Origin of the sequence: Achromobacter sp. F4_2707 (assembly GCF_047501535.1) — a bacterium.
Classification (GTDB): Bacteria; Pseudomonadota; Gammaproteobacteria; order Burkholderiales; family Burkholderiaceae_B; genus Yanghanlia.
In genome coordinates this window covers 1-56,668 of sequence record NZ_JAZDRJ010000016.1, presented here as the reverse complement: position 1 = coordinate 56,668, position 56,668 = coordinate 1, and the positions used below count along the sequence as shown (strand labels likewise).

The 56,668-nt window shown below is 58.1% G+C and carries 49 protein-coding genes, 1 tRNA gene, 1 other RNA gene and 1 pseudogene (1 of these 52 cut by a window edge); 23 read left to right on the top strand and 29 right to left on the bottom strand.

The features are described from left to right. The 4 genes from VRY85_RS14310 to glnA form a co-directional block, all read right to left on the bottom strand. Positions 1-4,447 carry the 5' portion of a glutamate synthase-related protein gene (locus VRY85_RS14310; RefSeq protein WP_414599281.1) on the bottom strand. 314 nt of this gene lie to the left of the window's left edge, so 4,447 of the gene's 4,761 nt are visible here — the first part of the coding sequence; it begins with the start codon at positions 4,445-4,447; the stop codon falls past the left edge of the window. Between the two features lie 228 nt (positions 4,448-4,675). Continuing rightward, positions 4,676-6,112: a nitrogen regulation protein NR(I) gene (ntrC, locus tag VRY85_RS14305; RefSeq protein ID WP_414599280.1), complete on the bottom strand. Its 1,437-nt coding sequence runs from the start codon at positions 6,110-6,112 to the stop codon at positions 4,676-4,678. Beyond that, positions 6,109-7,251 carry a nitrogen regulation protein NR(II) gene (gene glnL, locus VRY85_RS14300; RefSeq protein ID WP_414599279.1) on the bottom strand — a complete coding sequence of 381 codons (1,143 nt, stop codon included), beginning with the start codon at positions 7,249-7,251 and terminating at the stop codon, positions 6,109-6,111. The genes ntrC and glnL overlap by 4 nt, the downstream gene beginning before the upstream one ends. 24 nt (positions 7,252-7,275) lie before the next feature. Further along, positions 7,276-8,682, bottom strand: a complete 1,407-nt coding sequence (gene glnA / locus VRY85_RS14295) for a type I glutamate--ammonia ligase (RefSeq protein WP_414599278.1) — start codon at positions 8,680-8,682, stop codon at positions 7,276-7,278. A gap of 630 nt (positions 8,683-9,312) precedes the next feature. On the opposite strand from glnA, the gene VRY85_RS14290 reads away from it, so the two are divergent. The 4 genes from VRY85_RS14290 to VRY85_RS14275 all read left to right on the top strand — a co-directional run bounded on the left by VRY85_RS14290 (position 9,313) and on the right by VRY85_RS14275 (position 13,260). After that, on the top strand, positions 9,313-10,500 hold the full coding sequence (locus VRY85_RS14290) for an EAL and HDOD domain-containing protein (RefSeq protein WP_414599277.1): 1,188 nt from the start codon (positions 9,313-9,315) through the stop codon (positions 10,498-10,500). A gap of 280 nt (positions 10,501-10,780) precedes the next feature. After that, positions 10,781-11,791, top strand: a complete 1,011-nt coding sequence (locus tag VRY85_RS14285) for a methionine ABC transporter ATP-binding protein (protein WP_414599276.1) — start codon at positions 10,781-10,783, stop codon at positions 11,789-11,791. Beyond that, entirely contained in the window at positions 11,788-12,447 is a 660-nt protein-coding gene (locus VRY85_RS14280) for a methionine ABC transporter permease (protein WP_414599275.1), read from the top strand. Before VRY85_RS14285 ends, VRY85_RS14280 begins: the two co-directional genes overlap by 4 nt. 21 nt (positions 12,448-12,468) lie before the next feature. After that, positions 12,469-13,260, top strand: a complete 792-nt coding sequence (locus VRY85_RS14275) for a MetQ/NlpA family ABC transporter substrate-binding protein (RefSeq protein ID WP_414599274.1) — start codon at positions 12,469-12,471, stop codon at positions 13,258-13,260. 87 nt (positions 13,261-13,347) lie between these two features. Here VRY85_RS14275 and VRY85_RS14270 read toward each other — a convergent pair whose 3' ends face one another. From VRY85_RS14270 to VRY85_RS14260, 3 genes are all read right to left on the bottom strand, one after another. After that, the gene (locus tag VRY85_RS14270; RefSeq protein ID WP_414599273.1) at positions 13,348-14,049 is read right to left on the bottom strand and encodes a DUF6776 family protein; all 702 of its coding nucleotides are present in this window, start codon (positions 14,047-14,049) and stop codon (positions 13,348-13,350) included. Between the two features lie 89 nt (positions 14,050-14,138). Beyond that, positions 14,139-14,828, bottom strand: coding sequence for an N-acetylmuramate alpha-1-phosphate uridylyltransferase MurU (gene murU / locus VRY85_RS14265; protein ID WP_414599272.1), 690 nt, complete (start codon positions 14,826-14,828; stop codon positions 14,139-14,141). Then, the gene (locus tag VRY85_RS14260) at positions 14,825-15,874 is read right to left on the bottom strand and encodes an aminoglycoside phosphotransferase family protein (protein WP_414599271.1); all 1,050 of its coding nucleotides are present in this window, start codon (positions 15,872-15,874) and stop codon (positions 14,825-14,827) included. Before VRY85_RS14260 ends, murU begins: the two co-directional genes overlap by 4 nt. Positions 15,875-15,996: 122 nt before the next feature. Between VRY85_RS14260 and VRY85_RS14255 the strand changes: the two genes are divergently transcribed. Genes VRY85_RS14255 through rsmA form a run of 3 tightly spaced genes read left to right on the top strand, consistent with a single transcriptional unit; the run spans position 15,997 to position 20,647 of the window. Further along, positions 15,997-18,378 (top strand): LPS-assembly protein LptD, encoded by a 2,382-nt coding sequence (locus VRY85_RS14255; protein ID WP_414599270.1) that lies wholly within the window; start codon positions 15,997-15,999, stop codon positions 18,376-18,378. Next, the gene (locus VRY85_RS14250) at positions 18,375-19,862 is read left to right on the top strand and encodes a peptidylprolyl isomerase (protein ID WP_414599269.1); all 1,488 of its coding nucleotides are present in this window, start codon (positions 18,375-18,377) and stop codon (positions 19,860-19,862) included. Before VRY85_RS14255 ends, VRY85_RS14250 begins: the two co-directional genes overlap by 4 nt. A 2-nt stretch (positions 19,863-19,864) precedes the next feature. Beyond that, the gene (gene rsmA, locus VRY85_RS14245) at positions 19,865-20,647 is read left to right on the top strand and encodes a 16S rRNA (adenine(1518)-N(6)/adenine(1519)-N(6))-dimethyltransferase RsmA (protein WP_414599268.1); all 783 of its coding nucleotides are present in this window, start codon (positions 19,865-19,867) and stop codon (positions 20,645-20,647) included. Here the strand turns inward: rsmA and VRY85_RS14240 are convergent. Further along, complete coding sequence (locus VRY85_RS14240; RefSeq protein ID WP_414599288.1) at positions 20,640-21,869, bottom strand: nucleoside recognition domain-containing protein; 1,230 nt, start codon at positions 21,867-21,869, stop codon at positions 20,640-20,642. The two genes, rsmA and VRY85_RS14240, sit on opposite strands and share 8 nt — an antisense overlap. A gap of 89 nt (positions 21,870-21,958) precedes the next feature. Between VRY85_RS14240 and VRY85_RS14235 the strand changes: the two genes are divergently transcribed. Continuing rightward, the gene (locus VRY85_RS14235; RefSeq protein ID WP_414599267.1) at positions 21,959-24,181 is read left to right on the top strand and encodes an acyl-CoA dehydrogenase domain-containing protein; all 2,223 of its coding nucleotides are present in this window, start codon (positions 21,959-21,961) and stop codon (positions 24,179-24,181) included. Here the strand turns inward: VRY85_RS14235 and gloA are convergent. From gloA to glyQ, 6 genes are read right to left on the bottom strand one after another with little or no spacing between them, the layout of a single operon-like run. After that, positions 24,178-24,573, bottom strand: coding sequence for a lactoylglutathione lyase (gloA, locus tag VRY85_RS14230; RefSeq protein ID WP_414599266.1), 396 nt, complete (start codon positions 24,571-24,573; stop codon positions 24,178-24,180). The genes VRY85_RS14235 and gloA overlap by 4 nt on opposite strands. Before the next feature lie 33 nt (positions 24,574-24,606). Beyond that, entirely contained in the window at positions 24,607-25,515 is a 909-nt protein-coding gene (locus tag VRY85_RS14225; RefSeq protein WP_414599265.1) for a M48 family metallopeptidase, read from the bottom strand. Beyond that, the gene (locus VRY85_RS14220; RefSeq protein ID WP_414599264.1) at positions 25,502-26,230 is read right to left on the bottom strand and encodes a lysophospholipid acyltransferase family protein; all 729 of its coding nucleotides are present in this window, start codon (positions 26,228-26,230) and stop codon (positions 25,502-25,504) included. Before VRY85_RS14220 ends, VRY85_RS14225 begins: the two co-directional genes overlap by 14 nt. A gap of 1 nt (position 26,231) precedes the next feature. Further along, positions 26,232-26,771: a D-glycero-beta-D-manno-heptose 1,7-bisphosphate 7-phosphatase gene (gene gmhB / locus VRY85_RS14215; RefSeq protein ID WP_414599263.1), complete on the bottom strand. Its 540-nt coding sequence runs from the start codon at positions 26,769-26,771 to the stop codon at positions 26,232-26,234. Beyond that, positions 26,771-28,909, bottom strand: a complete 2,139-nt coding sequence (gene glyS / locus VRY85_RS14210; protein WP_414599262.1) for a glycine--tRNA ligase subunit beta — start codon at positions 28,907-28,909, stop codon at positions 26,771-26,773. The genes gmhB and glyS overlap by 1 nt, the downstream gene beginning before the upstream one ends. After that, entirely contained in the window at positions 28,909-29,817 is a 909-nt protein-coding gene (gene glyQ, locus VRY85_RS14205) for a glycine--tRNA ligase subunit alpha (RefSeq protein ID WP_414599261.1), read from the bottom strand. Before glyQ ends, glyS begins: the two co-directional genes overlap by 1 nt. 128 nt (positions 29,818-29,945) lie before the next feature. On the opposite strand from glyQ, the gene VRY85_RS14200 reads away from it, so the two are divergent. The 3 genes from VRY85_RS14200 (at position 29,946) to VRY85_RS14190 (ending at position 33,276) form a co-directional block, all read left to right on the top strand. Beyond that, positions 29,946-31,475 carry a fumarate hydratase gene (locus tag VRY85_RS14200; protein ID WP_414599260.1) on the top strand — a complete coding sequence of 510 codons (1,530 nt, stop codon included), beginning with the start codon at positions 29,946-29,948 and terminating at the stop codon, positions 31,473-31,475. Positions 31,476-31,618: 143 nt separating this feature from the next. Continuing rightward, positions 31,619-32,446, top strand: coding sequence for a MaoC family dehydratase N-terminal domain-containing protein (locus VRY85_RS14195; RefSeq protein ID WP_414599259.1), 828 nt, complete (start codon positions 31,619-31,621; stop codon positions 32,444-32,446). An 11-nt stretch (positions 32,447-32,457) separates the two neighbouring features. Next, positions 32,458-33,276: an HpcH/HpaI aldolase/citrate lyase family protein gene (locus tag VRY85_RS14190; protein WP_414599258.1), complete on the top strand. Its 819-nt coding sequence runs from the start codon at positions 32,458-32,460 to the stop codon at positions 33,274-33,276. A 9-nt stretch (positions 33,277-33,285) separates the two neighbouring features. Here the strand turns inward: VRY85_RS14190 and folK are convergent, their stop codons facing one another. Genes folK through hda form a run of 4 tightly spaced genes read right to left on the bottom strand, consistent with a single transcriptional unit; the run spans position 33,286 to position 36,585 of the window. After that, the gene (gene folK / locus VRY85_RS14185) at positions 33,286-33,777 is read right to left on the bottom strand and encodes a 2-amino-4-hydroxy-6-hydroxymethyldihydropteridine diphosphokinase (RefSeq protein ID WP_414599257.1); all 492 of its coding nucleotides are present in this window, start codon (positions 33,775-33,777) and stop codon (positions 33,286-33,288) included. After that, on the bottom strand, positions 33,774-35,153 hold the full coding sequence (gene pcnB, locus VRY85_RS14180; protein WP_414599256.1) for a polynucleotide adenylyltransferase PcnB: 1,380 nt from the start codon (positions 35,151-35,153) through the stop codon (positions 33,774-33,776). Before pcnB ends, folK begins: the two co-directional genes overlap by 4 nt. Positions 35,154-35,168: 15 nt before the next feature. Continuing rightward, positions 35,169-35,870: an HAD family hydrolase gene (locus VRY85_RS14175; protein WP_414599255.1), complete on the bottom strand. Its 702-nt coding sequence runs from the start codon at positions 35,868-35,870 to the stop codon at positions 35,169-35,171. Positions 35,871-35,898: 28 nt separating this feature from the next. Next, positions 35,899-36,585, bottom strand: a complete 687-nt coding sequence (gene hda / locus VRY85_RS14170) for a DnaA regulatory inactivator Hda (RefSeq protein ID WP_414599254.1) — start codon at positions 36,583-36,585, stop codon at positions 35,899-35,901. A 94-nt stretch (positions 36,586-36,679) separates the two neighbouring features. Between hda and purM the strand changes: the two genes are divergently transcribed. Beyond that, complete coding sequence (purM, locus tag VRY85_RS14165; RefSeq protein ID WP_414599253.1) at positions 36,680-37,732, top strand: phosphoribosylformylglycinamidine cyclo-ligase; 1,053 nt, start codon at positions 36,680-36,682, stop codon at positions 37,730-37,732. 87 nt (positions 37,733-37,819) lie between these two features. Here the strand turns inward: purM and miaA are convergent, their stop codons facing one another. The 5 genes from miaA to VRY85_RS14140 all read right to left on the bottom strand — a co-directional run bounded on the left by miaA (position 37,820) and on the right by VRY85_RS14140 (position 43,539). Further along, positions 37,820-38,770: a tRNA (adenosine(37)-N6)-dimethylallyltransferase MiaA gene (gene miaA, locus VRY85_RS14160; RefSeq protein WP_414599252.1), complete on the bottom strand. Its 951-nt coding sequence runs from the start codon at positions 38,768-38,770 to the stop codon at positions 37,820-37,822. Further along, positions 38,767-40,695, bottom strand: coding sequence for a DNA mismatch repair endonuclease MutL (gene mutL, locus VRY85_RS14155; protein ID WP_414599251.1), 1,929 nt, complete (start codon positions 40,693-40,695; stop codon positions 38,767-38,769). The genes miaA and mutL overlap by 4 nt, the downstream gene beginning before the upstream one ends. Positions 40,696-40,779: 84 nt before the next feature. Continuing rightward, positions 40,780-42,147 (bottom strand): N-acetylmuramoyl-L-alanine amidase, encoded by a 1,368-nt coding sequence (locus VRY85_RS14150; RefSeq protein ID WP_414599250.1) that lies wholly within the window; start codon positions 42,145-42,147, stop codon positions 40,780-40,782. Next, the gene (gene tsaE / locus VRY85_RS14145; protein WP_414599249.1) at positions 42,081-42,626 is read right to left on the bottom strand and encodes a tRNA (adenosine(37)-N6)-threonylcarbamoyltransferase complex ATPase subunit type 1 TsaE; all 546 of its coding nucleotides are present in this window, start codon (positions 42,624-42,626) and stop codon (positions 42,081-42,083) included. Before tsaE ends, VRY85_RS14150 begins: the two co-directional genes overlap by 67 nt. 16 nt (positions 42,627-42,642) lie before the next feature. Further along, positions 42,643-43,539 carry an AEC family transporter gene (locus VRY85_RS14140; protein WP_414599248.1) on the bottom strand — a complete coding sequence of 299 codons (897 nt, stop codon included), beginning with the start codon at positions 43,537-43,539 and terminating at the stop codon, positions 42,643-42,645. 107 nt (positions 43,540-43,646) lie between these two features. On the opposite strand from VRY85_RS14140, the gene VRY85_RS14135 reads away from it, so the two are divergent. Next, positions 43,647-44,636 carry a tripartite tricarboxylate transporter substrate binding protein BugE gene (locus tag VRY85_RS14135; protein ID WP_414599247.1) on the top strand — a complete coding sequence of 330 codons (990 nt, stop codon included), beginning with the start codon at positions 43,647-43,649 and terminating at the stop codon, positions 44,634-44,636. A 132-nt stretch (positions 44,637-44,768) separates the two neighbouring features. Here the strand turns inward: VRY85_RS14135 and VRY85_RS14130 are convergent, their stop codons facing one another. Both VRY85_RS14130 and VRY85_RS14125 read right to left on the bottom strand, forming a co-directional pair. After that, positions 44,769-45,323: a substrate binding domain-containing protein gene (locus tag VRY85_RS14130; protein ID WP_414599246.1), complete on the bottom strand. Its 555-nt coding sequence runs from the start codon at positions 45,321-45,323 to the stop codon at positions 44,769-44,771. Then, the gene (locus VRY85_RS14125) at positions 45,262-45,471 is read right to left on the bottom strand and encodes a LysR family transcriptional regulator (protein ID WP_414599245.1); all 210 of its coding nucleotides are present in this window, start codon (positions 45,469-45,471) and stop codon (positions 45,262-45,264) included. The genes VRY85_RS14130 and VRY85_RS14125 overlap by 62 nt, the downstream gene beginning before the upstream one ends. Positions 45,472-45,480: 9 nt before the next feature. Here VRY85_RS14125 and VRY85_RS14120 point away from each other — a divergent pair, with 9 nt between their 5' ends. Further along, positions 45,481-46,044 (top strand): Bug family tripartite tricarboxylate transporter substrate binding protein, encoded by a 564-nt coding sequence (locus VRY85_RS14120; RefSeq protein WP_414599244.1) that lies wholly within the window; start codon positions 45,481-45,483, stop codon positions 46,042-46,044. 82 nt (positions 46,045-46,126) lie between these two features. On the opposite strand, the gene mntP is transcribed toward VRY85_RS14120, so the two are convergent. Next, complete coding sequence (mntP, locus tag VRY85_RS14115; RefSeq protein WP_414599243.1) at positions 46,127-46,705, bottom strand: manganese efflux pump MntP; 579 nt, start codon at positions 46,703-46,705, stop codon at positions 46,127-46,129. Between the two features lie 189 nt (positions 46,706-46,894). Here mntP and VRY85_RS14110 point away from each other — a divergent pair. Further along, positions 46,895-46,969, top strand: a tRNA-Arg gene (locus VRY85_RS14110). Between the two features lie 56 nt (positions 46,970-47,025). Here VRY85_RS14110 and ybaK read toward each other — a convergent pair. Next, on the bottom strand, positions 47,026-47,517 hold the full coding sequence (gene ybaK / locus VRY85_RS14105) for a Cys-tRNA(Pro) deacylase (RefSeq protein WP_414599242.1): 492 nt from the start codon (positions 47,515-47,517) through the stop codon (positions 47,026-47,028). 27 nt (positions 47,518-47,544) lie between these two features. Then, on the bottom strand, positions 47,545-48,444 hold the full coding sequence (gene xerD / locus VRY85_RS14100) for a site-specific tyrosine recombinase XerD (RefSeq protein WP_414599241.1): 900 nt from the start codon (positions 48,442-48,444) through the stop codon (positions 47,545-47,547). A gap of 159 nt (positions 48,445-48,603) precedes the next feature. Here xerD and ffs point away from each other — a divergent pair. From ffs to VRY85_RS14065, 7 genes are all read left to right on the top strand, one after another. Continuing rightward, an RNA gene (gene ffs, locus VRY85_RS14095) (signal recognition particle sRNA small type) lies at positions 48,604-48,701 on the top strand. A gap of 92 nt (positions 48,702-48,793) precedes the next feature. Then, positions 48,794-51,106 (top strand): DNA polymerase III subunit gamma/tau, encoded by a 2,313-nt coding sequence (gene dnaX / locus VRY85_RS14090; protein WP_414599240.1) that lies wholly within the window; start codon positions 48,794-48,796, stop codon positions 51,104-51,106. Positions 51,107-51,140: 34 nt separating this feature from the next. Then, positions 51,141-51,467: a YbaB/EbfC family nucleoid-associated protein gene (locus VRY85_RS14085; RefSeq protein ID WP_414599239.1), complete on the top strand. Its 327-nt coding sequence runs from the start codon at positions 51,141-51,143 to the stop codon at positions 51,465-51,467. Further along, the gene (recR, locus tag VRY85_RS14080) at positions 51,467-52,075 is read left to right on the top strand and encodes a recombination mediator RecR (protein WP_414599238.1); all 609 of its coding nucleotides are present in this window, start codon (positions 51,467-51,469) and stop codon (positions 52,073-52,075) included. The genes VRY85_RS14085 and recR overlap by 1 nt, the downstream gene beginning before the upstream one ends. Positions 52,076-52,123: 48 nt before the next feature. Further along, on the top strand, positions 52,124-53,164 hold the full coding sequence (locus VRY85_RS14075; protein ID WP_414599237.1) for a substrate-binding domain-containing protein: 1,041 nt from the start codon (positions 52,124-52,126) through the stop codon (positions 53,162-53,164). Then, entirely contained in the window at positions 53,157-53,963 is an 807-nt protein-coding gene (locus tag VRY85_RS14070) for an ABC transporter ATP-binding protein (RefSeq protein ID WP_414599236.1), read from the top strand. Before VRY85_RS14075 ends, VRY85_RS14070 begins: the two co-directional genes overlap by 8 nt. Before the next feature lie 3 nt (positions 53,964-53,966). Beyond that, on the top strand, positions 53,967-54,755 hold the full coding sequence (locus tag VRY85_RS14065) for an ABC transporter permease (protein WP_414599235.1): 789 nt from the start codon (positions 53,967-53,969) through the stop codon (positions 54,753-54,755). Positions 54,756-54,857: 102 nt separating this feature from the next. Here VRY85_RS14065 and tal read toward each other — a convergent pair whose 3' ends face one another. Beyond that, the gene (gene tal / locus VRY85_RS14060) at positions 54,858-55,808 is read right to left on the bottom strand and encodes a transaldolase (RefSeq protein WP_414599234.1); all 951 of its coding nucleotides are present in this window, start codon (positions 55,806-55,808) and stop codon (positions 54,858-54,860) included. A 200-nt stretch (positions 55,809-56,008) separates the two neighbouring features. On the opposite strand from tal, the pseudogene VRY85_RS14055 reads away from it, so the two are divergent. Then, positions 56,009-56,479: pseudogene (locus VRY85_RS14055) on the top strand (carbamoyl-phosphate synthase domain-containing protein); the annotation flags it as partial. Positions 56,480-56,668 lie beyond the last annotated feature (189 nt).

The window sequence follows — 56,668 nt, the reverse complement described above, 5'->3', positions numbered from 1 at the left end:
CGTCGTACACAAACGCAATGCCGCCAGACATGCCTGCAGCGAAGTTTCGGCCGGTCTGGCCTAAAACCAGCACTGTGCCGCCGGTCATGTACTCGCAGCCGTGGTCGCCGACCCCTTCAACGACCGCATCGGCGCCGGACAGCCGCACGGCAAACCGTTCACCTGCCACGCCGCAGAAAAAGGCTTCCCCCGCCGTGGCACCATAGAGAACGGTGTTGCCGACAATGATGTTGTCCAGTGCCTGACCTTTGAAGTCGGCGCTAGGGCGGATCACCAAGCGACCGCCGGATAAGCCTTTTCCAGCATAGTCATTGGCTTCACCCATAATACGAAAGGTGATGCCGCGCGTTAAGAAAGCGCCGAAGCTCTGGCCCCCGGTGCCGGTAAATTCAATGTGGACGCGGCCGTCTGCTAAGCCGCCAGGGAATTGGCGCGTAAGTGTGCCCGAGAGCATGGCACCCACACTGCGGTCTACGTTACGCGCGGTCGCATTCAAGACGACGCGCCCCCCCTTGATCAGTTCGGGGCGAACTCGTGCGAGCAGTTGCCTATCGAGCGCTTTTTCAAGGCCGTGCTCCTGGCTGTTCTGATGCCGACGCTCTACTTCCGCAGGGGCAGTCGGCAGGGCAAAGATGCGGCTGAAGTCCAGCCCTTTGGCTTTCCAGTGCTGGATGCCCTGGCGTGTATTGAGCAGGTCGGCGCGGCCTACCAGATCTTCTATGCGTCGAACACCCAGTTGCGCCATGATCTGGCGCGCTTCTTCTGCAATGAAAAAGAAAAAATTGATGACGTGCTCTGGTGTGCCGGTAAAACGTTGGCGCAATATGGGGTCCTGAGTGGCAATGCCTACCGGGCAGGTGTTGAGGTGGCATTTGCGCATCATGATGCAGCCCGAAGCAACCAGCGGCGCGGTGGCAAAGCCGAACTCATCAGCGCCCAGCATGGCTCCAATCACTACGTCGCGCCCGGTTTTCAACTGGCCATCCACTTGTAACCGCACGCGACCACGCAGGCGGTTGAGCACCAATGTTTGCTGGGTTTCAGCCAGCCCTAATTCCCAGGGAGAACCCGCATGTTTGATGGAGGACCATGGGGAAGCGCCCGTGCCGCCGTCGTGTCCGGCAATGACGATATGGTCGGCCTTGGCCTTGGCAACACCTGCCGCCACCGTTCCCACCCCAAATTCGGATACCAGTTTGACCGATACGTCAGCCTGCGGATTGACGTTTTTCAGATCGTGAATGAGCTGAGCGAGGTCTTCGATGGAATAGATGTCGTGGTGCGGCGGGGGCGAGATCAAACCGACGCCGGGCACCGAATGGCGCAGCTTGCCGATATAGTCAGAGACCTTTTCTCCCGGCAGTTGGCCGCCTTCTCCGGGCTTGGCGCCCTGAGCCATTTTGATCTGAATCTGATCGGCCGAGACCAAGTACTCCGTTGTGACACCAAAGCGCCCGGACGCGATTTGCTTGATTCGCGACCGTAGACTGTCACCCTTTTTCAAGCGGTAATCCACCCGCACTTCAGCCCCGAGTCGCTCACTGAGCATGACGCCTGGCTGGATGTGCTCGCCACGCATTTCATGTCGATAACGTGCGGGGTCTTCGCCACCTTCGCCTGTATTGCTTTTGCCCCCGATGCGATTCATGGCGATGGCCAGGTTGACATGCGCTTCGGTGGAGAGCGAGCCCAGTGACATGGCACCCGTGGCAAAACGTTTGACAATTTCGCTGGCGGGTTCCACTGCATCCAGGGGAATGGCGCGGGCAGGGTCCATGTTGAACTCGAACAAGCCGCGCAGCGTCATGTGCCGACGCGACTGATCATTAATGATCTGGGCGTATTCCTCAAAGGTTTTGTAGTTGTTAGAACGAGTACTGTGCTGCAGCTTGGCAATGGCGTCCGGCGTCCACATATGTTCTTCGCCATGCTGGCGCCAGGCGTATTCGCCTCCGGCATCGAGTCGGGGCGAAAGAGCGGGACCTTGAGAAAAAGCACGCTGATGATTGCGCAGTGCCTCTTCGGCCAGATCAAAAATACTCAGCCCACCCACTTGGCTGGGGGTGCCGGTAAAGTAGTTCTGAACCAGGTTGGCCTCCAAACCAATTGCTTCAAAAATCTGCGCGCCGCAGTACGACATATACGTACTGATGCCCATTTTTGACATGATTTTGGAGAGCCCTTTGCCGACGGCCTTAATGAAGTTCTGTGTGGCGTCTTCGGCATCCAACCCGAGCTGGGGAGCCATATTGCTCAGCGTTTCCAATGCCAGATAGGGGTGCATGGCCTCGGCACCATAGCCGGCAAGGACGGCAAAGTGATGAACTTCCCAGGCGCTTGCGGTTTCTACCACCAGACTCGTGGCGGTGCGCAGGCGGTTGCTCACCAGATGGTGATGGATTGCCGAGAGTGCCAGCAGAGCAGGGATGGCGACATGATCAGCGTCTGTTTTGCGATCCGTCAGAATCAATATATTGAATCCGGCTTGGGTCGCCTCTGCGGCTTTGGCACACAGCGCTTGCAAACGCGCTTCAATGCCGTCTCTACCCCAGGACACCGGGTAGGTGATATCAATTTCGGATGTGCGCAGTTTGTCGCCGGTGTGGGCGCCGATATGCCGCAAGCGGCGCATATCGCTGTCGTCGAGCACAGGCTGAGACACTTCCAGCCGGATGGCCGGGTTGAGGGTGTTGATGTCTAACAGATCGGGGCGGGGGCCGATAAAGGAGACCAACGACATCACCACTGCTTCACGGATCGGGTCGATAGGCGGGTTGGTGACCTGCGCAAACAGTTGGCGAAAATAGTTGTACAGCGGTTTGCTGCGATCTGACAGCACGGCTAAAGGTGCATCGTTACCCATTGAACCTAACCCTTCGCCCTGGCCCGCAGCCATGGGCGCGAGCAGCAGCTTCAGATCTTCCTGACTCATGCCGAAGGCTTGCTGACGTACGGTTAACGCGCTCGTGCTGGCGGTTGGCGATATCTCGTCACCAACAGATTTTTCGTCACCAACGGGAATGCCGGCAAGGCGGATCCGCACATTGTTTATCCATTGCCGGTAAGGGCGGGCGGCAGCGTACTTTGCCTTGATTTCCTCGTCTGGGATCAGGCGTCCCTGTTCGAGATCAATAAAAAACATGTGGCCCGGTTGCAGACGCCATTTGTGAACAATTCGTTTTTCATCAATTGGCAGTACGCCCGCTTCGGAGGCCAGCACTACCAGATCATCGTCGGTGACGATGAAGCGGGCCGGCCGCAGGCCGTTACGGTCGAGCGTTGCGCCGATCTGGCGACCGTCGGTGAAAACTATCGCTGCGGGGCCATCCCATGGCTCCAGCATGGCTGCGTGATATTCATAGAAGGCGCGACGCTGTTCGTCCATCAGGCTGTGTTGTTCCCACGCCTCGGGAATCATCATCATGGCCGCCTGCGCCAGCGGATAGCCGGCCATCACCAGCAGTTCGAGCGTGTTATCAAAAATGGCTGTGTCGGATTGCCCGTTCGAACTGATGGGATACAGCTTTTGAAGGTCATCGCTCAGTACGGGTGAGCGCATCATGCCTTCGCGTGCACGCATCCAGTTGTAGTTGCCTTTGACGGTGTTGATCTCGCCGTTGTGTGCAACCATGCGATATGGGTGTGCCAGCGGCCAGGAGGGAAAGGTGTTGGTAGAAAAGCGTTGATGAACCAGGGCTAACGCTGACTCAACACGTTCGTCTTGCAGATCCAGGTAGTACTTTCCGACTTGGTCGGCCAACAACAACCCCTTGTAAACCACGGTGCGGCACGACATGCTGGGTACGTAGTATTCGGCGCCGTGAGTGAGATTGAGTGCGCTGATTCGGGCTGAGGCCAGTTTGCGGATCACGTAAAGCTTGCGTTCCAATGCGTCGGGCACAAGAACATCGGCGCCACGACCGATGAAGATCTGTTTGATGACTGGCGCGCTGGCCACGACAGCGGGGGACAAGGGCAGGCTGTGATCGACCGGCACCTCACGCCAGCCGAGTACGTGCTGGCCCTCCATGCGCACGGCGCGTTCCAGCATCTCAATGCAGGCCTGGCGTGAGGCGGCCTCTCTGGGCAGGAAGATCATGCCCACACCGTAGTCGCCTGGTGCGGGGAGGTTAATACCTTGTAGAGCCATTTCGGCGCGATAAAACGCGTCAGGGATCTGAATGAGCAGGCCGGCTCCATCGCCAAGCAAGGGGTCGGCGCCGACTGCACCACGATGGTCGATACTTTTCAGAATCTTGAGACCCTGTTCGACAATCGCGTGACTTTTGTGGCCTTTGATATGCGCAACTAACCCCACGCCACAGGCATCGTGTTCAGCATGGGTATACAGGCCAGCACTGCCCGCCGCGGTGATTTCTTGCGAGGTAGCAGGCGTAAACCTTGCCTGTTGCTCAGAGAAGGGGGGTGTTTCAGCCGCGCGTTTCATAAGGGCACTCCGCTTTGAATGTGAATGATTCCAATGCAATGCCGACTGAAACGTTGTTGCGTAGTGGCCGGCAAGACGATTCAACGCAAAAGCTGTGCCAATATTTTTGGTCTGATAAGCGCTTGTTTCTTTGAGGGTTTTTAAAGGGGGCTTGGCTGAAGAGGCAGGGTGTGCGCCAAATTTGTGCGGCCGTCGCCCTAATACTGTGCGTCGGTGTACGAGATGAGGCTAGTTGCCGTCGTCATCACCGGCCATGGGTAGGTCCAGGTCCAGTTCCTGGATTTTGCGAGTCAGAGTGTTGCGCCCCCAACCCAGGAGTTTGGCTGCCTCTCTTCGATGTCCGGCAGTGTGCCGCAGTGCGGCCGAGATCATGATCCGCTCAAACGCGGGCAGCGCCTGCCCGAGCAAGTCCTGCTGGCCACTGGCCAGTGCCGTGGTTGTCCATTGCGCCAACTCGGATTCCCATGAAGGGGCATGGCCGGTGTCATGGCTTTTTTGGGTGAGCAGTTCAGGTGGCAGGTCATTGATCATGACCTCGCGGCTGGAGGACATGACGGTCAGCCAGCGGCAGACGTTCTCTAATTGACGAACATTACCAGGCCAGTCGAGTCGGGTGAGATATTCCTGCGTTTCGGGGAGCAGACGGCGCGGTTCGGTTTCAAAATCGCGTGCTGCTCTTTGCAGGAAAAATTGGGCCAAGCGTACGATATCTTCACGGCGCTCGCTGAGCTTGGGCAGATGAATACGAATGACGTTCAGCCGGTAGAATAAGTCTTCTCTAAAACGGCCTTGTTCCACCAAAGACTCCAGATCTTGATGGGTGGCGGCAATGATGCGTGCATCGGCCTGGATGCTGGTATGCCCGCCGACGCGATAGAAGCTGCCTTCCGACAGGACGCGCAATAAACGGGTTTGTGCGTCCATTGGCATGTCGCCGATTTCGTCGAGAAACAAGGTGCCGCCAGAGGCCTGTTCAAAGCGCCCTTTGCGCTGGGCATCCGCACCGGTGAATGTGCCTTTTTCGTGGCCAAACAGTTCGGACTCGATCAGATCACGTGGGATGGCTGCCATGTTAAGGGCCACAAAACGCCCGTTTTTACGGGGGCTGTGACGGTGCAGTGCTCGCGCCACCAGTTCTTTGCCGGTACCGGAGGCGCCGTTGATCAGCACGCTGACATTCGATTGCGATAACCTGCCAATCGTGCGGAAGACTTCCTGCATGGCTGGGGCTTCGCCAATCATGCCGTCTGCCTGAGCAATAGCCGGCTGTGTGGCGGTGTGTTGTGCGTGTTTCTGCCTCGCATGCGTCAAGGCCCGGCGCACAAGCGCGAGAGCTTCATCCACATCAAAGGGCTTGGGTAGATACTCAAATGCGCCGCCTTGGTAGGATTGCACAGCGCTATCCAGATCAGAATGTGCGGTCATGATAATGACTGGCACATGTGGGCAAGCCTGTTGCATATGCGCCAGCAGGTTCAACCCATCCTGACCGGGCATGCGGATGTCGCTGATAATGACGTCGGGCGCACCCCGAGCGGCAAGGTGAGCCAATGCGGCGTCGGCGGAGTCGAATGAAGTAATGTTGAGCGAAGCGTTTCGCAAGGTTTTTTCCAATACCCAACGGATGGATTTGTCGTCGTCGATGATCCAGATATGTTCATTCATGGGGCGTGAACTCCAGTGCCCGTTGCGCATTCTTCAGCGGGATTAAACGGAATGAGGACGCGGAATACGGTCAACCCGGGGCGACTGTCGCATTCGATCAAACCACCGTGTTGTTGCATGATGGATTGTGCAATAGGAAGGCCAAGCCCGGTGCCTTGAGATCGGCCGGTCACCATGGGGTAGAACACGGTTTCGCGCAGGTCTGGGTCTAGACCCGGGCCGTTGTCTTCCACCTCGACCACACACACTAATGGGTGCCGTTGTGAACCAATGACGCATTGGCGTCGGGCGCGGGAGCGCAGAACAATGTGTGGTGGGTGTGAAGCGGAAGGGTCGGTGCGTTCTCGCGTTTCCTGCAGAGATTGCGCGGCGTTACGCATGATGTTGAGTACGACTTGAATCAGTTGATCCATATCTCCGCAGATATCCGGCAGGCTGGGGTCGTAGTCACGCACAATTCGGATGGCAGGGCCCGTTTCGGCCTGCAAAACCCTGCGTACCCGCTCCAGTACCTGGTGGATATTGATACGTTTGAAATCAGGCGGTTTACGCGCTCCTAGCAGCCGGTCCGCCAGTGCACGCAGGCGATCAGCTTCGTTGATGATGACTTCTGTATATTCGCGTAGTTCTGTGCGATCCAGTTCGCGCGCCAGCAATTGTGCTGCACCACGAATGCCGCTAAGGGGGTTTTTAATTTCGTGCGCCATGCCGCGTACGACGGCGCGAGTGGCCTGGTTGGCGACAGACAGACTTCCTTCGCGACTCATCCGCAAGAGACGATCCAAGGGTTGGAATTCGATCAGTAATTGCGTGGCCGAAAGCGGCGTCACGCTATAGTCCACCATGGTGGAGTGAGCGGTTCCCGGTCGGTGGAGGCGGGCTTCGCGCTGGATATAGCGTTGCTGTGTGGTCAGCGTATGCTGCAGGCTGGCGGCATGCCATGTGGCATTGTCAAAGAAAACGCTGATGGGTTGCTGCTTAAGCTGCGTCAGGCTGGTAGCCAGCAATTGTTCGGCAGCCGGGTTGGCGTAGCGTACGCATAGCTGCTCATCCAGTACTAACACGGCAGTCGACAACGACTCCAGTACGCGCGCACGTAATGCGTCGGTTTTGGAAGAGGGTCGAGTTGCCGTGTTCACAGGCTTTCCCCATTACGCCAAGGGTCAGAGACTGTAATATAAATCGAATTCCACCGGGTGCACGGCTTGGCGCAGCCGCGTGACCTCTTTCATTTTGCACTCGATATAAGCCTCCAGCATATCTTCAGTAAAAACACCTCCCTCTAACAGAAAGTGTTTGTCAGCCATTAAGGCGTCGAGTGCCTGATCCAGGCTCTGCGCTACGGTGGGGATGTTCGCGGCTTCCTCCGGCGGCAGGTCATAGAGGTTTTTGCTCAAGGGGTCGCCAGGGTGGATCTTGTTGCGGATGCCATCCAGGCCTGCCATCAATAATGCAGAAAAACACAGGTAGGGGTTGGCCGTCGGGTCGGGAAAGCGGCACTCGATCCGGCGCGCCTTGGGGTGGGTCACCCAAGGGATACGGATGGAAGCCGAACGATTACTGGACGAATAGGCCAGCATGACGGGCGCCTCAAAGCCCGGCACCAGGCGCTTGTAGGAATTCGTTCCGGGATTGGTAATGGCGTTCAGAGCGCGGGCGTGCTTAATGATGCCGCCGATATAGAAGAGGGCCATTTCCGACAAATTGGCGGCGTGGTTCCCGGCAAAAAGGTTGACGCCATCTTTGAACAGCGATTGGTGCACATGCATGCCGGAGCCGTTGTCGCCTTCCAGCGGCTTGGGCATAAAGGTCGCGGTTTTGCCATTCAGGTGCGCCACATTATGAACGCAGTACTTAAGAATCTGCACCTCATCGGCCTTGTTAACCAAGGTATTGAAGGGCACCCCGATTTCGCATTGCCCGGCGTTGGCAACCTCGTGGTGATGAAGTTCGATTTCAAGCCCCATGGCCTGCATGGCCTTACACATTTCGGTGCGTAAGCCTTGCAAGGAGTCGACCGGAGGCACCGGGAAGTAGCCGCCTTTGACGCGCGGGCGGTGGCCAGAATTTTTGCCATCCATAGCTAATTCGGTGGCCCACGCTCCTTCGGCGGAATCAATCCGGTAACTGGCCTCCTGCATTTGAATTTTCCATTGCACGGAATCAAAGACGAAGAACTCCGGTTCAGGGCCGAAGTATGCCGTGTCGGCGATCATGGTGCTGCGCAGATAGGCTTCTGCGCGGTGTGCAATAGAACGAGGGTCCCGTTCATAACCTTGCAATGTGCTGGGTTCTAGCACATTGCAACGCACAATAACCGTGGACTCCTGGGCGAATGGGTCGATGGTCGCCGTTTGGTCGTCCGGCATGAGCACCATGTCAGAGGCTTCAATGCCCTTCCAACCGTGAACGGAGGAGCCGTCGAACATTTTGCCGTTTTCAAACGCATCGGCCTGCATGGCCTGCGAAGGAAACGTGACATGAAGCTCCTTACCCAGCGTATCGGTAAAGCGCAGGTCTACCCAGCGCGCGTCATATTGCTTGATTAGGGATTCGGTTTTGGACGACATAGATTTGCTTCCAGTATGAGTGGGAGGGGTGTGGCTTTTCGCACTTAACTGTTACGCAAAACATGTGCCATATTTTTTTGTGGGTCGTTGTGAATAACCGTGCTCTGTCCGCATGGATTGAATATGCAGTGCTAGCACATGCCAGGCTCATATTGGTGCGTTGCTGATGTGTTTTTGCACCAAATTGGGTCGTTGATCTGGAGATAAGGAACTTAGGTCGATGGCTGGGTTTCCCATCAATATTCCGGCAGAGATACTAAGGGCCATGCTGGCGAATGAGGAAGGGGCGAATCCCTACCGTCATGAGGGGTCAACTTTTCTTAACGATTGTTGTCACCCTCAATGGTTGTGGATCTGAATGGTATAGGGTATACCCTTGTTTATTGTTGTAACTATCTATTTATAAAAATGCTGTGTTCGCTAGAGCTGCAGCCCGGCTGCCGATGACACGCTAATCATCTGGCCACCATAGTGGCCGGAGGTGAATTATTGATTTCAGGCCGACCCGAGTAGGTTCTGTTTTGTCTGAGCCGTTGTTTTAATTTTTAGTGGTGGAACCCGGTTGTGATCGCGTACCCAGAGAAAAACAAAGAAAGTGATGCTGCTCATCTTCAACACTACTGCATTGCCATGCAGCCCATATGTGATGCGCAGTTAGAACATGTGGCGGATGAACTGCTTTACCGCGAGAGTGGCACGGCTACGTTTGTGAACGTGAGCGATGAGCAGGCGATGACCGCAACAGCTCGTGTCTGTCATATTGCGTTCTATGAAATAGGGCTGGACAAGTTGGTGGGGAATCGCCAGGTGTTTGTCAATGCTTCGGCGGATATGTTGTTGCGTTCGGATTTACTGCCGCCCAGCACTGGGCAGGTGGTCATTGAAGTGCTTGAGACAGTCACCGGCAGTACAGATGTACTTGAATCACTCAGGCAAATTCGAGCCCGGGGGTTTGAAGTGGCCTTGGATGATTTCATGCTAAATCAGGAAACCGCGCCGCTGCTGGATTTTGCCGACATTATTAAGGTCGATATGATGCAGCCTCTCGACGAAGAGGCGATTCGCCTTTACAAAAGCAAAGGGTTAAAGCTTTTAGCGGAAAAAGTCGAGGATATCGCTACGTTCGAGCGGCTGAGCGCGATGGGATTTGAGTTGTTCCAAGGGTATTTTTACGCCCGCCCGGAAACCTATGAGTCGCTATCTAATGCGCGTAGCAGTAATCATGCAGCGCTGCTGCGTCTGGTTACGGCTTTGAATCGGGGAGGCTCCGATTTCAGGGAAATTCAGAACATCATTGTTCAAGACCCGCAACTGACATTCTTGTTGTTGCGTTACGCTAATTCGGCCGCCTTCCCTTATCGTGGGAAGATTGAAACGGTTTTTCAAGTCTTGCTGGCCTTGGGCTTGAATCAGGTTCGTAATATCGCGATTACTTTGCTGATGGCCAATAACGGGCCTGCTAGTAAGTTGTTGCTCGCGCGAGCGCTATGCCGTGCCGACATGTGTGAGCGTCTGGCCAATGTCGCTATCAGTCATGTGGGGGAATCGGCCTTCCTGCTGGGGCTGCTTTCGATGATGGGCCCATTGCTGGGCAAGTCACCTCAAGACTTCATAAAAGAACTGGCGCTGTCGAATGAGCTCATGGTGGCGATTCTGAACAGGGAAGGGGAGCTGGGGCGTTTGCTTCAAGATATCGAGGCATTTGAAAATGCTCAGACAGGCGGCTGGACGCCGGACCGGGTAGAGTTCTTTAATCAAACCTGGATGCAAAGCCAAGTTCGGACAAATGAAATGCTGTCGCTCATTAAGGCGGCTTAAGGACAGCCGGGGCCTGGCTTTCAAAGTCGAAGTCGATAACCGGCTTTATGAATGGGGGGCGGTATCAGGCTTGCGAACCTCCAAGGGTATCGGCAATGGGCGGTGTTTGCACCAAGAATAGCGCCCGAGCATTGGCAGCGTTGATAGAATGTGGGGCTTCCCAGCATGTGGTGCTTATAGCTAGGGGTTGTAAGCTATAGCCAAATTTTGCGAAACCTCATGGTAAATTCTGCCGTCCGCTGCAGTGATCCTGCCGCTGTCTCCTATAGAGAGCCCCGTTTTGATCGTCCTGGAAAACCTGCGTAAAACGTATGTCAGCCCTGACCGTGTATCCCATGCGCTGGCGGGCGTGAGCCTGCGTATCGAGCGTGGTGAAATTTTCGGCATTATCGGGCGCTCTGGGGCGGGCAAGAGTACGCTGATCCGCATGCTCAATTTGCTGGAGCGGCCCACGGAAGGGCGGGTGCTGATTGATGGCCAAGACATCACGGCCTACGGAGAGGCCGAGCTGCGCAAGTTCAGGCAGTCTGTCGGCATGGTGTTCCAGCATTTCAATCTTCTGAACTCGCGTACTGTGCTGGACAATGTCTGCTTCCCCTTACGCCTGGCTGGTTTGAACCGGCGCCAGCAACGTGAACGAGCCGCCGAGGTGTTGGCGTTGGTGGGTTTATCGGAACACGCTGATAAATATCCACGCCAGTTGTCGGGCGGCCAACAACAGCGCGTAGGGATTGCCCGTGCGCTGGCCAGCAAACCACAATTGTTGTTGTGCGATGAAGCTACTTCGGCGCTGGATCCGGAAACTACACAATCCATTTTGCGCTTGCTGGTCGAGATCAATCGTGACCTCGGGCTGACCATCGTTCTGATCACCCACGGCATGGACGTCATTCGCACGGTTTGTGATCGCGTGGCCGTGATAGATGCGGGCCGGATTGTCGAATCGGGTGATGTCGTGGATGTCTTTTTGCATCCTCAGCATGAAGTGACCCAGTCCCTCTTGTCAGAAAGTGGCGTCGACGCCGAGGGCTGGCGTGACATGGCGCAAGGCATGGATGGCCGGCTGTTGCGCCTGAGTTTCCGGGGCGATGCCGCTTTGCAACCGTTACTCAGCCATGTCAGCCGCGATCTGGGAGTGGATCTCAGTATTTTGCAAGGCTCGGTGGGGCGCATCAAAGAAACCCCCTACGGCCAGTTGGTGGTGGCTGTGCAAGGCGAGCCTCACCTTGTCAGTCAACTGCCCCAAGTGTTGCGCACCCATGGCGTGGAATGCGAGGAACTGCAGCAATGAACTTTGGCAATATAGATTGGTTGCTGATTGGCGAAGCGACCGTTGATACTTTTCTGATGACAGGGTTTTCGCTGCTGTTCACTGTCATTATCGGCTTGCCGTTGGGGGTGGTGTTGTTCCTTGCCAGCGCTGGACAGATGTTGGCCAATGCGCCGGTTTACCAGACGTTGTCGTTCATTGTGAACGTGCTGCGTTCAGTGCCCTTCCTGATTCTTTTGATTGTGATGATTCCCCTGACTAGGGTGCTGGCCGGTACGTCTTTGGGCGTTGAGGGCGCAATTCCGCCTTTAGTGGCCAGTGCTGCTCCCTTCTTCGCGCGTCTGGTGGAAAACGTGCTGCGGGAACTGGACCCCGGTGTTTCGGAAGCCTGCCGCGCTATGGGAGCAAATTCCCGTGAAACCGTGTTGTTAGCTTTGCTGCCTGAAGCTATGACCGGCATTGTGGCGGCAATTATTGTCACTGCCATCGCATTGGTGGGGTATTCGGCCATGTCCGGCGTGATTGGCGGTGGCGGCCTGGGGGATCTCGCCCTGCGATTTGGATATCAGCGCTATCAAACCGATGTCATGATTGTGACTGTGGTGATTCTTGTCATCATGGTGCAGTTGCTGCAAGTGTTTGGCGACCGTCTGGTTGCCCGTTTGAATCGTAAATAAGTTTGTTTTTGGAGAAAAACCATGTTGTTCAAAACATTCGCCCCTGCCGCAACGCTTGCGTTGGCTGCTCTGTTTGCAACCTCCGCCGCCCAAGCTGAAAAGCTCAGTGTGGCTGCTACGCCCGTGCCTCACGCCGAGCTGTTGGAATTCGTTAAGCCCGTGCTGGCCAAAGAAGGCGTGGAACTTGATATCAAAGTGTTTACCGACTACGTGCAACCCAATGCACAAGTGGCAGATGGCCAGCTGGATGCCAACTTCTTCCAGCACAAGCCCTATCTGGATTCATATAACAGCGAGCGCAAGACCGACCTCGTATCGGTCGGGCTGGTTCACGTCGAGCCGTTCGGTGCGTATTCCAGCAAAATCAAAAGCATCGACGAGCTGAAGGACGGCGCTCAAGTGGCACTGCCGAATGACCCGTCCAACGGTGCGCGCGCCTTGTTGCTTTTACAGGCTCAGGGGCTGATCACGCTCAAGGACCCTAACAATATTCTGGCCACCGCTCGCGATATCGCTGAAAACCCCAAGAAGCTGCGTTTCCGTGAGCTGGAAGCCGCTACGCTGCCGCGCGTGTTGCCCGATGTGGACATTGCGTTGATCAACACCAACTACGCGCTGGAAGCAGGGTTGAATCCTGTTGATGACGCCCTGTTCCTGGAAGGCCAGGATTCGCCATATGCCAATCTGGTTGCCACGACTGCCGCCAAAAAAGATGATGCGGCGGTGCAAAAATTGGTGAAGGCGTTGCAGACCGACGAGGTGCGTGAGTTCATTCAGAAGCAGTACAAGGGTGCGATTGTTCCAGCCTTCTGAATCCAGAAATCTTGCTGAGTAAAAAAAGCGACTCTGCTTAGGCAAGAGTCGTTTTTTTTGTGGGATTCTCGGAGTGAACGGCAGGGATTAGCGGGGAACGCGAATGACGCGCATAGCGCTTACCCGGTCGGAACCTTCGGCGCGAATCTGGATGGTGACTTCGCGTGGGGTGAAGCCTTCCGGGACTTCCACTGTGCCTTGTAAGTGCGTGTAGCGCTCCAATGAAACAGGGAAGGGAGCCAGTTCTTCGTTGCCGTTACGGCCGTTGCTGTAGCGGCCTGCTGCCGTCAGAGTGACCTCGCCCTTGAAAGGCTGCGCCTTGTCGGCATCTTGCATCACCAGAATATGGTAGTCGAGCTGGCCGTCTGCAAAGTTGAATGAGACGGCACGGATGCCAGGGGAGGTGCCACGGGGGTCTTCCGGAGCGGTTTCAGTGAACAGGGCCACATCGGAGCTTAGGCGGTCGATCTCGGCCTGACGCTCATTCAGCGCTGCTTCTTGCGACTGAATGCGTGCGTGCGCTTCCTTGAGTTCCTGAGCGTGCTGGTTGAGCTGCGACTGCAGGCGCTGCTTATCCATGTTTGCACTGTTGAGATCGTAGTGCAGTTGTTCTGATTGCTCGACGGTCAGGCGGGTCGGGCCGTAGCTCTTTTGTAGAAACAGAAGGCCGCCTGCGCCCAGGACAATGCCGGTGAGCAACAAAACCAGCCACCTCGGAATGCCCCGACGTCGACGGGAGTGGCCGTAGGCGGTAGGTCTGAATGCTTGTCGCTTCGACGATCCGAACATGGTTTACCTTTTTATTCCTTTCACGTGCAAAAAATGGGCTGTGCGCCCAGCTGGCAGTTTAACAAGCCCGTATCCGGATCGGCCAGCTTTCACAATGTGAGTTGAGTGTCGAGGTGTTGCAGGCGTTCGGGTGTGCCGATGTCAAGCCATTGTCCAGTATGGCGGCTGCCAATCAAGCTTTTCTTTTGTATGGCTTCATGCAATACGGGAGCGAGGGGGGCGGGCGTATTGCCTGAGACAGTGGCAAAAAGCTCCGGCCGGTACACGCCAATGCCCGAGAAAGTCAGATTGTGCTGAGCAGCGTCACGCGCCCTGATGAACCCAGTGGCGTCCAGGCTGAAGTCGCCCAGGGTGTGGTGGGGCGGGTTATCAACCAATAGCAACCAAGCCAGAGCCTGCGTATCGCGTAGCTGGGCGGCTCGCTCGCCAGCCTGCCCGAAATCCCAATCACACCAGACGTCACCATTTACCACCAGAAAGGGCTCCGGCTCCAGGTGCGGTAGGGCGCGGGCGATGCCTCCTGCTGTTTCCAGTGCGGGGTCTTCGGGCGACCAGGTTAGCCTTGCGCCATAACGCTCGCCATTGCCCAGCGCTTCTTGGAGGCGGTGCCCTAACCAGGCGCAGTTGATAACAATGTCAGGCAGACCAGCGGCGACAAGTTTTTCGATATGCCAGACGATCAGCGGCTTACCGCCCACTTTAAGCAATGGTTTGGGAGTGTGATCGGTGAGCGGTCGCATGCGTTGGCCGCGCCCTGCTGCCAGAATCATGGCTTTCATGCAAAGCCCAGTGGGTTGACAGGTTGCACACCTTCCAGCCGATCCAGCAAGCGCATCAGTGGCCTGAAAGTGCCATAACGGCTCGCGACTTGGCGAACATAGTTGTTTACGCGGGGCAGGTGATCGAGATAATGATGCTTATTGTCGCGTAGTGAAAGCCGCACGAACACACCCAACACACGCAGATTGCGTTGCAGGCTCATCCATTCGTAGGCACGGTGGAAGGTGGCGAAGTCGTCGCCCACAGGCAGGCCGGCGTCGCGCGCCATTTCCCAGTAGCGAATTGCCCAGTCGAGCTGACGGTCTTCTTCCCACGTATGGCGAGCGTCAAAAGCCAGTGAGGCGATGTCGTAGGTGATGGGGCCTGCGACGGCATCCTGGAAGTCAATGATTCCAGGGGCGCCTCCGAGCGTTTCCGGCAACATGAGATTGGGCGAATGGTAATCGCGGTGTACCAGTACGGTGGGCTGCGCGGCATTGTCGGCGGTCAGCTTGGCAAAGACTTCAGCTAGCGCGGCGTCTTCGGCAGGTGTGAGCGTAGCGTTGAAATGCTTCTCCACATACCATTCACGGAATACGGAAAGCTCGTCCAGCAACCGCCGGCCATCGTATGCGGGAAGGTCGTTGCAGGGCGCTTTTTGCATGTGCACCAGGGCTTGCAGGGCCGGGCGGTACAAGCTGTGCAAGGTGGCTTCGTCGAGGTCTTGCTGTAAAGCTTGGTAAAAATTGCTGGCGCCCAAGTCGGACATCAGCAGAAAGCCTTGCTCAAGATTCTGCGCCAGAATGTGTGGCACACGCAGGCCCGCTGCGTTCAGGCGTTCGCCCACATGCAGAAAAGGGCGGCAATCTTCGCGCTCCGGCGGGGCATCCATAATGACGGCGGTACCTGTATTCAGGTCTATGCGAAAGTAGCGGCGAAAACTCGCATCGCTGGACGCCGGGCGCAAGCTATCGGCGGACACGCCGAGTTCGGCGGGCAGGGTGGCAAGCCAGGCGCGCAGCAGGGCCAAGCGGTCATCTGTTTGAAGGGAGATTCGGGATTCCATAATTTGCGGCATTCTCTCACTATAATACCGGCTCGCCTGAGTTTTCTGAAGCGTAGGAACATCGCTTCAAGGCGGGGCGGCGGAGCCAAAATATAATCGGTTTTTTTAAGGACGAAACATTCGTGCGTTCGGTCTGGGGGTCAATACTCATTGCATACGGGTGCGGGCAGGCTGCGGTGGCGGCCCCTGCACAGGTAGAGGCTATCAAGGCGCAGATAGGCACGGATTTACAGGTGTCCTCCAAGCTTCGAACCCATGTGCTCGAAGAAGACCAGATGTCGGCGTTCCTGATTGCTGACGATATCCAATCGGATGAAGATGGCACGGTGGTATTGACCGGTAATGCGGAAGTCCGCCGTATCGATTCCGTGGTTAAGGGCGATCGTATTGACTACCATCGTTCCACCGGGCAGCTCAAGGTGCGTGGCAATGGGCTCATCATGCGCGAAGCCAGCATTGTGAAGGCGCCGGGCTTCGATTACAACATTGATGCTGAAACCGGTGAAATCACCGAGCCGGATTTCTGGCTGGGCGCGACGGGCGGCGCAGGGCAGGCGGAAAGTGCTGATATTTTCAGCACCAACCATATGAGGCTGAACCGGGTCACCTATAGCGGTTGCCCGTGCCCAGACCCGGCTTGGTATATCAAATCTCGCCAAGTTGACCTGCGCTTCGAGGAAAACGAGGGCGTAGCCCGCCATGGCACGTTGTATTTCAAGAATGTGCCGATTCTCTATTCGCCTTACCTGACCTTTCCCATACGCAAGGAACGCAAGTCGGGCTTTCTGATGCCCACTTATGGTACGTCCACAGCGGGCGGTATGGAATTTTCAGTTCCCTATTATTTCAACCTGGCGCCTAACTACGACCTTACGCTGACGCCACGCATCATGGCCAAGCGTGGCCTGCAGCTCGGTAGCGAGTTCCGCTATCTGGGCCACACGTACAGTGGCACGCTGGAAGGCACGTACCTGAACAGTGACCGCGAATCGGATCGCGATCGCTGGTATTACGGGGTTAAGCACAGCCAGGCGTTGGTCGGGGGCTTGCGTGCAAATATCGACGTACGCAAGGTGTCTGACGATGACTACTTCCGCGATTTTTCTGCGTTTGGTCTGAACGAGGCCTCGACTTCATGGTTGGCTAGTTCTGCCAGCTTGTCCTGGGCAGGCTCGCCATATGTCAGCGGCTCGTTGTCCGTGCATAAGTATCAGACTTTGCAGGATCGTAATACCGACAATTATCTGCAACCCCAGTACGATAAGCTGCCCGAACTCCATATCAGGGCGGCTCGTTATGATTGGGGCGGCTTTGACGTGGTTTCGGAAAACTACGCTACACGTTTTTCCATGCCGTTCTATTCGGGCACGTTGTCGGCTTTCGATGAGTACCGCGACATTCGCATCGCCCCCGATGGCGACCGCTTTAGCTCCTACACCTCTGTGGCCTACCCCATTGTGCGCGCGGGTTGGTATTTGACGCCCAAGGCCGGTCTGCATTTAAGCCAGTACAACATCGACTGGTATGCGGATGAACTGACTCGCTACCGGGGCCGCGATAAAACTCACTCACGTTCTGTGCCCATTCTGTCCATTGACTCAGGCATGACCTTCGAGCGCGATGCGACTTTGTTCGGCAATGCGGCCATTCAGACGCTAGAGCCGCGTCTGTACTACTTGTACGTGCCGTATCGCGATCAGTCGCAGCTTCCCATCTTTGATACGGCCTATTCCGACTTCAGTTTCAGCCAAGCCTTTAGTGAAAATATTTTCAGTGGCGGATGGGATCGTATTGCCGACGCCAATCAGCTTACTATTGGCCTGACCTCGCGCTGGCTGGATGCCGACACCGGCTTTGAACGCTTGTCGCTATCGGTTGCGCAACGGCGCTCCTTCAAGGATCAGCGTGTCACACTGGAACCGGGAGATACACCCCGTATCCGCAGTAAATCCGACTACCTCGTGGGGGCTCAGGCGGCGCTTACGGATAAGCTCAGCGTGCGCTTTGATGGTCAGTTCAACCCGGATTTCAACGAACGCAACCGTTTATCTACGGGTGTGCGCTGGGAGCCCAAGCGCTTGGCCAGCGTATCAGCCTGGTATCGTTATCAGCGCGACCCGCGTCAGATCAGGGATCAAGATTACAAAGTGCTGCCAGAAGACGACCAAGGCCGCGAACAGGTTACGCTGGCAGGCCAGTGGCCGCTGAACAATCAGTGGTATGCCCTGGGGCGTTATGATTACTCGCTGAAAGAAAGTCGTTCCACGCAGTCCATCCTGGGGCTTGAGTACAAGGGCAATTGCTGCTGGTCGGCCCGGGTGGTCTTACAGCGTTATGCGGTGGCGCGTCAAGAAGCGAATACCGCAGTATTTTTCCAGCTTGAACTATCCGGCCTGGGCGGCATCGGGTCTGACCCCATGAGCTTGGTTCGTGAACGGGTCGTCGGATACCAGGATATCAATACACCCATACCAGAGAAAACCGTTTTCGAGAGGTATCAATGATGCGCAGTGTGCATGCCCGGCGCCGCTTGACCATTTTGCTGATGTCCGTGATGGGCGCCAGCTTGGCATCCGCCAGTCTTGCCGCCACCCCGGCGGTTGAGGCGTCTTCGCCGCCTGCGGCGTCATCCCAGCAATTTGTCGATGGCATTGCCGCTGTGGTTAACAAGCAGGTTATTACGCTTAAGCAGGTCAATACCGAAGTGGCCGATGTCGCGCAAAATTTGCGGGCGCAGGGTATTCCGGTTCCCGAGCGCTCAGTGCTGCAGCGCCAGGTCTTACAGCGCATGATCATCGAAGAGCTGCAAAGTCAGGAAGCCCGGCGTCTGGGCATCCGGGTGACAGATGCTCAAGTGCAGCGGGGAATAGAAACGATTGCCGAGCGCAATAATATTTCGCCCGACGAACTGCGCAAAGCGATTGAAGAAAATATGCCCTGGGAGCGTTACCTCGACGGTTTACGCAAGGAGATCAGCTTCGACCTCTTGCGTCAGCGCCAAGTCGACTCCACCATCAGTATCAGCGATGCCGAAGTCGATGCCTTCTTGCGTAATCAAGGGCGTGCGCTGCGTGTGCCAGGTTCATCGGCACCTGTTTCGGCGCCGCCACAACAGCAGACAGAACCGCGCATACTGGGGCTGGCGCAGATTCTCGTGGCCGTGCCCGAGCAGGCCAGTTCGGCGGAAGTTAACCAATTGCAGAATCGGGCTGAGCAATTATTGGCTCAGGTGCAGGCGGGCGCAGATTTTGCCGGCTTGGCCGCTTCTTCTTCTGATGGGCCACAGGCGCTTGAAGGCGGCGTATTGGGCGTGCGGCCGGTAGAAGGCTGGCCTGATCTTTTCATCGAAGCGACAAAAGGCCTGAAAGCAGGGCAGGTGTCGCGGGTGTTCCGCAGCGGCCAAGGCTTTCACATTCTCAAGGTCCTTACCCGGGGCGAGGAGTCACGCTCCGCGCAGGCGCAGCCGCAGCAGGACTTTTCCATGGCAGGCCAGTCGCAGATTGAGCAAGGCCCCATGATTGTCACGCAAACACGCGCGCGGCATATTCTGGTTCGCACCAATCAGATCACATCCGATGAGCAGGCCGAGCAGCGTTTGCGCCAGTTGCGCGATCGGTTGCTAGCCGGCGAGTCTTTCCAGGAACTGGCGCGCCGTCACTCTGATGACGCCACCGCTCCTCAAGGCGGCGATCTTGGTTGGCTCTCGCCGGGCGAAACCGTCCCCGCTTTTGAGCAGACCATGAATTCTCTGCAGCCCGGCGAAATCAGCAAGCCGTTCAAATCGCCGTTTGGTTGGCATATTGTCGAAGTGCTGGAACGCCGCAACCAAGATATGGGGCAGGAATATCAGCGTATGCAGGCCCGCCAGATTCTCTTCCAGCGGCGCATTGAGCCGGCGGTCGACCAGTGGCTGAACGAACTGTACGGCGAAGCCTATGTGGATAATCGGCTCGACCCGCAATCCAATCGCAATGCGCAGCGCCGATAAGCATGGCCCATCAGGCACGTAAACGCTTTGGGCAGCATTTTCTGGTCGATGCCGGTGTCATCGATCAGATTGTGCGCGCCATCCACCCTAGGGCTGACGATTCCATGGTGGAGATCGGGCCAGGTCTGTCGGCGCTGACTGCGCCGTTGCTGGAATCAGTCGAGCATCTCACTGTGGTTGAGCTTGACCGCGATCTGGCCGCACGTCTACGCAACACCTGGGCGGCCAGCCGCCTGACCGTCGTTGAGGCCGACGCTTTGACAGTGGATTTTTCCACGCTGGGGGCGTCGCTACGCATTGTCGGCAATCTGCCTTACAACATATCCAGCCCATTGCTGTTCCATTTGGCGGAATACGCGGATCAAGTGCTCGACCAGCACTTCATGCTGCAACGCGAAGTCATTGACCGCATGGTGGCAGAGCCGGGTAGCAGCGATTACGGGCGTCTGTCCATCATGCTGCAAGCCCGATACGCCATGGAAAAACTTTTCGATGTCGCACCGGATGCCTTTGACCCGCCGCCTAAGGTGGTGTCGTCAGTGGTGCGCATGATTCCCTTGCCGGACGAACGCCCACGCCCGCGCAGTGAGGCCGCCTTCGCTCAGGTTGTGGCACAGGCGTTCTCGCAGCGCCGCAAAATGTTGCGCCGCGTGCTGGCCGATTGGGCTGCCGATATCGACTGGGACGCCCTGGGCATCGCCCCCACCGACCGAGCCGAAGCCGTCAGCCCGGCGCAGTTTATGGCTTTATCAGACCAGTTGGTCGACGCCGGTCGTCTCAAGTAAAAAACCAATAGCACACGGCGATAGACGCCAGAACGCCAGCCAGGTCGGAAAGCAGAGCGCAGCCTATGGTGTGGCGTACGCGCTGTATGCCCACAGCACCGAAATACACTGCCACCACGTAGAAAGTGGTTTCCGTGCTGCCTTGCATGGTGGCTGCCAACAGGGCAGGGAAACTGTCCACGCCGAAGTGTTGCATGGTCTCAATCAGCATGGCGCGCGCCGCGCTGCCTGAAAACGGCTTAACCAAAGCGGTGGGTAACGCATCGATAAAGCGGGCGTCCAACCCCACCCACAACGTCGCTTCGCGGATACCGGTCAGCAGCATATCGAGTACGCCCGATGCACGTAACACACCCACAGCGCAAAGCATGGCCACTAGGTAGGGCAGCAAGTTTTTCGAGACATCGAAGCCATCTTTGGCGCCTTCTACAAAGCTCTCGTATACCGGTACTTTCTTGATTGCCCCGCACACCAAAAACAGCACGATGATGGATATCAACACCAGATTACCCAGCAGGCTGGATGTCGCACTGATGGCGGCGGCACCCATGCCTGCCAGCAGGGCCATTAGCCCGCCGATTAACAGGGCCGTGCCTGCCAGCCACAGCAGCACGACGGGATCGTGCAGGCGCAGCCGCTGCATGAAGGCCACCGACAGCAGGGCAGCAAGGGTGGAGGCGCTGGTCGCCAACAGAATAGGCAGAAATACCAGGGCCGGTTCGGCAGCACCTTGTTGGGCCCGGTACATGAAAATCGTAACGGGTAGCAGAGTGAGTGAAGATGCGTTCAGCACCAGAAACAGGATTTGCGCGTTGGTGGCAGTACGTGGTTCGGGGTTGAGGCTTTGCAGCGCATGCATGGCGCGCAGCCCGATGGGAGTGGCGGCGTTATCCAGCCCCAGGCCGTTAGCGGCGAAATTCATGGTGATGAGCCCCAGCGCGGGGTGGCCGGGAGGCACTTCCGGCATCAGTCGATGAAATAGTGGGGCTAGCAAGCGCGCCAGCCCTTGCACCAGGCCGGCCGCTTCAGCGATACGCAGAAAGCCCATCCAGAGCGTCAAGGTGCCAAACAGCAGCACCATGATCTCCACTGACAGGCCGGCCATCTCGAACAGGGCGGCGACAATGCGGGAGAAAACGTCGGGATCGTGCAACACCAGCCACTGGAAGAGCGCAGCGACCATGGAGACGATGAAAAAGGCGAGCCAGAGCGTGTTGAGCATAAGCCATAATAGTGACACGAACTACGCGCTGCTTGTGATATCAGCAACAAGCCGCAGGCGCGTGAGCATCATACTTTAGGAGTGAGAGCATGGACTGGAATGCGTGGCGGCGTCGTTGGCTGACGGAGCCTTTGTACCGGCGCGTGCGCAACAGTGTGGCGCCGCTTAGACAAATTCAGCACCATGTGCTGGCGTCCGGCGATGCTTGGTGGGAAGCTCAGTTGTTGTCGGGGCGGCCCGATTGGGGCGCTTTGACTTACGTGCGTCCGGCCGTGCTGTCTGTCAAGGAAACAGAATTTCTTGATGGCGCTGTGGCGCGCTTGTGCGATCGCCTTGAGCAGGCTGCCAATCAGGATGAAAAGCTGTCTGGCGCTGCTTTATGGGACATGCTCAAGGCAGAGCGCTTTGAAGGGATGGCGGTACCGGTTGAATACGGCGGGCACGGTTTGAGCGCTTGGGCGCAGTCCGAGGTATTGCGCCGAGTGGCGCTGCGGTCGGTTTCCACGGCCTATGTGCTGGCCGCCCGCTTTGTGTTCGGCCCGGCAGCGTTGTTGCGGGTGGCTGCGACATCCGAGCAGCGTGAACAGTGGCTGCCCCGATTGGCGGAGGGGGGCGCGGGTGCCGCCATCGCATCTTTTGTGGTGGAAAACGATATTGTGCCCATCCAGGCAACGGGCGTTGTGCTGCGTCGTGACGATGACGGCGATACCGTATTGCGGCTCAATTGGAGAGGGGCGCGATACGCGCCCGGGCCGCGGCCGGAGCTGCTGGTGCTGCCCTTTCGTCTGCATGACCCTGACGGCTTGTTGGGCTCGGCGGGTGAGCGCGGTGTATGCGTCGCTCTGGTTGATACCCGCGCCGTCGGGGTCATGCACCACCAGTCAGACGGCTGTATGGGGCGGCTTGCCGGCCGTGCCGGTAATCAGCGCGCCGATGGCCTGATATCTGAAACGGGACGCGGCGGCTCATTTGACGGGCGTGATGTGCAACTGCCCTTGTCGGTCTTGTTGGGGCAGCCTGATGCCGTTGAGCAGGGGCTGCCGGCATTGCTGGCAGCGCAATCGGTTGCCAAAGGGATTGCCATGCCCGCCTTGTCTGCTGCGGCGGTTTCCTTGGCGGCCCATGCATCCAGCGCTGTTCTGAAGCTGCAGGGCGATGGCACAGGCTGTGAAATGCTGGGAGCCCGAGGCAGGGTGGGGCGGCTGGCAGCCATTACCTACCGCGTTGAGGCGGGGCGGCGCTTTCTGTGCGCCGGCCTGGATCTCGGCTATCGGCCCATGCTGGCTGCCGCGTTATTCGATATCAGCATCTTCGAGGATGTGCGCAGCGCCATGGGCGATAGCATGGATTTGCTCGGCGGCGCAGGGCCTTCACTGGCGCTAGCAGAATGGCAGGAAAGCCTGCACGAGCTGTTGCCTTCGCTATTCGGCTTGGACGCGCTGGCAGCACAGGCCCGCCATACGAGGGTGCTGGCTTTGGGCATGCTGCGTGTCCACCCTTATCTCACCAAGGAACTAGAAGCGCTTGAGCTGCCTGACACCGATGCCGGGTGTGCGGCCTTTGACCGTTTGGTCTGGAAACACGCAGCTCTGGCTTGCGGCACATTGCTGCGCGCCACGGGCCGTGCCTGGACGGGGGGCCGCCTGTCGCCCACGCCTCGTTTGCTCGGGCCTGTCGCGCATCACCATCGGCGCGTCAACCGCTATGCCGCGGCGTTAGCCGTATTGGTCGAGGCCTTGCAACCAGGGGTCAGGCCAATACAGGCGAGCAATGAACCGGGCTTGGAGCGTCTGCTGCGCGTGCTGGCATTGTTGATGTCTTTATGTGCGGTGCTCAAGCGTTGGCAGGAAGACGGGCGTCACGAGGCCGATCTTCCTTTGGTGGAATGGTGTGCGGCGGATACGTACCAGGCTATTGATGTGCTGCTGGCCGGGGTGCTGAAAAACTTTAAGGTGCCGGTGGCTGGTGCCGTGCTCAAGGGGCTGTTACTGCCGCCCGGCATGCGGGCAGCCGCCCCCGATGATGCAGCCACCCTGGCATGTGCCGAAGGGCTGCTCACGCCTTCTGACACCCGTGAACGCTTGGTAGGAACCGTCTGGGCTAATCATGGCCTGCGTCATCTCGGTGCGCTTGAGAAAGCTTACGATTGTGTGGTGAATGTTCATGATCTGCGCGAACAGATCAAGCAGTCGGGTGTGAGTGACTGGCGACTAGCCTATGAGCGGGGAGGCCTGACCGATTCGCAGGCCAAGGCATTGGAAGAGGCCGAAGCCGCCGTCATCTCTGCATTAAGAGGGGAAACGTCGGTTTAATCGACGTGTGAATCGCGCTGGATGAGTTCGATCTTGTAGCCGTCTGGGTCTTCCACGAAAGCGATGATGGTCTGCCCGTGCATCATGGGGCCAGCTTCGCGGGTGACCTTGCCGCCACGCGCTTTGATCTCTTCACAGGCTTTATAGGCATCTTCGACTTCCAGGGCAATGTGCCCATAGCCATTGCCCAAATCGTACGAAGATGTGTCCCAGTTGTGCGTGAGTTCAAGCACTGCACCTTCGGATTCGTCCTGATAGCCCACAAAAGCCAGCGTGAACTTGCCATCAGGGTAATCGCGACGGCGCAGCAGGCGCATGCCTAAGACTTGGGTGTAGAAATCCAGAGATTTTTCAAGATCACCGACACGCAACATGGTGTGCAGAATACGCATGGAATACTCCTAAAATTCAGGGGCAGACTGCGATCAAAGCAAAGGCAGACTGCCCGGATGGTGGGGCTTAAGGGCCAGGCGCGCTTGGGCGAAGTCGGGGTAGAGCCGTTCCACTTCGCGCCAGAAGTCTGGCCCATGATTCATATGCCGCAGATGGGCGACTTCATGCGCCACTACATAATCGACGACATCTGCCGAGAAGTGTATCAGCCGCCAGTTCAACATGATGCGACCATCACTGCTGCATGAACCCCAGCGGCCATTAGGAGCCGACATACGCCAGTTCCGTAAGGTAACGCCGGCGAGTCGGCAGTAATGCGCCAGGCGGGCTTCGAAGCGGTCTGCTGCTTGTTGCTGTAGCCAGACATAGACGCGCTCGCGTATGCGGTCAGGGCTGCTGTCGGCCTGCAAGGGCAGCGACAAAGTGTCTGCGCCGGTGGGCTGAGAGGTATCGCCGCTGAAATGGGGCGACCCGATGTCAGGGCGGATAGCCAGCGCCACGTATACCCCAAGGTATGGGAAGCGACCGCCGTCGCGCCAACAGGCGTCCGCCGTTGCCAGGTGCTGCTGACGTTCGTGCAGGGCGCGCAGTTTGCGCAGAATCCAGGGGGCTTTCGAGCACACCACTTCTGCAAGCTGCTTGCGTGACACCCAAGCTGGGGTGGTAATAAGCAGACCGTCATCGTTGACAGTCAGCCCGACAGTCTTGCGCCGTGATGTGCGCAGCATGAAACCGATGATCTGTGATGGGGTTTCGATTTCCATCCATCGGCAACCGGCAGGCAGTGTGGTCGGGCGACGAATGGGGACGTCCGGTTTCTGGGGGGATGCGGTTTTCGCGGAGCGGGAAATGGGGGCCGGCTGCTCGGTTTCATCCCGCCCGCGGGGTGTTATCGCTGGAGAAGCGCCTTCAAACAGCGCCAATTGCTCAGGCGCTGTCATAGCGCTCCGGGTTCAGCACACGCATTTCGCCTTCGATCCAGGCTTCGACTTCGCGGTTGAGTACCGCTGCGCTGCGGCCCTCAACATGGATGAGCGGCCCAATGGACACCGTCACCGTGCCAGGCTTTTTGAGAAATGCCCGGCGTGGCCAGCATTCGCCGGCATTATGGGCGACAGGGATAATCGGTACATCGGCCTTCTTGGCCAGCAGAGTGCCGCCCATTTTGTAGCGCCCAGCTGTCCCTGGTGCAACGCGAGTACCTTCTGGAAACAGCAATGGCCAGCGGCCTTCTTCAAGCCGTTGCTGGCCGACGCGAATGACTTGATCGACGGCATCGCGGCCCTTGGCCCGGTCGATGGGAATCATGCGCAGCAAAGCCAGACCCCAGCCGAAGAAAGGAATGCGGTGCAGTTCGCGCTTGTACACGAAGCACACATCGCGCGGTAGATGGGCGGCCAGAAACATGGTTTCCCAGGCAGATTGGTGTTTTGACAAGACGACGGCGGGGCCGTCAGGCAAGTTCTCCCACCCCTTGACCTCCCACTTGATGCCCAGAATGACTTTGGCCGCCCAGATGGCCATGCGAGGCCAGCCAAGGGTGAGGCGATAGCGCAGATTCAGCGGCAACGGGGCCCAGAGCACGCAGACAATGGCGTAGGGGATGACGGTGACCACCAGGAAAACCTGATAGAGCACGGCTCTCAGAAAAGCCATTTTAGTTTCCCCCTAACCATTCGTCGACGATGGCGGCCAGATTGTCGCGGACTTGGGTGCCGGGAGGCAGGCCGCCTTTTTCCAGAGTGCGCAAGCCTTTCCCGGTACGTACCAGCCACGGGGCGCAGCCCTGCGAGGCGGCGGCCTGAAGGTCGCGCAGCGAATCGCCGACAGCCGGAACGTTGTCCAAGGTGATGTCGTAGCGACAGGCAATGTCCTGGAACATGCCGGGCTCAGGCTTGCGGCAGCGGCAGCCGTCGTCCGGACCATGGGTGCAGACGAAGATCGCATCGAGGTGGCCGCCGGCTTCTGCTAGTTCGCGACGCATCTTGGCATGGATGGCATTGAGAGTTTCCATGCTGAAATACCCGCGCGCCACACCAGACTGGTTGGTTGCCACCACCACGCGCCAGCCCGCGCGGGACAACCGCGCGATGGCATTCAAGCTGCCGGGAATGGCTTGCCATTCAGCCGGCGACTTGATGTAGGCGTCGCTGTCTTCGTTGATGACGCCGTCTCGATCGAGAATGACCAGTTTCACTATGCCAGCCTTGAGATATCGGCGACCTGATTCATATTGCGATGCAGCATTTCCAGAAGCGCAAGCCGGTTGCGGCGCACAGCGAGGTCGTCGACCATGATCATGACATCGTTGAAGAAAGCATCGACTGCGGCGCGGGAACCCGCAAGCGTGGCAAGCGAAGCACTGAAATCACCGGCCTCAAACTGCTGGCGGGCCACAGGCGACAGCTCTTCTATGCAGGCGGCCAAGGCTTTCTCTGCCGCTTCCGTGTAGAGCGCGGAGTCTACCGTTCCGAGGTCACTGTCGGCCTTTTTCAGCAGGTTGGTGATGCGCTTATTGGCAGCGGCCAGACTGTCGGCTTCCGGGCGTTGCGCAAAGGCTGCGCAGGCTTGGATGCGCCCCAGCACCTGATGCAGAGGGGGAGTGATAGACAGTACGGCATCCACCACGTTGCGATCGTGGCCGGCCAGCTGATTGCGGTAGCGCTCGTAGATGAAACCCGCGACAGCCTGCGCCGTGCCTTCTGCCAGAGTGCCTGGTTCGAAGGTCGAGGCGGTGAAGGCCAGCAGGTCGTCCAGGCGTAGGGTTTGATGGTCGTTCAGCGTTAACAGGCCGCCCGCTGCGAGCTGTTCGTAAGCGCTGATCAGGCCCAGTGCCGCGCGGCGCAGGCCGTAGGGGTCGCGCTCGCCTGTGGGAACCAGGCCAATGCCCCAAATTCCCACCAGCACTTCTAGGCGGTCTGCCATGAACAGTGCAGCCGCAACTTGGCTGCTGGTGGTAACGGGGGCCTCAAGCCGTATACGGTACTGATTACGAATGGCTTCCACCACTTCAGGGGCTTCGCCGTCGCCTTCGGCGTAGTAGGCGCCCATAATGCCTTGCAGCTCGGGGAATTCGCCCACCATATTGGAATTGAGGTCGGCCTTAGCCAGTAGTGCGGCGCGATCGGCGGCGGCTGCATCAGCCCCCAATTGCGTGGCAATGTGAACGGCGATGCGGCGGATGCGTTCGACCCGTTGCAATACGGAGCCCAGCTTGTTGTGATAAACGCTGGAAGCCAGTTGTGCAACGCGCTCTTCAAGGCGCATGCTGCGGTCAGTATCAAAGAAGAACTGCGCATCGGCCAAACGGGGCCGCACGACGCGTTGGTTGCCTTCAATGATGTGCGAGGGGTTGGCCACCCGCATATTGCTGACGATAAGAAAGCGGTGGGTCAGCTTGCCGGTATCCGGTTCAAACAAGGGGAAGTACTTCTGATTCAGACGCATGGTGAGAATCAGGCACTCGGGCGGCACGCGCAGGAAATCCGGGTCGAATTCACCCGTGTAAACCGTGGGATGCTCAACCAGTGCGGTGACTTCGTCCAGCAGGGCTTCGACTTCAGGGTCGTTGCCCAGGGTGGCGCCACGGGTGTCGGCCTGTTTTTGTAATTGTTGGAGAATGTCGGCGCGGCGTGTTTCAAAACCGGCCACCACTTTTCCTTCTTCCAACAATTGGTTCTCGTAGCCTTCGGCGGTCGTGATCTCCAGCACGCCTTCCGACATGAAACGGTGCCCTTCAGTGGTGCGCCCGGCCTGCAGGCCCAAAGCTTCCACCGGTACGACATCGCTGCCCCACAGAGCAATGAGACGATGGGCGGGGCGCACAAAGCGCACACTGCTCACACCATCGGCCAGCTGATAACGCATGACTTTTGGGATGGGTAGCTGCGTAATGGCCTGGTCAAGTGCTTTTTGCAGCCCGGCCTGCAGGGTTTCGCCAGCCGCTACACCGCGGGCATAGAGGGTGTCTTGCTTGCCGTCGGACTCAATAATGAGGTCGTCTACGCCAAGGCTTTCCAGCCCTTTTGCTTGCAGCTTCTTAACCAGAGCCGGGGTCATCTCGCGATCGGCGGTCAGGCCGATTTTGACCGGCATGAGTTTTTCTGTGTAGTGCTGTTCGGGCGCTTGGCCCAGCACGGCGTCGAAGACGGCGGCCAGGCGACGGGGAGTGGCTAGTGGGCGTACGGTGCAGCCGTCGGCTAGCAGATGATGCTGTTCCAACGTGGTGCGCAGTGTTTCGGCAAATGACTGCCCCAGGCGTTGCAAGGCCTTGGGAGGTAGTTCTTCAGTAAGGAGTTCGACCAGCAGAGGGCGGGTTTGTGGCTGAGAGGCCATTATGCGACCTCCAGGACGGAACGGTTGGCCAGCATGGGAAATCCTAATTTCTCGCGGGAATCGTAATAGGCTTGAGCCACGGCGCGCGACAGATTACGAATGCGGCCAATGTAGGCGGCGCGCTCGGTCACGCTGATGGCGCCGCGGGCGTCCAGCAGGTTGAAAGTGTGAGCCGCCTTGAGGGTGGCCTCATAGGCAGGCAGCGCCAGCGGCACTTCTATCAGCCGCTTGGCTTCAGCTTCGTAGTCGTTGAAGTGGGCGAACAGCATGTCGGTCGAGGCATGTTCGAAGTTGTAGGTGGACTGTTCCACTTCGTTCTGGTGGAACACGTCGCCATACAGCACAGCGGAGCCATCGCCATTGCGGGTCCAGACTAGGTCGTAGACGCTTTCCACGCCTTGCAGGTACATGGCAAGGCGTTCCAGGCCGTAGGTGATTTCACCAGTGGCGGGGTAGCAGTCCAGACCGCCCACTTGCTGGAAGTACGTGAACTGGGTGACTTCCATGCCATTGAGCCAGACTTCCCAGCCCAGACCCCAGGCGCCCAGCGTGGGGTTTTCCCAGTCGTCTTCCACAAAACGGATGTCGTGCACTTTGGGGTCGATGCCCAGTGCGACCAGAGAGCCTAGATAAAGCTCGATGATTTCAGGCGGTGCTGGCTTGAGCACGACCTGATACTGATAATAATGCTGCAGCCGGTTGGGGTTTTTGCCGTAGCGGCCATCCTTGGGGCGGCGCGACGGTTGCACATAGGCCGCCCGCCAGGGTTCGGGGCCGATGGCACGCAGAAAAGTTGCCGTGTGCGAGGTACCTGCCCCCACTTCCATGTCGTAAGGTTGGAGCAGCGCGCAGCCCTGCTTGTCCCAGTACTGCTGCAGTGTGAGGATGATCTGCTGAAAAGTAAGCATGAATATGGCCTGTACAGGCGTGAAGCCGCAAAATCCTATGATTTTAGCGCCTTCCTGCAGGGATGCCCGGAACAGGCCGGCGCGATGGTCGTATGATATGGCGTTACTTTGTTTCCTGCGATTACCTTATGACTACCCTGATCAAAGAAGACGATTTCATACAATCGATTGCGGATGCAGTGCAGTTCATCAGCTACTACCATCCTGCGGATTACATTCAGCATCTGGCGCGTGCCTATGAACGCGAAGAAAACCCGGCCGCCAAAGATGCCATCGCCCAGATTCTGACCAACTCCCGCATGTGTGCGGAAGGTAAGCGCCCCATCTGCCAGGACACAGGCATCGTCAACGTATTCCTGAAAGTGGGCATGGATGTACGTTTTGACACCAAGCTGGGCTTACAAGATCTGTGCGATGAAGGCGTGCGTCGCGGCTATCTCAACCCCGAGAACCCGCTGCGAGCGTCGGTGCTGAGCGATCCCCTCTTCGCTCGCAAGAACACACGCGACAACACCCCCTGTATTGTCAACGTCGAGTTGGTTCCTGGGAACCGCGTTGACGTTCAAGTGGCGGCCAAGGGCGGCGGCTCTGAAAACAAGACCAAATTCACCATGCTCAACCCCAGTGATTCACTGGTGGACTGGGTGCTCAAGACCGTACCCACTATGGGCGCGGGCTGGTGCCCGCCCGGCATGTTGGGCATTGGCGTTGGCGGCACGGCGGAAAAAGCCATGACTTTGGCCAAGCAGGCGCTGATGGAAGACATCGACATGTTCGAGCTGCTGCAGCGCGGCCCGCAAAACAAGCTGGAAGAGCTGCGAATTGAGCTCTATGAAAAAGTGAACGCCTTGGGCATTGGCGCCCAGGGCTTGGGTGGGCTCACAACGGTGTTGGATATCAAGATCAACACCTTCCCAACCCACGCAGCCTCCAAGCCTGTGGCCATGATTCCCAACTGTGCAGCCACGCGTCACGTGCACTTTGAGCTGGACGGCTCCGGCCCGGCCGTGCTGACACCGCCCGCCATGTCTAACTGGCCCGATGTCCAGTGGGCGCCGGACTACAACAAATCCACCCAGGTCAACCTGGACACCCTCACGGCTGAAGAAGTTGCCAGCTGGAAACCGGGACAGACCCTATTATTGTCGGGCAAAATGCTTACCGGTCGCGATGCGGCTCACAAGCGCATTCACGACATGCTTGAGCGTGGTGAACCGTTGCCGGTGGACTTTACCAACCGCATCATCTATTACGTGGGCCCTGTTGACCCCGTGCGCGACGAAGTGGTTGGCCCCGCAGGCCCCACCACAGCCACCCGCATGGATAAATTCACCGACATGATGCTGGAAAAAACCGGCCTGATCGCCATGGTGGGTAAGGCCGAACGCGGCCCGGTTGCCATCGACTCCATCCGCCGTCATAAGTCGGCCTATCTCATGGCGGTGGGCGGTTCGGCTTATCTGGTTTCCAAGGCGATTCGTCATTCTCGTGTCGCCGCCTTTGAAGACCTCGGCATGGAAGCGATTTACGAGTTCGAGGTGAAGGACATGCCCGTTACGGTAGCCGTGGATTCCACCGGTGAATCCGTACACGAAACCGGGCCAGCAAAATGGAAGGCCAAGATCAGCCAAGTCATTCCGTTGGTACCGGCTGAGTAAGCGTTCAAGTGCAGACTTCATGGCTTCTTCTACAGCCATGAAGTCTGGCTTGCGTAAAAGCGAATTCAAAAAACAGCGGGTGGCTGGCAGGATAGGCGTTTCGCCCGCGGATAGACCGCGCTTGCAAACCTGCAGAGAACATCATGACAACACAGGATTATTCCGACTGGATTGGTCGCAAGGAAAGTTATTCCGACAATCTGGATGTAGGCCATGTCCGCCAAATCGCCCTGGCTCTCGACCGGCCTGCACCCGCAGAAGGCGAGGCGCTGCCGCATCTGTGGCTGTGGGCACATTTTGTGCGCGGCCAGGAGTACGCGGAGCTGGGGCGCGACGGTCACCCCGCACGCGGTGCTTTCCTGCCCCCTTTGGGTGAGCGCAATCGCATGTGGGCCGGTGGGCGGGTGCGCTTTAACGAGCCGTTGCGAGTGGGGATTCCTGCTGAACGGCAGTCCACGATTCTGAATATCGTGGAGAAGAAGGGCCGCACCGGCAGCCTGCTGTTCTTCACGGTGCAGCACGATTATGTCCAGGAAGGCCGCGTGTGCGTCAGCGAAGAGCAGGATGTTGTCTACCGCGCGCCCACTGCCCCCAAGCTGGAGGGCAACATCGAAGCACCACAAAGCCAGTGGTCGGTTACCGTCCAGCCCAGCAGCATCATGCTGTTCCGGTATTCGGCTGTTACTTTCAACGGCCATCTGATTCATTACGACCTGGATTACGTCACCAAACAAGAAGGCTACCCCGGCCTGGTTGTGCACGGCCCGTTGATCGCCACCAAAATGCTGCAAGCCTGCGTGGATGCAAACCCGGATAAAGAGGTTGCAACATTCGCGTATCGTGGCTTGCGCCCGCTGATTTCTCCCAAGCCTTTCGAGGTTGCTGGAACTTTGCTGGAAGACGGCACGGCCAAGCTGTGGGCGGAACAGGATGGCACCTTGGCGCACCAGGCTGAGCTGACTTTCAAATAGGAGACTCCAACATGCAAGCACCTATGCGCAGCGCACTATTCGTGCCTGGTAACCGGCCTGAACGCTATGCCAAGGCGCTGGCGGCGGGCGCTGATGCCGTAATCATCGACCTTGAAGATGCGGTGGCGGCCGACGACAAGGACACGGCACGCGAACATATTGCGAGTTTTGCCGCCGAACACCCGGAAGCGCGTTTTCTGGTGCGCAGCAATGCGGCGGATACCCCGTGGTTTGAAGCCGATATGGCTTTGTGCGCCGCCCACGCCGCGATTGTCGGCGTGGTGCTGCCCAAGGCGGAATCCGCCGGCGATCTCAAGCGCGTTCGGGAGCTGACGGGTAAACCCATCATTCCTATTGTGGAAAGCGCTAAAGGGGTGCTGGCGCTGGACGAACTAGCCGGGGCGGAGGGCGTAGAGCGCCTCGCATTCGGTTATCTGGATCTCATGCTGGATACGGGTACCCGCCCCGACACGCCGGGTGCGCGGCTGCTACTGGATCACATCCGTTGCCGAGTATTGCTCAGTAGCGCGGCAGCGGGTATACAGGCGCCGCTCGATGGTGTGCACCCTGATTTCCGTGATAGTGAAACCCTGTCCAGCATTGCCATTCAGGTACGCGACATGGGCTTTGCCGGTGTGCTGTGCATCCATCCCGCTCAAGTCACCGTAGTGCACGCCGCTTTTGCACCGTCCGACTCGGAATGTGATTGGGCGCGCCGGGTTCTGGCAGAATTTGAGCGCACAGGTTCTGCTGCGTTCCAGATCGACGGCATGATGGTCGACGCCCCTGTGATCGAGCGCGCTCGGCGTATTCTGGCGTCCGCCGCCTAGTTTCAGGCTTTACACACGGCTCAGAAGCTGGTCGCTACACGCGGCCAGCAACTCTTCCACACTTCCTTGTCGCAGCAGCATGCCCGGTGCGAGGTCACGCAACGGCATCAACACAAATGCGCGTTCGTGCATGCGAGGGTGGGGCAGCGTCAGCACCGCTGTGTTCAACACTTCCTGGCCGTGCAGAAGCAGGTCGAGGTCGAGGCTGCGCGGGGCATTGCGGTAAGGGCGCTGCCTGCCATGACGGTTTTCTATGTCTTGTAACGCCAACAGCATCTCAAGGGCGCTAAGCGTTGTTTCCGCTTTCAGTACGCCGTTCAGATAGTCCGGGCCGCCCGCATCGACCGGGGCGCTGCGATAAAGTGGCGACACCGTAGTCTGAAGCACGCCAGGCACGGCAGCAATGTCGCGAGCCGCAGCCATAAGGGTGGCGTGTGTATCGCCCAAGTTGGCTCCCATGCCGATATAGGCGGTGACAGTCTCTTTGGCTGTAGCTTTCATGTATCGGAGGTGTCGCTTGCGTGACTGGCCTGACTTTTTGGCTTGCGGCGAGGGCGTCGCCTGCGCTTGCGCAAGCCGCTCGATGTGCGCTCCCCGCGATTGGCCGCCTGCCAGGCCTCAATCATAGGTGCGCGGTCGTCCGGGTTGGCATTGGCCAGATCCATCCACCATTGGGCCATGACGCTATCGACTTCGCGCGCTTCTGCGCGTAATTGCAGGAAGTCGACGGCAGCGCGGAAGCGGGGTTGGTCCATCATGCGCCAGATGGCCTTGGCATTGACGCGCTCAAAGCGCGCCTGCATAAACCAGATTTCCCGAATATCCGCGATGAATCTACGTTGTATAGCCATCTTGCGGGATTGCTCATCCAGCACGGAATCGGCGGCTTCCAGCAGAGTCTGGGTGGGGTGCCCCCCGGCTTGTACAAGAGCCTGCCAGCGCTGGTAAACCAGCTTCCATAGCAGCGCGGCGAATAGAAAGCTGGCACTGACAGGCTTGCCTGCTCGCACGCGGATGTCGGTTCGGGCCAAGGCCAGATCCACGAACTTTTCGCCTTCGGGCACATTGAATACAACGTCCAGCAAGGGCATCAGATCTTGATGCAGGCCGACTTCCCGCAACATGCGCAGGCAATCCATGGCATGGCCGCATGTCAGCAGCTTGAGCGTTTCGTCAAATAGACGCGAGGCAGGTACATGTTCAATGAGCGGCGCCAGGCGGCGGATGGGCTCCAGCGTGGACGGCTCAATTTCTGCCGATAACTTCGAGGCGAAGCGCACGGCGCGCAGCATGCGAACAGGGTCTTCGCGATAGCGTTTCTCCGGGTCGCCAATGATGCGCACCAGCCGTTTCTGCAGGTCAGCTACGCCATGGTGAAAGTCAATGACTTCCTGGCTGAGCGGGTCGTAATACAGCGCATTCAGGGTGAAGTCGCGCCGTGCAGCATCTTCTTCATGCGTGCCGAACTCGTTGTCGCGCAGAATGCGGCCATGTTCGTCGGTGTGACCGTTACCCGGTGTAGAAGGCGCGCGAAAAGTTGATGTCTCAATGATTTCCGGCCCGAACACAACATGGACCAGCCGGAAACGGCGCCCAATGATGCGAGCCCGGCGAAACAAAGGTTTGATTTGCTCAGGGGTTGCGTTGGTGGCGACGTCGAAATCTTTGGGCTGCAAGCCCACGATGAGATCACGAACGGCCCCACCCACGATATAGGCTTCGTAGCCATGCTGGCGCAGGACTTCACAGACTTTAATCGCGTGACGTGAAACCTTGCGCCGGTCAATGCCGTGTTTCTCGACAGGCAGGCGTTCCGGACCGGAACGTGTGCTGGAGAACAGGCGGGTAACAAATTTCTTTATTGTGTTGGGCAGCATGCGCGTATTTTATATTCAGGACTTGTCATCCTGCATTTCCTTAAACAGGTCCAGTATTTTCCAGCCGCGCTCTTGGGCGATATCGCGCAGTGTAGGGCTGGGGTTGGTGGCCACAGGGTGGCTGACGACTTCAAGTAAGGGTAGATCGTTGGTCGAATCGCTGTAGAAATAGACTTCTTGAAAAGCGTCGCGGGCCAAGCCCATGGTGGCCAGCCATTCGTCGACACGCACGATTTTCCCTGCTTGAAAACTGGGTACGCCTTGAATGCGGCCAGTGTAGCGGCCTTCGCGGCTTTCAGCGATAGTGGCAATAAGGTGAGGGATGCCGAAAGCGCGGGCAATGGGCGCGGTGACGAAGTCATTCGTGGCCGTAACAATGGCGCACAGGTCGCCGCGGGCCATGTGTTCCTGAACGAGGTCTATGGCATTTTGGCGGATGGCTGGGCGGATCACTTCCGCCATAAAGGCTTCATGCCAGAGCGCGAGTTCGGGCTGGCTGCCACGGGTCAGCAGCCCCAGCATGAATTCGGCGGACTCTTCCGCTGTGAGGTTACCCGCGTTGTAGCGGTCCATCAGTTCTTCGTTTTGGCGCTGCGCCTCGGCAGGGTCGCCTGCGCGCCCTGTACGGGCCAGGAAGTCGGCCCACTGGTAATCGCTGTCCAAGGGCAGCAGGGTGTGATCCAGGTCAAATAAAGCAAGGCGAGAAGGTGAGGTCATAAGTCGTAATCTTCTATGAGTTCTTCTGTCAGGCCTGATGGCTGGCCAGCAGGTCTTTCAGCAACGGAAGGGTAATGGCGCGATGGCGGGCCAAGGAATAGCGGTCAAGGGCATCGACCAGCGAGGTCAGGCGGCTCATATCGCGTTCGTGGTGGGTAAGCAGCCAAGAGATCACTTCAGGGGAAAGGTCCAGGCCGCGTTGTGCCGCCCGGCTTTGCAAAGCCTGGGCGCGCTCGTCGTCAGAGAGTTGTTCAAGGCGGAAAACGAGGTCCCAGCCCAAGCGAGTACGCAGGTCTTCGCGCACCTCCATCGCCATAGGCGCGCGGTCGCCGGCAATCACTAAAGCAAAAGCATGGCGGGTTGCGGCGCTTTCTCGCCAGCGGTTGTACAACGCGAACAGGGCGGCTTGGCCGTGAGTGTCCAATGCCTGAACATCATCCACGGCGACCAGACGAACTGTCAGTGTGTCGCCGGTGGCCAAAGCGTGTAATTCACTGGCAGGGGAGTCGGCGCCGTGGTAGTGCCCATCCATGAGTTGGCAGGCGCCGTGCAGCAAATGGCTGCGCCCCACACCTTGTGGACCCCACAGATATATGGCACGACCACCTTCACAACGCTGCAGAGCATCCAGAGCGGCAGCGTTGCGGCCCACTACGAAATTGTCCAGTGATGGCGGAGGGGCAGGAAGCAGATCGAGTATGAGTTGTTGTGCCATGTCTTGTTTTCGGGCCACATTTTCCAGTTCATCGTAAAATCCGGCCAGATATACAGTTCAACCCGCAATTCTTGCACATCCCACGGCTTTTCTCATGACTGACAAAAATTCTGCCTCTTTAACCTATCGCGACGCGGGCGTTGACATCGACGCCGGCGAGGCCCTGGTTGACCGAATCAAGCCCATGGCCGCGCGTACCATGCGCGAAGGGGTCATGGCGGGCATTGGCGGCTTTGGCGCCTTGTTCGAGGTGCCGCGTCACCTGAAAGAGCCCGTGCTGGTTTCCGGAACGGACGGCGTTGGCACCAAGTTGCGTCTGGCCTTTGAATGGAATCGCCACGATACCGTCGGGGTCGATCTGGTCGCCATGAGTGTCAACGACATCCTGGTGCAAGGCGCCGAGCCTTTGTACTTTCTCGACTACTTTGCCTGCGGCAAACTGTCGGTCGATACGGCCGCCAGTGTAGTACAGGGCATCGCGCAAGGGTGCGAACAAGCGGGCTGCGCCCTGATTGGCGGTGAGACCGCTGAAATGCCCGGCATGTACCCCGATGGCGAATACGACCTGGCAGGCTTTGCGGTCGGTGCAGTTGAAAAGTCTGACATCATTGATGGCAAGCAGATCCAACCGGGCGATGTCATACTCGGCTTGGCGTCTAGCGGTGCGCACTCCAATGGCTTTTCCTTGCTGCGTAAAATCCTGCGCCACGCGAATGCGCGCCCTCAGCAGGAATTCGATGGCCGCACCCTGGAAGACGTCGTGATGGCGCCGACCCGCATTTACGTGAAGTCCGTTCTGCATGCGCTGGCAACACATGGGCGCGATATTCGCGGCTTGGCGCATATTACGGGTGGCGGTCTGTTAGACAACATCCCTCGTGTGCTTCAGTCCAACTTGGCGGCTCGCCTGCATCGCGACGCCTGGACAATGCCGCCGCTGTTCCAGTGGCTGCAGGAAAACGGCAATGTGGCCGAAGCCGAAATGCTGCGCGTGTTCAACTGCGGTATTGGCATGGTGGTCATTGTGCCTGCTGCGCAAGCTGATGCGATCACCGCGACTTTCCAAAGCAAGGGTGAAACCGTGTATCGACTGGGTGAAATCGCCGAGCGTGAAGGCGATGAAGCGGCTCAGGTCGTACTGGCTTAATTCGTTCACACAAGCGGGCGCGGGGCATTTTCGCCCCGGCCTGCATGGGGTGCGCGTGCTGACGAGTTCGCTGGGGCGGACGGCCTGTCAGCCGCGTGGCCCGCTTAAAGCGCTAGCTGCCAGGCTCACAATCTGCTCAGTGGCGTCGGGCGCTAAACAGTCCACAATGTGCCGGCTCGGGTCGGATCTCAACCACGTTAACTGCCTTTTCGCCAATTGTCGGGTCGCAGCAATGGCCTGCTCCACGGCGGTTTCAAGCGAAATATTCCCTTCCAGGTGTTCCCATAGCTGGCGGTAGCCCACGCAGCGTATGGAAGGCAGGCCGGTATGCAAGTCACCGCGCGCGCGCAACTGCGCCACTTCTTCTAGAAGCCCCTCGGCCAGCATGGCCTGATACCGTTGCGCAATGCGGGCGTGCAAGGCCAGCCTATCACTTGGTTCCAGGCTGAGCGTCAGGTACTCATGTTCCGGAGCACTGGGTTTATCACGCGCCAGCCAGTCGGACATCGGCACCCCGCTGGCACGGTAGATTTCGATGGCGCGTTGCAGGCGCTGGCTGTCGTTAGGGGCCAGCCGGGCGGCGCTGATGGGGTCGTAGGTGGCCAGCTCAGCATGCAGGGCCGGCCAGCCTTTTTGCTGGGCTTCAGCATCAATCTGCGCACGCAGCTCGGCATCGGCGGTTGGCAGGTTGCTAATGCCTTCGCGCAGCACCTTGTAATACATCATGGTGCCCCCGCAAATTACCGGGAATCGGCCACGTTGCTGAATCTGTTCGATCAAGCCCAGAGCGTCGCTACGGAATTCTGCCGCTGAATAACTTTCTGCTGGGTCGCGGATATCAATCAGGTGATGCGGCACCTTGGCTTGTTCGGCGGCAGTGGGCTTGGCCGTGCCGATGTCCATGCCACGATAAATGGTGGCGGAGTCCATCACAATGATTTCCACTGGCCAGCGTTCCGCCAGCGCCAAGCTGGCGGCGCTTTTACCGGAGGCAGTCGGCCCGACCAGGCAGATGACAGGAGGGTGCATCGTGTTCATTGGCCTCGTAGAAACATGCGATCGAGTTCTGCGAGAGGCCATTGCAGCCAGGTGGGGCGGCCATGATTGCACTGGTCGGCACGCTCTGTTTGCTCCATTTGCCGCAGCAGGGCGTTCATCTCATCCAGCGTCAACCTGCGGTTGGCCCGGACCGAACCGTGGCAGGCCATGGTAGATAGCAGTTCATTGCGTTGTTCTGTCAGCAGGTTGGAGCGCCCCACGCTGGCCAGATCACGCAGAACGCCGCGCGCCAGGGATTCAATGTCGCCGTGCGCCAGCAAGGCGGGCACTGCCCGGACAGCGATGGCGGCAGGCCCTGCCGGGGTGAGGGTCAAGCCCAGTTCTTCCAGAGTGTCCCGGTATTCCTCCACCATGCCCAAATCACGCGGGTCGGCGCTGAACACTACAGGAACCAGGAGCTCTTGACGGGGTAAGTCGCGGGCGTCCAGTGCGCGCTTGAGCGCTTCGTACACCACCCGCTCATGCGCAGCATGCATGTCCACCAAAACCAAGCCCTTGCGGTTCTGTGCCACGATGTAAATGCCGTGAACCTGGCCCAGCGCCTGGCCCAAAGGTTGGGGGTCTTGGCCCGCGTTGTTCTGGAACGGATCGTGCTCAGGTGCGGGCCCGGTGGGCAGGACTGAAGGGCCTGCGCCAGTATTCGCGGTGTCTGGGGCGCTTTCCAGCGGGCGGTACAGTGCCTGCCAGGCGTCCGGTGCGATGGGGCTGTTGCTCGCGCGGTTGTGCAGGTTGAAAGCGTATTGCCGGCCGGGTGCAGTGCCCGCGAAGCGCGGGGCTGTGTTCGCAGCGCCCAGAGGGTCCGGCGCTTGCAAAGGCATGGAGGGTTGGCTGGGTGAAGCGCCGTATGAGCCCGGTGTATTTACCGGCTGAGTCAGGTCTCCGGGTGCATGGGCAACTGCAGGCGCTTCGTGTACGCCAGGGGTGCTGGCCAGCGCTTCATCGAGCGTCTGTGACACAAAGCGGTGGATGGCGCCGCTATCGCGGAACCTGACTTCGTGCTTGGCAGGGTGAACATTGACGTCTACCACGGCCGGATCGACGCTCAGAAACAGCGCATAAGCAGGGTGGCGGTCGCCATGCAATACATCCGAGTATGCCTGCCGGATAGCATGGGAGACGGCGCGATCCCGAACAAAGCGCCCATTGACATACAAATACTGGCGATCCGCCCGATGGCGCGCCAGTGTCGGGCGAGTAATCAGGCCGCGCAGGGCAATCAGGCCGTGGTCGCGCTCCACCAAGATGCCTTGCTCCAGAAACTCCGCTCCCAGTACATCGCGCAGTCGCTGGCTCATATCGCCCGCCCGCCAGTGCCTCTGTGGCTTTTCGTTATGGAACAGGCGGAAGGCCACTTCGGGGTAGGCCAGGGCAATGCGTTCCATGGCATCCAGGCAATGGCCGTATTCTGTGGTTTCAGAACGCAGGAATTTGCGCCGCGCAGGCACAGCATCGAACAGCTGGCGTACATCGACGGTGGTGCCAGTGGGCCCAGCTGCGGCGCTCAATTCCAGCGTACTGCCATCTATTTGCCAAGCATGGTCGCTATTGGGGCAGCGTGAGGTAATGGTCAGCCGTGCCACAGAAGCGATAGAAGCCAGTGCTTCACCCCGAAAACCCATAGAGGCCACGTGTTCCAGGTCGTCTAACGAAGCGATTTTGCTGGTGGCATGGCGACGCAGCGCCAAAGGCAGTTCTTCAGGTGGAATGCCGTAGCCGTCGTCAATGACGGCAATACGGCGGATGCCGCCGCCGTCCAGGCGCACTTCAATGGCGCGGGCGCCCGCGTCCAGTGCGTTTTCAAGCAGCTCCTTGAGTACAGAGGCGGGGCGGTCTATGACTTCGCCGGCCGCAATCTGGCTCACGAGCAAGTCGGGTAAGGGGGAAATTGAGCGTCTTTCGGTCATCCGTCTGCTGATCTTGCATTACATGTGGGTGGCAGACATTAGATTCTACCCGCCTGGTGAGGGCAGGCAGGGCAAACGACCGGTTTAGCTGCGGCGGGCCAGAGCCGGGCTGTCGTTGAAGTATCCGCGTATGGCGGTCAGCATGGCGCGGGCGACTTGATCCTGGTACTTGCTGCTACGCAATAACTGTTCTTCGGTAGGGTTGCTGATAAAAGCGGTTTCGACCAGGATGGAAGGAATATCCGGCGCTTTGAGCACAGCGAAGCCGGCGCGCTCCACCTGGCGCTTGTGCAGGCGGTTGATTTTGCCGATTTCGCTCAACACCTTACCGCCCACTCGCATGGAATCGTTAATTTGGGCGGCGGTAGAAAGGTCAAGCAGCACCTTGGCAACTTGAGCGTTGTGAGTACCCAGGTTTACGCCGCCAATCAGGTCTGCCTCGTTTTCGCGTTGTGCCATCAGGCGGGCCATGGTACTGGTCGCGCCGTTTTGCGACAGCGCATAAACGGAAGAGCCGCGGGCCGTCGGTTTTGTCCAAGCGTCAGCATGAATGGAAATGAACAGGTCAGCTTTAACGCGTCGGGCCTTCTGCACGCGCACGTGGAGGGGTACGAAATAATCGCCATCGCGCGTCATATAGGCTTTCATCCCCGGCGTAGCATCAATCAGACGCTTCAGGCGCCGTGCAATCGATAGCACGATGTCTTTTTCACGCGTGCCGCGTGGGCCGATGGCACCCGGGTCTTCGCCGCCGTGTCCGGCGTCCAGGGCGATCAGAATGTTGCCGCTACGCCTGGGGCTTGGAGTTGGCTGGGTGGGCTGCGGCTTGCTGGCTGCCGGCGGCGCGGGTTTCTGCGCGGTTTGGGGAAGGGCTTGCCCTTTTACGGTCGGGACTGGAGCAGGGCTGGACTGCTGAGCGAGCTGTTCCAACACCCCAGCCAGCGGGTCGGGATCCTTGTTGTCCAGAATGGCCAGCAAAGGGTCTTGCGCCACTTTGGGGTACAAGTCCACCACGAGACGGTACTTGTATTCGCCAATTGGCTTCAGGGTGAAGACTTGCGGAGCGACCGGCTGTTTGAGATCCAGTACCAGCCGCACAACACCGGGACGATTCTGGCCGACGCGCACCGTGCCGATGTAAGGGTCGTTGGGTTGGACTTTGGAAACCAGTTCATTGAGGGTGCTGTTGAGAGTGAGCCCCTCAATGTCCACGACCAGCCGGTCAGGGCCGTCGAGCGTAAAATGCTCGGCCTTGAGTTCGGTGTCCATTTCCAGCGTAACGCGGGTGTATTCGTCAGCGGGCCATGTGCGTACGGCAACAATACTGGCGGCATGAGCGAACCGGGGGATGACGGGAATGGCAAGCAGCGTAGTGGCGCTCGCGATCAGGCGTCGCCTGCCGGGGTTGGCGGGCGAGGCGTCGCCTTTGCGGGAAATAGAGTCGTCAGCCATAGTGATCCTTTGTCGCTGTACGCCGTCAGTACAGCGCTGCGCCCTTCGTCCTCGTGCTCAATCCGAATGTCCAGGTCAGGGGGCGGTAGTAAGTCACCGGCCTGCTCCGGCCATTCGATCAGGACGATGGCGTGTTCCTGAAGAATGTCCCGAAATCCTGCATCCAGCCATTCGTGTGAATCGCTAAATCTATAAAAATCAAGGTGATAGAAGTTTAATCTAGAAAGATTATAGCTTTCAAGTAGCGCATAGCTAGGGCTTTTGATGCGGCCCTGTATGCCGGACGCCCTTAAAAAAGCTCGGGCGAAGCTGGTTTTCCCCGCTCCCAGGTCGCCTCGCAAGTGGATGCGGCCGCCCACATCAATACCTTTCCGGCGACCGCAAAGTAAAGGGGAAAGCGATGCAGCCAGTGCTTCGGTGGCGGCCTCATCGGGTAAGGCTAACGCAATGACGGTGCGGTTTTCAGAAGGGGTGGGCACGAGTTGGCTCCTTGTCTCAGAATGGGCTGAGGTACAGCCATAATGGGATGGTGAGTGCTGAAAGCAGGGTGCTCAGAGACGTGGTGGCCGCGACGCTGCGGCCGTCTCCGCCCATACGCACCGCCAGAATGTAGGCGGCGGATGCGGTGGGAAGTGTGCTGAATAACAACAACATATATTTTTCCGTGGGTGCCAGGGGCAGAGCCAGAGCGATCATAATGGCCAGAATGGGCATGGCAAATAAACGCACAGCCAACATCCAGACCATGACTTTTGCGGCGGCGCCCAGCCCCTGAATCGACAGCGACGCACCCACGCAGATCAGCCCAAGGGCAATGGCGCAGGCGCCCAAGCGCTGCAGTGTGTCCATGGCAAAAGTTGGAATTGGAATTTCTGCAAGGTTGAATAACAGCCCGGCAGCAGTAGCCAAAATCAAGGGGTTGCGTAATACTTCACCAAGCAGGCGGGTGTCCCGCCCGCGCGCCAGGCCTGATACGGCGGCAACATTAGCCAAAGGTACGGCGCAGCCAACGATGATAGCCATGGTTGATTGCCCCTCACTGCCCGCCAGGCTAAGCGAAAGCGACAGCCCTATATAGGTGTTGAAGCGGTAAGCGCATTGGGCGAGCGAGGCATGAATAATGGGCGCGGGGCGCAGTACGGGCATGGCCAGCCACGCCAGCGCCATGCCGCCGGCCATCAATACGGCTGTGGCTCCTATCAGGGTGGAAGCGTCGCCCAGGCTTATCGGCTCTCTGACGATGGAACCGAACAGCAGGGCGGGAAACAAAATGTAATAAACGAATTTTTCAGCGGTACTGAAAAAATCTGCCCGATAATTCAGCAGGTGCAGCAGTGTCCAACCCATGGCAATCAGCAAAAAATCAGGCAGGACAAGCGTAAAAATAGCCATGGGTCAGATCGTTGACAGAAGTTTTATGGGACGAGCGACAATCTGCGCTTAAAATCCCGCCGCGGTTCTTCCCAAAAGGGGGAACATTCAACCAGGAGTGAGTGTATATGAAACGACTAAACAGCAAGTTTGCAGCGTTGGCCGTCGTCGGCTGTGTTGCTGCAGCTTTTGGTACGGCCGTCCAGGCTGCCGATGACTATCCAAATGGCCCTGTGCGCGTGATCGTGCCGTTCGCGCCCGGTGGTTCTACCGATATCGTGGCTCGCATTGTCACTCAGGAAATGAGCCAGATCCTCGGCCAGCCCATGGTGGTTGAAAACAAGGGCGGCGCCGGTGGCGCAATCGGCGCCCAGGAAGCGGCCCGCGCCAAGCCCGATGGCTACACGCTGTCCATCGCCACCGTTTCCACCATGGCCGTGAACAAGGCCTGCCGTCCCAACGATCTGCCTTACGATCCCCTGAAGGATTTCGTGCCGGTGACCAACTTCGCCAACGTGCCCAACGTGGTCGAAGTCAACCCCAAGTTCCCCGCCAAGAATTTCAAGGAATTCCTGCAGGTGCTGAAAGACAACCCCGGCAAGTATTCCTATGGCAGCTCGGGCACGTGCGGCGTGCTCCACCTGTTTGGCGAAGCCTTCAGAATGTCCACGGATACCGATATGGTGCATGTCCCCTACAAGGGGTCTGGTCCTGCGGTCACCGATGCGGTTGGCGGACAGATCGAAGTCCTGTTCGACAACCTGCCTTCCTCCATGGCCCAGATCCAGGCAGGCAACCTGCGCCCCATGGCCCTCGCCTGGCCTGAGCGTCTTGAAAGCCTGAAGGATGTCCCCACCCTGGCTGAAGAAGGCTTTCCCGAACTGAACCAGCCGGCCTGGTATGGCTTGCTGGCGCCTACCGGCACACCTGAGGCCGTCATCGCCAAGTTGCACGCAGCGGCTGCCGAAGCCCTGAAAAACCCACGCGTCATCGAAGCGCTGGAAAAGCAGGGCGCCGCACCTTCGGGTAATACGCCTGAAGAATTCGGCAAGGAGATCCAGGAGCAATACGACTGGGCACATGATGTCGTGGAAAAAGGCGGCATCAAGCTCGAATAGTCCGCTTGCTGAATCAACGCTGCTTGATTGAGCAGCCTTGGTCATTTTCAGTAATTCGAGTGAAAAAGCGCCGGTTATGCCGGCGCTTTTTTTACTCGTGTTCCAGGCTAAGACTGTAGGTGTTCGAGTTCTTCAGCCAAATGGTGTGCCAGGAATTCCACCACAGCGCGGCTGCTGGACGGAAGGGTACGGGTTAGGGGCGGTAAGGATATACAGATTGTTCATAGGTTGGAGTACCTGGAACTCAGGCAGAACTCTTTGAAGCTTTTGTTCTCGCACCGCTTGAATTGCGCAATAAGACGGCAACAGCACAATACCTGCGTCTTGCTCGGCTGCTTCCTGCAAATAAGGGAAGGACTCTGATTCCAACTTGGTGGTGATTCTGACTGCCTGCCGCTCGCCCGCTCTTTCCAAGGTCAGGAGGGGGGTGCGTTTACTGGGGGGCGGCATCAAGAAGTCCAGCTCTTCCAGTTGTTGTGGGCTGCGGATCTTACCCAGGCTTTCAAGATACTTTGGGCTTGCACACAAATGCCAATGCATCTTTGCCACTTTACGTGCGACGTAGTCGATGGGCGGTTCGTCAACCACCCGCACGGCAATGTCGATTTCCGATGAGATCAGGTCTTCAACCCGGTTTGAGAACAGTACACGCAACCTGATGCCCTTGAAGCGTTTTACAAATCCCATGCTCATAGAGCAGCATGCCTTGCTGTGTCAGTTCCAAGCGACGTGTTGTGCGTCGTATGAGCTGTGCACCCATGTCCCGCTCCAATTTCTTCAAGTTACGACTCACTTGGGAGCGGGTCACGCCTAGGTGTCTGGCTGCGGCACTCATAGTCCCCGCGTGCACGATGGAGACGACGATTACGCCAACCAGAACAAAGGTAAGCTGAACTACGCCTCTGTGGGCATGGGCAACCCCTTGCATCTGGCCACTGAAATGCTGAATGAACGCTTGGGCATTGATGTCCTGCACGTGCCGTTCAATGGCAGTGCGCCGGCTCTGACCTCGTTGATGGCAAAAGAAACCCAGATGATGGTGGATGGCGTTATTACATCGCTGCCGCTGATTCAGGGTGGGAAGCTGAACGCGCTTGCTGTCATGTCGAGCGAGCGTTTAGATGTTATGCCGGATGTCCCCACGGTGGCTGAACAAGGCAACCCTGGCTTTCATGCTGCAACTTGGTTCGGCATTGCCACGCCAGCGAAGACGCCTGAGGAAGTGGTGAACACTTTGCATAAGGCGCTAGGCGAAGTCATCAGCGACCCTGAGTTCATCAAGAATTTCAGTGCGTTGGGCATGGTTGTGCAGGCTCCGCGCACACTAGAGGAAACCGCCAAATATGTGGAACGAGACCAAGCTACGTGGAAGCAAGTGATTACCGACAACGACTTTCAGCTGGATTGATGTAGTGAGCCTGGAAAGCATGGCGCTGACCGGGTGGTCGGCGTCTGCTGGCGTTGTGCTTTAGTGCCGGTAGCGTATGAGTTTAGGCCGCCATGCCCCACAGGTGCTCATACAAAATCAGCGAGCCAATACCGATCAAGGCAATGCCGCCAATGACTTCTGCGCGCCTGCCGATGACTGCGCCCAGCAAGCGCCCGACCATGACGCCAAGTGTCACCATCAGGAGCGTGGCGATCCCGATGGCCAGGGCGGTGATGAGAATGTTGTTGTCGACAAAAGCCAGCGTCACGCCGATGGCCATGGCATCGATGCTTGTGGCAAAGCCGGTGGCGGCCAGCAGCCAGAAAGAATGCCGGGTGCGCGCCGGCGCATCGTCTTCTTCAATATCGGCTTTGCTGCCGTTATGAATCATATGTATGCCCAGTATGCCCAGTATGCCAAAAGCGATCCAGTGGTCCCAAGCCTGTACGTAAGGGGCCGCGGCGGTACCCAGGGCCCAGCCGATCAGGGGTGTCATGGCTTCGATAAAGCCGAAAATTGCACCAATACGCAAGGCTTCCGACAAGCGTGGCCGCGTCAGGCTGGCGCCTTTGCTAATGGCTGCCGCAAAGGCATCTGAAGACATCGCAAAGGCAATCAGGAGAGTGGGCAGTAAAGTCATAAAGAGGTGGGCTTCAGCCTGGGATAGGCAGCGTTCCGTGAGGAATTGCTGCATTCTAGTCAGAAGGCGGTTTTCTGGAAATAAAAACCCTTTTTAGTGTGCGTTCAATCTGACATAGCGCAAGAAGGTAGCCGATGGCGAGGGTCAAGCTGGTGCCGATGCTGTGTGCGTTATAATTGCTGGCCTTGAGTCTCCGTAGTTAAATGGATATAACTTTCCCCTCCTAAGGGAAGATTGCAGGTTCGATTCCTGCCGGAGACGCCAAGTTTCATCGCGCTTTGCGCAGTGTTGCGCATCATTGGCCGCCGCTTGGGCGGCCTTCATTTTTCCAGCGCTACATTCACCTTTCCCGCCTTCAGTGCCTGCTCCACCGCTTGCGGTGCGATTTCCAGCAAATAGCCACGACGCCCGCCATTCAGGTAGATGACGGGCAGCTCCAGCAGGCTGGCTTCCATCCAGACCGGCATTTTTTTGCGCGTGCCAAACGGCGACGTGCCGCCCACCATGTAGCCGGAATGTCTTTGTGCCACGTCTGGCGTGCATGGCTCGATTTTTTTAGCGCCGGTCTGGCGAGCCAGGTTTTTCGTAGATACTTCTCGGTCGCCGTGCATGATGATGATTAGCGGGCGGGCGCGCTCGTCTTCCATGATGAGGGTCTTGGCGACGTGATGCGGGTCCACACCCAGTTGCCGGGCGGATTCCATCGCGCCGCCGTGTTCCACGTAGTCGTAAGTGTGCCCGGTATACGGAATGCCCAGCTTTTTCAGCATTTGTGTGGCGGGGGTTTCTGAAACGTGTTTTTCCTTGGCCATGGTGGGTGTGAAGAATAGAGAGTGGAGTCAGGCGCGCGGGTGGTGTTTGGCATGCAACTGGCGCAGGCGTTCGCGTGCCACGTGGGTGTAGATCTGTGTGGTCGAAATATCAGCGTGTCCCAGCAGCATCTGCACCACACGCAAGTCGGCGCCATGGTTCAGCAGGTGGGTGGCGAAAGCATGACGCAGCACGTGGGGCGATAGCGGTGCGTGGATATTAGCCAGCACGGCGTACTTTTTCACCAGTTGCCAGAAAGCCTGGCGCGTCATGGGGCCGCCTCGGGCCGTAACGAAAAGGGCGTCTGAGCGACGCTGACCCAGCAAAGCGTTGCGGCCTTCACGCAAGTAACGTTCTACCCAATGCTGGGCTTCGGCGCCCATGGGAACCAGCCTGTCTTTGCCGCCCTTGCCAAAATTCACACGTACGACGCCGTCTGCAAGGCTGGTTTCCAGCACGCCTAGGTTGACCAGCTCGCTCACACGCAGGCCGGTGGCATACAGTGTTTCCAGCATGGCGCGGTCGCGCAAACCGAGGGTGGTGGAAAGATCGGGGGCTTGCAGCAAGGCTTCTACTTGGGCTTCGCTGAGCGTGTTGGGAAAGCGGGGTGGTTGCTTGGAAGTCTGAAGCTTCAGGCAGGGGTCGTGAGTGACCAGGCCTTCGCGGTGCGCCCACAGGTAGAAGCGACGCAATGCCGCCAGACGGCGATTGGCGGTAGAGGCTCGGCTGCGGGTGTGCATGGCGGCAAACCATTCTTGAATATCGGCTTCGTGTACCGCCGTAAGCGGCTTGCCATGCTGCTTGGCAAGCCACGACTCAAAGGCTTCCAAGTCGCGACGATAGGCGCTCAATGTGTTCTGCGCCAGGCCGTCCTCCAGCCAGAGGGCGTCAATGAACGAGTCGATGCGGTCGGGCGGGGTATCGGCCATGGCGTAAAAATCTTTGTGATGAGGCAGCTTCTAAATATCAGCGATTATTCTAAGCTGCGTCTCGTTTGGCCGTTGCAGAGGGGGTGAAGACTTCCTTGCTTCGGTGGGGGCGGGGCGTGCGCCAGACAGTAAGCGCGGGTTCCTGTTAAACTTCTACGTGGCGGGCCCCTTCGCATGGTTCGGCGGCAAACCTGGTCAGGTCGGGAACGAAGCAGCCATAGTCGTGCAGAATCAGTGCCGAAGTCAGGCTCGCCATTTCCGTAGTTTCCCTCCGGCCCTCCCGGCCTTGCTCGAATGCGGGTACACTTTTCGTTCCGTTTTCGACTGTCAACTCAGCCTGCAATTTTCCATGACGTATCTGGTACTGGCACGCAAGTGGCGGCCACGCTCGTTCGATACCCTTGTTGGTCAAGATCACGTGGTTCGCGCGCTGACCCATGCCCTGGACACCCAGAGGTTGCACCATGCCTGGTTGTTTACCGGTACGCGTGGGGTGGGTAAAACGACTTTATCGCGCATTCTTGCCAAATCACTGAACTGCGAAACTGGCATCACCTCCAAACCTTGCGGGCAGTGCCGCGCATGTACGGAAATCGATGCCGGTCGTTTTGTCGATTATGTGGAGCTCGACGCCGCCTCGAATCGGGGTGTCGAAGAAATGACGCAATTGCTGGAGCAGGCTGTTTACGCCCCAAGCAGTGCGCGTTTCAAGGTCTACATGATTGACGAAGTGCATATGCTGACGGGGCACGCCTTCAATGCCATGCTCAAGACGCTTGAAGAGCCGCCGCCCCATGTGAAGTTCATTCTCGCGACGACCGACCCGCAGAAGATTCCTGTCACTGTGTTGTCGCGCTGCTTGCAGTTCAACCTCAAGCACATGACTGTCGATTCCATTGTTGAACACTTGGAATCGGTGCTGAGTCAGGAAGCCTTGTCCTTTGAAGTCCCCGCTTTGCGCTTATTGGGCCAAGCGGCGGGCGGCTCCATGCGCGATGCGCTGTCACTGACAGACCAAGCCATCGCCTACAGCGCGGGGAATCTGTCGCTGGAAGCAGTGCAAGGCATGCTGGGCACCATTGATCAGCGCCACCTGGTGCGTTTGCTGCAGGCGCTGTCAACGGGTCAGGCAGGCGGAGTATTGGCCGTGGCCGACGAGCTTGCCTCAAGGGGGCTGTCCTACGCAGGCGCGCTGGCCGATCTCGCTGTCATGCTGTCGCGCATTGCCATTCAACAGCGGGTGCCGGGTGTATCGGCCGCCGACGACCCGCTGGCGGCCGACATCGAGGCGCTGGCCGCTGCGATTCATCCCGATCTCATACAACTCTATTATTCCGTGGCCGTCCATAGCCGCAGCGAACTGGCCCTGGCGCCGGATGAATACGCCGGTTTTGTGATGGCCTGCCTGCGTATGCTGTCGCTGACGCCGGAATCCGCGCATCTGCCCGAACCGCCGACGCCGGAGCCCGGCAAGCGCGCCGCGCATAACGAGAAAAGTGTTCCGGCCGAGCAGCCCGCCGTGGAAAGTCAGCCCCAAGACAGCGCACGTGCCATCGCGCAACCGGAACAGCCCGCGCAACAAGTGCCTGAACAGGCTACTGGACATCATGGGGCTGCGGGGCCATCGCTGTCGCCATCTCCTTTGCCAGCGTCAGCGAAATCACCATCGTCGTTGCCGGAAGAAGCAGCGCCTCAGAGAGCCCACAGCGTTCAGGCTCAGGCAGAAAAAACAGAAGTTGCGCCGGTGGTTCAGGCACAGGATGCTGCGCCTGATACGGGGCCCGATATTCCAGCCTGGGAAGCGTTGCCCGATGATGTTCAGTCTGCCGATTCTGTAAACGCTCAGGCCGGCGAGGTAGAAACAGCATCTGTCGAGGCAGTTTCGGTGGCTGAGCCCATCGTTGCTCCGAGCACGGAGTCGGCTGCATCTATGGAAAAGGTACCGGCAGAGGCAGTAGGTGAAACGGTACCGGCAGAAGCAGTAGACGAACCGGTTCCGGCAGAAGTAGCAGACGAGCCGCAATTTGAAACGGCGCCGCCGCCTGATGATGGCGCGCCTGACATGAGTTCCTTCGCCGACGCCGCCAGCGCCGATGATTACCCTGATTACGACAACGGCGATTGGGAGCCTGTGCTGGATGGCATGGGCGATGCCGATGCCGATATTCAAGCTGCAGATCTTGCGGCGGCCAGCCTGGGGGCTGCCGCTTTGGCACCGTTGGCCGGCTCGGGGTCTGAATCCACTCCTCGTGCGCCCCGTCTTGCTCGCATGACCGCGCAGGATTGGCCTGACTTAGCGGCTTCTTTGCCGCTTACAGGCTTGGCTGACGAGCTTGCCCATCAAAGCGAATGGGTGGGGGTGGAAGGCGACACCATCACTCTCCGGGTTGCCATCTGGTCGCTGGCGGCCAAGCAAGGGCAGGCCCGTTTACGCACCGTACTGACAGAACACTTCGGCAAGGTCGTGCAGTTGAAAATACTGTTTGGCACAACGGGCGGGGATACCGCCCGCGCAGTAGAGCAGGTGCGCCAAGCCGAACGCCAGCGGCAAGCTGAAGAAGCGGTTGAGAACGATCCGCTCGTGCTCAGCCTGATCGAGGAATTTGGAGCGCAGGTTATACCTGGTTCCATCGCAGCCCTTGATAACGAGCGGGCTGCCTGATACGAATCCATCTCCCTACACAGGAAAAATCAACATGATGAAAGGTCAAATTGCGGGCTTGATGAAGCAGGCCCAGCAAATGCAGGAAAACATGAAAAAGGCGCAGGAAGCGCTGGCCGAACTGATCGTCGAGGGTGCCTCCGGCGGCGGTTTGGTGAAGGTGTCTATCAGCTGCCGGCATGATGTAAAACGTGTCTCGATCGACCCCAGCTTGCTGGAGGAAGACAAGGACATGCTCGAAGACCTGGTTGCAGCGGCTTTCAACGACGCTTTGCGCAAGGCTGATGAAACCGCCCAGGAAAAAATGTCGTCGGTGACGGCCGGCCTGCCTCTGCCGCCGGGAATGAAGTTCCCCTTCTGATGCACGAACCCGTTTCCGAACCCGAATCGCTGCGGGCGTTGATAGAAGCCCTGCGCTGCCTGCCTGGAGTCGGGCAGCGCACCTCGCGGCGCATGGCTTATCATCTTCTGCAGCACGACCCTCAGGGGGCCGCGCGTTTGGCGGAAACACTGCTCACTGCAGTGGAAGGGGTGCGCCATTGCCGCTTGTGCAATGGTTTTTCGGAAGGTGACCTTTGTGCCACCTGCTCCAGCAGTCGTCGCGATGCATCACTGTTGTGCGTTGTAGAAACGCCGGCCGATCAGCATATGATTGAAGCCAGCCATGGCTATACCGGCTTGTATTACGTTCTGATGGGTAGGTTGGCGCCCCTGGAGGGGGTAGGGCCCGACCAACTGCAGTTCGACCGTTTGCTGTCGCGCGCCAGCCAACCTGAGGTGCAGGAGGTGATTCTCGCGACCAACTTCACCCCCGAAGGGGAAACAACCGCGCATTACCTGTCAGAATTACTGCGTGCCCGTGGGCGCAAGGTGACACGTATTGCACGTGGCGTGCCGGCAGGCAGCGAGTTGGAGTACGTGGATGCGGGCACGATTGCCTGGGCGCTGATGGAAAGGCGTGGCGCCTGAACTCAAAACGCTTTAAAACACTAAAGAAGAATCTACAAGGAGACTGACATGTCTATCAATCGTCGTGATGTTCTTAAAATCGCGGGCGCGACCGGCCTCGCAGGCGTGCTGCCCGGTGTGGCCCGTGCACAGGCTCTCGAAAAGAAAAACATCAGCATCGCGGTAGGGGGCCAGGCGCTTATTTATTATCTGCCCTTGTCGATCGCCCATGCGAACGGCTATTTCAAAGACGAAGGCCTGGACGTGAAGATTCTCGACTTCGCGGGTGGCTCGCGTGCTTTACAGGCCGTGGTGGGCGGCAGCGCCGATGTGGTGTCTGGTGCGTTCGAACACACGATTTCTTTGCAGTCTAAGGGCCAGGAATATTCTTCATTTGTTCAGCAAGGTCTGACCCCCATGATTGTGCTGGCGGTGTCGAAAAAGACCGTGCCTGACTATAAAAGCCCGGAAGATCTGAAAGGCAAGAAAATCGGCGTGACCGCGCCCGGTTCATCCACCAATATGGCCATCAGCTTTTTCCTGTCCAAATACGGCGTCAAACCCAGCGATGTTTCTTTCATCGGGGTGGGCGGCGGCGCGGGCGCCATCACTGCGATGCGTACCGGCCAGATTGATGCCATTGCCAATTTGGACCCCGTCATTGGCACGCTACTGAAAGACGATCTCATCACCATCATCGCCGACACACGCACTGTTAAAGACACCAAGGAAATTTTCGGTGGGAATATGCCGTCGGGCTGCTTGTATACCCGCCGCGACTTTATCGCCGCGAATCCGAACACCACCCAGGCGCTGGCCAATGCCATCGTTCGGGCAGACAAATGGATTCAGAAGTCGTCTCCTGAGGAAATCGCCAAAGTCGTTCCCGAAGGGTATTTGCTGGGTGATGTCGAGCTCTATAAAGCTTGCCTGGAAGGCAACAAGCCCGGCCTGTCGCCAGACGGTCGCATGCCGGAAGACGGCCCGCAAACGGCCTTGAATGCGCTGGCGGCCTATATTGCCGACTTCCCTGCTGGCGATATCGATTTGTCTAAGGTGTGGACAGGCGAGTTCGTTGCCAAGGCCAATGAGAAGTACCCCAATGTCTGAAGCAGCACTACAGTTTGAAAGCATTACCTGCACCTTTGCCGCACGTGACGGGCAGGGTAGCTACACCGCCGTGCGCGATGCGAGCTTGGCCGTTGCGCCAGGCGAGTTCGTGTCGGTGGTTGGCCCGACCGGCTGCGGCAAATCCACCCTACTTAACGTCGGGGCGGGTTTGTTGCAGCCGTCAGCAGGTAATGTGAAGGTGTTTGGCCAGCCGCTGGTGGGTATTAACCAGCGGGCGGGCTATATGTTCCAGGGCGAGGCACTCATGCCGTGGCGCAATGCTTTATCCAATGTCACTGCGGGTTTGGAGTTTGCCGGCGTTGGCGCGGCTGAAGCCCGTGAGCGAGGCATGGACTGGCTGCGTCGAGTGGGGCTGGGGGGCTTTGAAGACCGCTATCCGCACCAGATGTCCGGCGGTATGCGTAAGCGCACCATGTTGGCGCAAACGCTGATACGCGACCCCGACATCATCCTCATGGACGAACCCTTTTCAGCACTGGATATCCAGACACGCCAGTTGATGGAAAACGAGGTGCTGGAAATCTGGATGAGCAAACGCAAGGCCGTGCTGTTCATCACGCACGACCTAGACGAAGCCATCGCCATGAGTGACCGCGTTGTGGTGTTGTCGGCGGGCCCGGGCACATCGCCTATCGGGGAATTTGTCATTGACATCCCCCGGCCACGCGACGTGGCCGAGGTTCGCAATCAGCCACGCTTCGTGGAGCTGCATAAAGCCATCTGGGACGTTCTGCGCGAAGAAGTGTTAAAGGGCTATGCCCAACAGAAACGGGCCTGAATCATGTCGAAAAAATCCAATCACCTGATGCTGCGTTTCTGGCAGGTAGGGCTGTTGCTCGCCGTATTGGTAGCCTGGCATATCGCAGCACAAGATCGCAATTTTGCGTTCTTTTTTGGGCAGCCGCTGGAAGTGGCTAAAGTCATCTGGAAATGGTTTATCACCGATGCCAATATCTACCATCATCTGGGTATTACGCTGACAGAAACCTTGCTGGCGTTTGTGATTGGTACAGTGTTCGGCCTGCTGTTCGGGCTGTGGCTGGGCTTGTCGCCGGGCGCCAGCGCCTTGCTTGACCCTTACATTACCGCAGCCAACTCCATGCCGCGTGTGATTCTGGCACCCATCTTCGGCATGTGGTTTGGCCTGGGCATCTGGTCCAAAGTGGCGTTGGCAGTGACCTTGGTGTTTTTCATTGTGTTTTTCAATGTCTACCAGGGTGTACGGGAAGTCTCCACCACCTTGTTGGACAACGCCCGCATGCTGGGGGCTAACCGCAAGCAATTGCTGCGGCATGTGTATATTCCCTCGGCAACAAGCTGGGTGTTTTCCAGCTTGCACACTTCCGTGGGGCTGGCTTTCGTGGGTGCAGTGGTGGGTGAATACCTGGGTTCGGCCAGCGGTGTCGGCTATCTGATTCTGCAGGCGGAGGGCACGTTGGATGTGAATACGGTGTTTGCCGGCATTGTCGTGTTGACTGTTTTTGCCTTGGTTCTGGATGGGTTGGTTACGCTGGTTGAAGATCGTATGCTGGCCTGGCGGCCCAAGGCGGGTGTGACAGAAAAACTCTGACCTTTACCGCTGCGTAGGAAATAAGCCGGTTCCGCTCACTTCACTGTCCAACTTTGTGGAGTCAGTTCAGAAAGGAACCGGCTTTTCTTTGCCCAACTGTCTTTAGTGGCCTGCCAGCAGGGCGTCGAGCTTGACGGAATCAGCACAAAAGTTGCGTATGCCTTCAGCCAGCTTTTCCGTTGCCATGGCGTCGTCGTTCAGGCCCATGCGGAAAGCGGCTTCGTCGCTGGCCACCAGGGCGGGAGGGTTGCGTTTGGCAGCTTCCGGGTCGAGCTGGACTTCCAGTGGTTCGGTGCTCTGGCTGAGCTCATTGAGCAGTTCCGGGCTGATGGTAAGCAGGTCGCAACCCGCCAGGGCACGGATCTGTCCGATGTTGCGAAAGCTGGCGCCCATGATTTCGGTAGAAATACCGTGGGCTTTGTAGTAGTTGTAAATGCGCTTCACAGACAGCACGCCCGGGTCGTTTGCGCCAGCGTTAGCCGCCTCGTCCCAGCTCGTGCCAGCAGACTTCTTGTACCAATCGTAAATGCGGCCCACGAAGGGTGAGATCAACTGCACCTGAGCCTGGGCGCAAGCCACGGCCTGAGGCAATGAGAATAAAAGCGTCATGTTGCAGCGGATGCCTTCGGACTGCAGCTTGCGTGCGGCCTGAATGCCTTCCCAGGTGGAAGCCAGCTTGATGAGGACGCGTTCGCGTGGAATACCTGCCTGCTCGTAAAGAGCAATAAGGTCGTGAGCGCGGTCAATGCTGCCTTTAATGTCGAAAGACAGGCGGGCGTCGACTTCAGTGGACACACGACCGGGGATCAGATCAAGAATTTCCCTGCCGAAGGCGACGAGCAACCGGTTAGTTTTTTCTGTGACATCCGCTTTTGGGTGGTCGGCGTTTATTTTGTCTAGTATGTAGCGGTACTCTTCCTTTTGCACAGCCTTCAGGATGAGTGTGGGGTTGGTGGTCGCGTCGGTGGGGCGATATTGCCGGATGGCTTCAATATCGCCAGTATCGGCAACCACGGTGGTGTGACGGCGCAGCGCTTCGAGTTGGGTTTCCATATTGCCGGGTGCTCCAGATTCAACAAGGACATCAATATTTGAACTAGTCTACTGGATTGCGGGCCGTGCATGGGTAGCTGCTTGGGCGCTTTGGAAGAGGCGCAAATTTCTTACCCCACTGCTATAGCTATAATAGGAAGGTTTGCACATAGTTATCAGAAAGCGCGTTTGCAGGCTTTCATTTACAACCGGGGTTTATCTTGCTGCCGTCACTATTTCCAGAGGGTTGTGACTCCACTCCTTCAGCCATTCTTGCGCTGGCGGACGGTACCGTCTTCAGGGGTGTCTCCATTGGCGCCGATGGTCATTGCGTCGCTGACATCACTTTCAATACTGCGATGACGGGTTATCAGGAGCTCCTGACCGACCCGGAACTCAAGGGCCAGATTCTCGCATTCACCTACCCACATATTGGTAGTACCGGCGTCAATGAAGAAGACGCCAAGTCCGCTGGGGTTCAAGTTGCGGGGCTGGTCGTGCGCGATTGCGCCTTTAAAGTTTCCAATTTCCGCGCCACCCGTTCCCTGCCTGAGTACCTGCGGGAACAGGGCATCGTAGCTATCGCGGGTGTTGATACCCGCAAGCTCACACGTATTATCCGCGACAACGGCGCTCAGGGCGCCTGCATTCTGGTGGGCGACGACGCTGAGCGCGCCGTACAGCTTGCACGCGAGTCCACCAAAGAATAATTCCGCATATGCCAAAGCGTACAGACATACAAAGCATCCTTATTATCGGTGCAGGCCCCATTATTATTGGTCAGGCTTGTGAGTTCGACTATTCCGGGGCGCAGGCCTGCAAGGCGCTGAAAGCGGAAGGCTATCGCACCATTTTGGTCAATAGCAATCCGGCCACCATCA

What these genes read in the sequence shown, in the direction of transcription:
- ntrC (WP_414599280.1), bottom strand. Translation starts at nt 6,112, where the DNA reads ATGAATGAACATATCTGGATCATCGACGACGACAAATCCATCCGTTGG.
- glnA (WP_414599278.1), bottom strand. Translation starts at nt 8,682, where the DNA reads ATGTCGTCCAAAACCGAATCCCTAATCAAGCAATATGACGCGCGCTGG.
- VRY85_RS14290 (WP_414599277.1), top strand. Translation starts at nt 9,313, where the DNA reads ATGCAGCCCATATGTGATGCGCAGTTAGAACATGTGGCGGATGAACTG.
- VRY85_RS14280 (WP_414599275.1), top strand. Translation starts at nt 11,788, where the DNA reads ATGAACTTTGGCAATATAGATTGGTTGCTGATTGGCGAAGCGACCGTT.
- VRY85_RS14275 (WP_414599274.1), top strand. Translation starts at nt 12,469, where the DNA reads ATGTTGTTCAAAACATTCGCCCCTGCCGCAACGCTTGCGTTGGCTGCT.
- VRY85_RS14270 (WP_414599273.1), bottom strand. Translation starts at nt 14,049, where the DNA reads ATGTTCGGATCGTCGAAGCGACAAGCATTCAGACCTACCGCCTACGGC.
- murU (WP_414599272.1), bottom strand. Translation starts at nt 14,828, where the DNA reads ATGAAAGCCATGATTCTGGCAGCAGGGCGCGGCCAACGCATGCGACCG.
- VRY85_RS14260 (WP_414599271.1), bottom strand. Translation starts at nt 15,874, where the DNA reads ATGGAATCCCGAATCTCCCTTCAAACAGATGACCGCTTGGCCCTGCTG.
- VRY85_RS14250 (WP_414599269.1), top strand. Translation starts at nt 18,375, where the DNA reads ATGATGCGCAGTGTGCATGCCCGGCGCCGCTTGACCATTTTGCTGATG.
- rsmA (WP_414599268.1), top strand. Translation starts at nt 19,865, where the DNA reads ATGGCCCATCAGGCACGTAAACGCTTTGGGCAGCATTTTCTGGTCGAT.
- VRY85_RS14240 (WP_414599288.1), bottom strand. Translation starts at nt 21,869, where the DNA reads ATGCTCAACACGCTCTGGCTCGCCTTTTTCATCGTCTCCATGGTCGCT.
- VRY85_RS14235 (WP_414599267.1), top strand. Translation starts at nt 21,959, where the DNA reads ATGGACTGGAATGCGTGGCGGCGTCGTTGGCTGACGGAGCCTTTGTAC.
- gloA (WP_414599266.1), bottom strand. Translation starts at nt 24,573, where the DNA reads ATGCGTATTCTGCACACCATGTTGCGTGTCGGTGATCTTGAAAAATCT.
- VRY85_RS14225 (WP_414599265.1), bottom strand. Translation starts at nt 25,515, where the DNA reads ATGACAGCGCCTGAGCAATTGGCGCTGTTTGAAGGCGCTTCTCCAGCG.
- VRY85_RS14220 (WP_414599264.1), bottom strand. Translation starts at nt 26,230, where the DNA reads ATGGCTTTTCTGAGAGCCGTGCTCTATCAGGTTTTCCTGGTGGTCACC.
- glyS (WP_414599262.1), bottom strand. Translation starts at nt 28,909, where the DNA reads ATGGCCTCTCAGCCACAAACCCGCCCTCTGCTGGTCGAACTCCTTACT.
- glyQ (WP_414599261.1), bottom strand. Translation starts at nt 29,817, where the DNA reads ATGCTTACTTTTCAGCAGATCATCCTCACACTGCAGCAGTACTGGGAC.
- VRY85_RS14200 (WP_414599260.1), top strand. Translation starts at nt 29,946, where the DNA reads ATGACTACCCTGATCAAAGAAGACGATTTCATACAATCGATTGCGGAT.
- VRY85_RS14195 (WP_414599259.1), top strand. Translation starts at nt 31,619, where the DNA reads ATGACAACACAGGATTATTCCGACTGGATTGGTCGCAAGGAAAGTTAT.
- VRY85_RS14190 (WP_414599258.1), top strand. Translation starts at nt 32,458, where the DNA reads ATGCAAGCACCTATGCGCAGCGCACTATTCGTGCCTGGTAACCGGCCT.
- folK (WP_414599257.1), bottom strand. Translation starts at nt 33,777, where the DNA reads ATGAAAGCTACAGCCAAAGAGACTGTCACCGCCTATATCGGCATGGGA.
- pcnB (WP_414599256.1), bottom strand. Translation starts at nt 35,153, where the DNA reads ATGCTGCCCAACACAATAAAGAAATTTGTTACCCGCCTGTTCTCCAGC.
- VRY85_RS14175 (WP_414599255.1), bottom strand. Translation starts at nt 35,870, where the DNA reads ATGACCTCACCTTCTCGCCTTGCTTTATTTGACCTGGATCACACCCTG.
- hda (WP_414599254.1), bottom strand. Translation starts at nt 36,585, where the DNA reads ATGGCACAACAACTCATACTCGATCTGCTTCCTGCCCCTCCGCCATCA.
- purM (WP_414599253.1), top strand. Translation starts at nt 36,680, where the DNA reads ATGACTGACAAAAATTCTGCCTCTTTAACCTATCGCGACGCGGGCGTT.
- miaA (WP_414599252.1), bottom strand. Translation starts at nt 38,770, where the DNA reads ATGAACACGATGCACCCTCCTGTCATCTGCCTGGTCGGGCCGACTGCC.
- mutL (WP_414599251.1), bottom strand. Translation starts at nt 40,695, where the DNA reads ATGACCGAAAGACGCTCAATTTCCCCCTTACCCGACTTGCTCGTGAGC.
- VRY85_RS14150 (WP_414599250.1), bottom strand. Translation starts at nt 42,147, where the DNA reads ATGGCTGACGACTCTATTTCCCGCAAAGGCGACGCCTCGCCCGCCAAC.
- VRY85_RS14140 (WP_414599248.1), bottom strand. Translation starts at nt 43,539, where the DNA reads ATGGCTATTTTTACGCTTGTCCTGCCTGATTTTTTGCTGATTGCCATG.
- VRY85_RS14135 (WP_414599247.1), top strand. Translation starts at nt 43,647, where the DNA reads ATGAAACGACTAAACAGCAAGTTTGCAGCGTTGGCCGTCGTCGGCTGT.
- VRY85_RS14130 (WP_414599246.1), bottom strand. Translation starts at nt 45,323, where the DNA reads ATGGGATTTGTAAAACGCTTCAAGGGCATCAGGTTGCGTGTACTGTTC.
- VRY85_RS14125 (WP_414599245.1), bottom strand. Translation starts at nt 45,471, where the DNA reads ATGAGTGCCGCAGCCAGACACCTAGGCGTGACCCGCTCCCAAGTGAGT.
- mntP (WP_414599243.1), bottom strand. Translation starts at nt 46,705, where the DNA reads ATGACTTTACTGCCCACTCTCCTGATTGCCTTTGCGATGTCTTCAGAT.
- ybaK (WP_414599242.1), bottom strand. Translation starts at nt 47,517, where the DNA reads ATGGCCAAGGAAAAACACGTTTCAGAAACCCCCGCCACACAAATGCTG.
- xerD (WP_414599241.1), bottom strand. Translation starts at nt 48,444, where the DNA reads ATGGCCGATACCCCGCCCGACCGCATCGACTCGTTCATTGACGCCCTC.
- dnaX (WP_414599240.1), top strand. Translation starts at nt 48,794, where the DNA reads ATGACGTATCTGGTACTGGCACGCAAGTGGCGGCCACGCTCGTTCGAT.
- VRY85_RS14085 (WP_414599239.1), top strand. Translation starts at nt 51,141, where the DNA reads ATGATGAAAGGTCAAATTGCGGGCTTGATGAAGCAGGCCCAGCAAATG.
- recR (WP_414599238.1), top strand. Translation starts at nt 51,467, where the DNA reads ATGCACGAACCCGTTTCCGAACCCGAATCGCTGCGGGCGTTGATAGAA.
- VRY85_RS14075 (WP_414599237.1), top strand. Translation starts at nt 52,124, where the DNA reads ATGTCTATCAATCGTCGTGATGTTCTTAAAATCGCGGGCGCGACCGGC.
- VRY85_RS14070 (WP_414599236.1), top strand. Translation starts at nt 53,157, where the DNA reads ATGTCTGAAGCAGCACTACAGTTTGAAAGCATTACCTGCACCTTTGCC.
- VRY85_RS14065 (WP_414599235.1), top strand. Translation starts at nt 53,967, where the DNA reads ATGTCGAAAAAATCCAATCACCTGATGCTGCGTTTCTGGCAGGTAGGG.
- tal (WP_414599234.1), bottom strand. Translation starts at nt 55,808, where the DNA reads ATGGAAACCCAACTCGAAGCGCTGCGCCGTCACACCACCGTGGTTGCC.